At 39.3% G+C, this 57,671-nt stretch carries 49 protein-coding genes; 15 read left to right on the top strand and 34 right to left on the bottom strand.

Features of this window, described 5'->3' with window-relative positions; genetic code table 11:
* Window positions 1–748: 748 nt before the first annotated feature.
* Entirely contained in the window at window positions 749–2,422 is a 1,674-nt protein-coding gene (locus GPM24_RS10735; RefSeq protein ID WP_158826754.1) for a PAS domain-containing protein, read from the top strand.
* Between the two features lie 227 nt (window positions 2,423–2,649).
* Here GPM24_RS10735 and GPM24_RS10730 read toward each other — a convergent pair whose 3' ends face one another.
* The 14 genes from GPM24_RS10730 to GPM24_RS10665 all read right to left on the bottom strand — a co-directional run bounded on the left by GPM24_RS10730 (window position 2,650) and on the right by GPM24_RS10665 (window position 17,908).
* Window positions 2,650–3,015, bottom strand: a complete 366-nt coding sequence (locus GPM24_RS10730) for an RNA recognition motif domain-containing protein (protein ID WP_158826753.1) — start codon at window positions 3,013–3,015, stop codon at window positions 2,650–2,652.
* A 377-nt stretch (window positions 3,016–3,392) separates the two neighbouring features.
* Entirely contained in the window at window positions 3,393–4,832 is a 1,440-nt protein-coding gene (locus tag GPM24_RS22200) for a TolC family protein (RefSeq protein WP_233268791.1), read from the bottom strand.
* Between the two features lie 9 nt (window positions 4,833–4,841).
* The gene (locus tag GPM24_RS10720) at window positions 4,842–8,006 is read right to left on the bottom strand and encodes an efflux RND transporter permease subunit (RefSeq protein WP_158826752.1); all 3,165 of its coding nucleotides are present in this window, start codon (window positions 8,004–8,006) and stop codon (window positions 4,842–4,844) included.
* A gap of 86 nt (window positions 8,007–8,092) precedes the next feature.
* Window positions 8,093–9,229 carry an efflux RND transporter periplasmic adaptor subunit gene (locus GPM24_RS10715; protein WP_158826751.1) on the bottom strand — a complete coding sequence of 379 codons (1,137 nt, stop codon included), beginning with the start codon at window positions 9,227–9,229 and terminating at the stop codon, window positions 8,093–8,095.
* Between the two features lie 114 nt (window positions 9,230–9,343).
* Window positions 9,344–9,739, bottom strand: a complete 396-nt coding sequence (locus GPM24_RS10710) for a hypothetical protein (RefSeq protein ID WP_158826750.1) — start codon at window positions 9,737–9,739, stop codon at window positions 9,344–9,346.
* A 205-nt stretch (window positions 9,740–9,944) separates the two neighbouring features.
* Window positions 9,945–10,754 (bottom strand): TerC family protein, encoded by an 810-nt coding sequence (locus GPM24_RS10705; RefSeq protein WP_158826749.1) that lies wholly within the window; start codon window positions 10,752–10,754, stop codon window positions 9,945–9,947.
* A 100-nt stretch (window positions 10,755–10,854) separates the two neighbouring features.
* Window positions 10,855–11,817 (bottom strand): hypothetical protein, encoded by a 963-nt coding sequence (locus GPM24_RS10700; protein ID WP_158826748.1) that lies wholly within the window; start codon window positions 11,815–11,817, stop codon window positions 10,855–10,857.
* Between the two features lie 9 nt (window positions 11,818–11,826).
* On the bottom strand, window positions 11,827–12,933 hold the full coding sequence (locus GPM24_RS10695) for a toxic anion resistance protein (protein WP_233268789.1): 1,107 nt from the start codon (window positions 12,931–12,933) through the stop codon (window positions 11,827–11,829).
* A gap of 94 nt (window positions 12,934–13,027) precedes the next feature.
* Window positions 13,028–13,642: a TerD family protein gene (locus GPM24_RS10690; RefSeq protein ID WP_158826747.1), complete on the bottom strand. Its 615-nt coding sequence runs from the start codon at window positions 13,640–13,642 to the stop codon at window positions 13,028–13,030.
* Between the two features lie 4 nt (window positions 13,643–13,646).
* Window positions 13,647–14,201: a TerD family protein gene (locus GPM24_RS10685; RefSeq protein WP_158826746.1), complete on the bottom strand. Its 555-nt coding sequence runs from the start codon at window positions 14,199–14,201 to the stop codon at window positions 13,647–13,649.
* Window positions 14,191–15,042 (bottom strand): phosphoribosyltransferase family protein, encoded by an 852-nt coding sequence (locus GPM24_RS10680; protein WP_158826745.1) that lies wholly within the window; start codon window positions 15,040–15,042, stop codon window positions 14,191–14,193. The genes GPM24_RS10685 and GPM24_RS10680 overlap by 11 nt, the downstream gene beginning before the upstream one ends.
* Window positions 15,014–15,724, bottom strand: coding sequence for an HAD family hydrolase (locus GPM24_RS10675; protein ID WP_158826744.1), 711 nt, complete (start codon window positions 15,722–15,724; stop codon window positions 15,014–15,016). The genes GPM24_RS10680 and GPM24_RS10675 overlap by 29 nt, the downstream gene beginning before the upstream one ends.
* A 316-nt stretch (window positions 15,725–16,040) precedes the next feature.
* Window positions 16,041–16,844 carry a DUF5672 family protein gene (locus tag GPM24_RS10670; RefSeq protein ID WP_158826743.1) on the bottom strand — a complete coding sequence of 268 codons (804 nt, stop codon included), beginning with the start codon at window positions 16,842–16,844 and terminating at the stop codon, window positions 16,041–16,043.
* 5 nt (window positions 16,845–16,849) lie between these two features.
* The gene (locus GPM24_RS10665; RefSeq protein ID WP_158826742.1) at window positions 16,850–17,908 is read right to left on the bottom strand and encodes a glycosyltransferase family 4 protein; all 1,059 of its coding nucleotides are present in this window, start codon (window positions 17,906–17,908) and stop codon (window positions 16,850–16,852) included.
* 497 nt (window positions 17,909–18,405) lie between these two features.
* Between GPM24_RS10665 and GPM24_RS10660 the strand changes: the two genes are divergently transcribed.
* The 3 genes from GPM24_RS10660 to GPM24_RS10650 all read left to right on the top strand — a co-directional run bounded on the left by GPM24_RS10660 (window position 18,406) and on the right by GPM24_RS10650 (window position 21,628).
* Window positions 18,406–18,906: a basic secretory protein-like protein gene (locus GPM24_RS10660; protein WP_233268787.1), complete on the top strand. Its 501-nt coding sequence runs from the start codon at window positions 18,406–18,408 to the stop codon at window positions 18,904–18,906.
* Window positions 18,907–19,015: 109 nt separating this feature from the next.
* Window positions 19,016–20,653, top strand: a complete 1,638-nt coding sequence (locus GPM24_RS10655; RefSeq protein ID WP_158826741.1) for a hypothetical protein — start codon at window positions 19,016–19,018, stop codon at window positions 20,651–20,653.
* Between the two features lie 630 nt (window positions 20,654–21,283).
* Entirely contained in the window at window positions 21,284–21,628 is a 345-nt protein-coding gene (locus GPM24_RS10650) for a hypothetical protein (RefSeq protein ID WP_158826740.1), read from the top strand.
* Between the two features lie 376 nt (window positions 21,629–22,004).
* Here the strand turns inward: GPM24_RS10650 and GPM24_RS10645 are convergent, their stop codons facing one another.
* The 5 genes from GPM24_RS10645 to GPM24_RS10625 form a co-directional block, all read right to left on the bottom strand.
* Window positions 22,005–22,487 (bottom strand): SMI1/KNR4 family protein, encoded by a 483-nt coding sequence (locus GPM24_RS10645; RefSeq protein WP_158826739.1) that lies wholly within the window; start codon window positions 22,485–22,487, stop codon window positions 22,005–22,007.
* Window positions 22,488–22,695: 208 nt separating this feature from the next.
* Window positions 22,696–23,088, bottom strand: a complete 393-nt coding sequence (locus GPM24_RS10640) for a hypothetical protein (protein WP_158826738.1) — start codon at window positions 23,086–23,088, stop codon at window positions 22,696–22,698.
* A 701-nt stretch (window positions 23,089–23,789) separates the two neighbouring features.
* Window positions 23,790–24,542: a hypothetical protein gene (locus tag GPM24_RS10635; RefSeq protein WP_158826737.1), complete on the bottom strand. Its 753-nt coding sequence runs from the start codon at window positions 24,540–24,542 to the stop codon at window positions 23,790–23,792.
* A 184-nt stretch (window positions 24,543–24,726) separates the two neighbouring features.
* The gene (locus GPM24_RS10630; protein ID WP_158826736.1) at window positions 24,727–25,059 is read right to left on the bottom strand and encodes a hypothetical protein; all 333 of its coding nucleotides are present in this window, start codon (window positions 25,057–25,059) and stop codon (window positions 24,727–24,729) included.
* 597 nt (window positions 25,060–25,656) lie between these two features.
* Window positions 25,657–26,061: a DUF6896 domain-containing protein gene (locus tag GPM24_RS10625; protein WP_158826735.1), complete on the bottom strand. Its 405-nt coding sequence runs from the start codon at window positions 26,059–26,061 to the stop codon at window positions 25,657–25,659.
* Window positions 26,062–26,940: 879 nt separating this feature from the next.
* On the opposite strand from GPM24_RS10625, the gene GPM24_RS10620 reads away from it, so the two are divergent.
* Window positions 26,941–27,942 (top strand): TlpA family protein disulfide reductase, encoded by a 1,002-nt coding sequence (locus GPM24_RS10620; RefSeq protein WP_158826734.1) that lies wholly within the window; start codon window positions 26,941–26,943, stop codon window positions 27,940–27,942.
* Between the two features lie 291 nt (window positions 27,943–28,233).
* On the opposite strand, the gene GPM24_RS10615 is transcribed toward GPM24_RS10620, so the two are convergent.
* Both GPM24_RS10615 and GPM24_RS10610 read right to left on the bottom strand, forming a co-directional pair.
* On the bottom strand, window positions 28,234–28,734 hold the full coding sequence (locus GPM24_RS10615) for a hypothetical protein (RefSeq protein WP_158826733.1): 501 nt from the start codon (window positions 28,732–28,734) through the stop codon (window positions 28,234–28,236).
* Between the two features lie 116 nt (window positions 28,735–28,850).
* On the bottom strand, window positions 28,851–29,096 hold the full coding sequence (locus tag GPM24_RS10610; protein WP_158826732.1) for a hypothetical protein: 246 nt from the start codon (window positions 29,094–29,096) through the stop codon (window positions 28,851–28,853).
* Between the two features lie 901 nt (window positions 29,097–29,997).
* Here GPM24_RS10610 and GPM24_RS10605 point away from each other — a divergent pair.
* A complete protein-coding gene (locus tag GPM24_RS10605; protein WP_158826731.1) occupies window positions 29,998–30,405 on the top strand; it encodes a hypothetical protein in 408 nt (135 codons plus the stop codon).
* A 111-nt stretch (window positions 30,406–30,516) separates the two neighbouring features.
* The gene (locus tag GPM24_RS10600) at window positions 30,517–31,014 is read left to right on the top strand and encodes a hypothetical protein (RefSeq protein WP_158826730.1); all 498 of its coding nucleotides are present in this window, start codon (window positions 30,517–30,519) and stop codon (window positions 31,012–31,014) included.
* A gap of 33 nt (window positions 31,015–31,047) precedes the next feature.
* Here the strand turns inward: GPM24_RS10600 and GPM24_RS10595 are convergent, their stop codons facing one another.
* Window positions 31,048–31,629, bottom strand: a complete 582-nt coding sequence (locus GPM24_RS10595; protein ID WP_158826729.1) for an SMI1/KNR4 family protein — start codon at window positions 31,627–31,629, stop codon at window positions 31,048–31,050.
* 256 nt (window positions 31,630–31,885) lie between these two features.
* Between GPM24_RS10595 and GPM24_RS10590 the strand changes: the two genes are divergently transcribed.
* Complete coding sequence (locus GPM24_RS10590; RefSeq protein WP_158826728.1) at window positions 31,886–32,233, top strand: DUF4145 domain-containing protein; 348 nt, start codon at window positions 31,886–31,888, stop codon at window positions 32,231–32,233.
* A 16-nt stretch (window positions 32,234–32,249) separates the two neighbouring features.
* On the top strand, window positions 32,250–32,537 hold the full coding sequence (locus GPM24_RS10585) for a hypothetical protein (protein WP_158826727.1): 288 nt from the start codon (window positions 32,250–32,252) through the stop codon (window positions 32,535–32,537).
* A 667-nt stretch (window positions 32,538–33,204) separates the two neighbouring features.
* On the opposite strand, the gene GPM24_RS10580 is transcribed toward GPM24_RS10585, so the two are convergent.
* The 6 genes from GPM24_RS10580 to GPM24_RS10555 all read right to left on the bottom strand — a co-directional run bounded on the left by GPM24_RS10580 (window position 33,205) and on the right by GPM24_RS10555 (window position 39,448).
* Window positions 33,205–34,158 carry a hypothetical protein gene (locus GPM24_RS10580; protein ID WP_158826726.1) on the bottom strand — a complete coding sequence of 318 codons (954 nt, stop codon included), beginning with the start codon at window positions 34,156–34,158 and terminating at the stop codon, window positions 33,205–33,207.
* Window positions 34,124–35,920 (bottom strand): ORC-CDC6 family AAA ATPase, encoded by a 1,797-nt coding sequence (locus tag GPM24_RS10575; protein WP_158826725.1) that lies wholly within the window; start codon window positions 35,918–35,920, stop codon window positions 34,124–34,126. The genes GPM24_RS10580 and GPM24_RS10575 overlap by 35 nt, the downstream gene beginning before the upstream one ends.
* Window positions 35,907–37,109 (bottom strand): metallophosphoesterase family protein, encoded by a 1,203-nt coding sequence (locus tag GPM24_RS10570; RefSeq protein WP_158826724.1) that lies wholly within the window; start codon window positions 37,107–37,109, stop codon window positions 35,907–35,909. Before GPM24_RS10570 ends, GPM24_RS10575 begins: the two co-directional genes overlap by 14 nt.
* A 1-nt stretch (window position 37,110) precedes the next feature.
* On the bottom strand, window positions 37,111–37,953 hold the full coding sequence (locus tag GPM24_RS10565) for a DNA adenine methylase (RefSeq protein WP_158826723.1): 843 nt from the start codon (window positions 37,951–37,953) through the stop codon (window positions 37,111–37,113).
* Window positions 37,954–38,016: 63 nt separating this feature from the next.
* Window positions 38,017–38,667, bottom strand: a complete 651-nt coding sequence (locus GPM24_RS10560; RefSeq protein ID WP_158826722.1) for a hypothetical protein — start codon at window positions 38,665–38,667, stop codon at window positions 38,017–38,019.
* Complete coding sequence (locus GPM24_RS10555; RefSeq protein WP_158826721.1) at window positions 38,660–39,448, bottom strand: hypothetical protein; 789 nt, start codon at window positions 39,446–39,448, stop codon at window positions 38,660–38,662. The genes GPM24_RS10560 and GPM24_RS10555 overlap by 8 nt, the downstream gene beginning before the upstream one ends.
* Before the next feature lie 1,043 nt (window positions 39,449–40,491).
* Here GPM24_RS10555 and GPM24_RS10550 point away from each other — a divergent pair.
* The 5 genes from GPM24_RS10550 to GPM24_RS10530 all read left to right on the top strand — a co-directional run bounded on the left by GPM24_RS10550 (window position 40,492) and on the right by GPM24_RS10530 (window position 51,373).
* On the top strand, window positions 40,492–41,337 hold the full coding sequence (locus GPM24_RS10550) for a hypothetical protein (RefSeq protein WP_158826720.1): 846 nt from the start codon (window positions 40,492–40,494) through the stop codon (window positions 41,335–41,337).
* Window positions 41,338–42,455: 1,118 nt separating this feature from the next.
* Window positions 42,456–43,436 (top strand): tail fiber protein, encoded by a 981-nt coding sequence (locus GPM24_RS10545; protein ID WP_158826719.1) that lies wholly within the window; start codon window positions 42,456–42,458, stop codon window positions 43,434–43,436.
* A gap of 446 nt (window positions 43,437–43,882) precedes the next feature.
* On the top strand, window positions 43,883–47,152 hold the full coding sequence (locus GPM24_RS10540; protein WP_158826718.1) for a hypothetical protein: 3,270 nt from the start codon (window positions 43,883–43,885) through the stop codon (window positions 47,150–47,152).
* Between the two features lie 35 nt (window positions 47,153–47,187).
* Complete coding sequence (locus GPM24_RS10535) at window positions 47,188–50,736, top strand: DUF6443 domain-containing protein (protein WP_158826717.1); 3,549 nt, start codon at window positions 47,188–47,190, stop codon at window positions 50,734–50,736.
* 7 nt (window positions 50,737–50,743) lie between these two features.
* Window positions 50,744–51,373, top strand: a complete 630-nt coding sequence (locus GPM24_RS10530) for an SMI1/KNR4 family protein (protein WP_158826716.1) — start codon at window positions 50,744–50,746, stop codon at window positions 51,371–51,373.
* Between the two features lie 55 nt (window positions 51,374–51,428).
* On the opposite strand, the gene GPM24_RS10525 is transcribed toward GPM24_RS10530, so the two are convergent.
* The 6 genes from GPM24_RS10525 to GPM24_RS10500 form a co-directional block, all read right to left on the bottom strand.
* Window positions 51,429–51,749: a hypothetical protein gene (locus GPM24_RS10525; protein WP_158826715.1), complete on the bottom strand. Its 321-nt coding sequence runs from the start codon at window positions 51,747–51,749 to the stop codon at window positions 51,429–51,431.
* A gap of 18 nt (window positions 51,750–51,767) precedes the next feature.
* Complete coding sequence (locus GPM24_RS10520; protein WP_158826714.1) at window positions 51,768–52,109, bottom strand: hypothetical protein; 342 nt, start codon at window positions 52,107–52,109, stop codon at window positions 51,768–51,770.
* Window positions 52,110–52,978: 869 nt separating this feature from the next.
* Window positions 52,979–53,350 carry a hypothetical protein gene (locus GPM24_RS10515; protein WP_158826713.1) on the bottom strand — a complete coding sequence of 124 codons (372 nt, stop codon included), beginning with the start codon at window positions 53,348–53,350 and terminating at the stop codon, window positions 52,979–52,981.
* A 73-nt stretch (window positions 53,351–53,423) separates the two neighbouring features.
* Window positions 53,424–53,996: a helix-turn-helix domain-containing protein gene (locus GPM24_RS10510; RefSeq protein WP_158826712.1), complete on the bottom strand. Its 573-nt coding sequence runs from the start codon at window positions 53,994–53,996 to the stop codon at window positions 53,424–53,426.
* 126 nt (window positions 53,997–54,122) lie between these two features.
* A complete protein-coding gene (locus GPM24_RS10505; protein ID WP_158826711.1) occupies window positions 54,123–55,310 on the bottom strand; it encodes a site-specific integrase in 1,188 nt (395 codons plus the stop codon).
* A gap of 105 nt (window positions 55,311–55,415) precedes the next feature.
* Window positions 55,416–56,429, bottom strand: coding sequence for a hypothetical protein (locus tag GPM24_RS10500; RefSeq protein ID WP_158826710.1), 1,014 nt, complete (start codon window positions 56,427–56,429; stop codon window positions 55,416–55,418).
* Between the two features lie 576 nt (window positions 56,430–57,005).
* Here GPM24_RS10500 and GPM24_RS10495 point away from each other — a divergent pair.
* On the top strand, window positions 57,006–57,542 hold the full coding sequence (locus tag GPM24_RS10495) for an OB-fold protein (RefSeq protein ID WP_158826709.1): 537 nt from the start codon (window positions 57,006–57,008) through the stop codon (window positions 57,540–57,542).
* Window positions 57,543–57,671: the final 129 nt, after the last annotated feature.

Below are 57,671 nucleotides of genomic sequence, written 5' to 3'. Positions count from 1 at the left end.
CTCTTACTATTATTTAATTGTGATGATAAATGGTAAGTTTTGTGTAATGAATAGTTATGTACAATGGAAATTAACTGGTGGAAGAATTATACTTTTTTGTTGGTTAACATAAGTGGAGCTTCCAGCATAGAGTTGCCCTTCAAAAGTTAAAGAATGGCAATAGATTGCGATTTAGCGTACCTAAATCTTTATTGCAGTAGAAAAACGGCAGCCATGAAAGCGCTGACGGCGGCAAGTGGTAAAAACAATAGCCTATTGGTAGAGAGATGTAGCTTATGGGCAATTGCTGACATTAAGTTTAGTAGACATTAAACTTTCATTTAGAATGCCAGCGCTAGAAATAATAGAGACTAGTGGTTGAATTTGACGGAAGTTACCTGTATCTGTAAAATTTATACAGCAACGATGCTTTTTTCTAACGCTACCTTTAATGTTTGCAAAGTAGTGTTGTTGTGCAGGGTGTTATCTTCTGTGAGATGGATTGGTTATGAACGCAAACTTTCTTAGTATTTTTATCAAAACCGCTGCTCTACCTTACAAAACTGAAGAATAAATAATTACGTATTATCTTATTATGCAATAGTCCATCTCTTCTTTAAGTACTTGCAGTTCCAGTATCAGATAATTGATACATATTAAGTCTTCGTTATATCATTGCGGTTATTTAATTTGTATACACTGCTCTTGACTACTTAAAAAATATAGCCAAGGCAGGGGTAAATGTGAAAACCACCTGACTTGCCACATTATGTTCATAAAACCAAACCCTATCCATTTAGAAGCTTTAAAGGCTCTAACCGTGTCACTGGCTGGTATTACAGATCTGGCTGCGGCAGACTGTAGGGGTTTGTCTTTTACCATACTTGTGAAAACAAAGCTTGCTGTAAGCGATTCGGCACTTCAACGTTTATATGGTTTTGTGCAGAGCAAGTTTCCGCCATCTCTTTTTACTTTAAATGTGCTTTCTATCTTTTGTGGCTACGATGGATGGGAGATGTTCTGTCAATCGCAAATATCTGATATAAATAAGCTAAACATAGCTGATAAAGAAGTATTTGATAACCCCTTATTTATAGCGCTACTCGAAACGTTAACGCCAACAGTTATCTTAAAGGCAAATATTCCTGACTTTACCATCATCACTTACAATAAGGCTTATGAGGTAGCCACCTACACCCAAAAAAAGAGATTGCGCGGATTAACATTCTGGCAGGCCTTTGATCCTAAAAATGCAGGTGGAGATGGACCAGCGCTGCTTTCTGAAGCTTTTTATGAAGCTATTAATAACCAAAGGGTTGTAAGAATGGAACCACTGCAATATAATATACCTTTTGGAACCATAAAAAGTGATAATTCGAGCTGGTGGGATATACAAATAATGCCTATTGTTGATAATGGTATATGCAAGTATTTATTAATTTATTTGAAAGACATCACAGAGCGGGTGCTGAATAAGGACGAAATTGAGCAAGCTATTTTCAGAGAACTAACTATGGCCGAAGATTTGGCTGAGGCGAATGTGAAGTTAAGCAAGGCTATTAAAAGCCTGGCAGAGAGCCATGATGAATTAACCCAAACCAAACGCCAGCTCGAAGAACTTAACGAGCATTTAGAGCACCGCGTTCTGGAAAGAACGGACAAGCTTTTGGAAAGTGAGACACGGCAACGCCAACTGATAGACAATGCCCCTATTGCGATAGCGGTGTTACGGGGAGCTAGCCATGTCGTGGAAACAGCAAATAAAAAAATTATTGAGTATTGGGGTAAAGATGATGGCGTTTTAAATAAACCACTAGCGGTTGCTTTGCCCGAGTTGAAAGGGCAGCCCTTTATTGAAATTTTGGATGATGTGCGCAAAACAGGTGTTGCTTATCGTAATTCGGATTTACGCGCGTTTTTAAATGTTGATAAAGTGTATCAGGCCCGCCATTTTGATATGATCTATCAACCTGTTCAACTCCATTCAGGTGTTACCGATAGTATTTATATCATCGCGGTAGATATTACCGATCATATCAATGCCAAAAGGAGGTTAGAACTATCAGAGCATATTTTAAATCAAGCAGTTATGGCTGCCAATATTGGAACATGGTCCGTCAATCCTAACACCAGGGTTTTGTCTCATAACTCTATATATGCAAAAATATTAGGTTGGGATAGCAAAGAACCTATACCGTTTGAGCGGGTTATAGCGCAAGTTACCCACGAGTTTAGAGAACATGTTGTGAAAGGTATGCAAAGCGCCATAGAAAGCGGCAAAGATTATAAATTTACCTATCTGCATAAACGGTTTAATGATGGGCAGTTAATATGGCTGCAGGGCATAGGCCGAACCTCAACCGATAACGTAAGTGACCAAATCATCTTTTCTGGAATTATTAAACAGATACCCCCAAATGAAGGTGAAAGTAAAAGTGACTAAACTGCTACAAAATTTAATAAAATCAGCTTTAGATTATTACAGTAACAGGTTAGAAATTGGAACAGATCTTTGCAGTTAAAAGAAAACTAATCCATGGTAATGTTTTTTTATTATAAGTGAACAAGTCACCATCATAAAAAAACAAGAATCCTATTAAACTCAATGCTATAAACCCATGATTGTGGCCAGATGGTAAATAAGCTAGTGGTAAAGCTTTTGTACTGAACTTAATTGTTCCTTGGTCTTCGCGGGCGTTTTGCTTTTGGTTGCGCGGCGGGCCTTTGAAATTGCCTGTTGTTTGGGCTAGCAAAATTGATGCGATTAGGTGTTGTTTCCATCCGCTCTGTTGGCTTTTGTTCGGCAATGCGAACGCTCATAACCCGATCGCCAATGGCAAGCCCATCCAGTGCTTTAATAGCACGCTCAGCGCCGGTCAGATCCATCATTTCCACAAAAGCATAACCTTTACTGATGCCGGTTTGCATTTCCCGGATAATGGTAATTCGCTTCACCATACCCTCATTGCTAAAAAATTGTTCCAATTCAATTTCTCCCATATCCCTGGGAAAACCTACTACAAATAACTTAACCATTGCGACGTTTGGCTGCAAATTTAACCTTTATATAATAACTCACATTATAATTTAGCCTATACTGTTGAAAATAGCATTTTTTGTAGTGATCTAATCTTAAAAATTAAATTGAATTGTGTTTTGAATGGCAGAAAGGTAATGTGCTATAAAGAAAGCTTTACCTAAGCCGTAAATAGAACCAGGTGGTGGTTAAAGTAATTTGAACCAATTTTGTTAATCCATTACAATACACTTTCTATAGCATGAGCTTTCGGTTGACACCGGTATTGTCCAAACTTTTTATACCTGCTGCCTTCTGGTTTCCTTGTATAAAAAAACGCAGCCTTTGTACAAAAGGCTGCGTTTTGAAGGAACTTAAATATCTATTGTAAACTTATTTACCGTTTCCAGCCACCGCCAACAGAGCGGTATAAATTAATGGCACCTATAAAGATGTTCTTTTTAGTATTGGCCAACTCCAATTCGGCATCAAGCACATTACGCTGTGCGGTGATAACCTCCAGGTAATTAGCCCGACCTACCAGATACAAATCATTAGCAACAGAAACGGCATTGTTTAATGCCTGAACTTCCTGTTGTTTGTGGGTGTACATCTGGTTGTAGTTTTCAATACTTTTCATGCTATTCATTACTTCCTGAAAACTGGATAGCAAAGTTTTTTGATAGCCATATAAAGCTTGCTGCCCTTCGGCTACAGTACGGGCGTAATCAGCTTTCAGCAACCGACGGTTGAATAGGGGCGTGGTTAATCCACCTAAAACACCGTAGGCCAAAGATCCAGAATTGAACAGCAACGACGTGCTGAACGCATTGAAGCCCACATATGGTGACAAAGTCAACGAAGGGAAAAATGCTGCACGCACCGCTTTAATATCTGCATTTGCAGCGTGCAGCTGAAACTCGGCCTCACGCACATCTGGCCGGTTAAGCAACAGCTGGGAGGGCACACCTGCTTTAAGTACCGAAGGCAGCTTCAGCGAATTGATAGATGTGTCGCGTGGTATGGCTCTTGAGAACCGACCGGTTAAAAAGTTAAGCTGGTTTTCTGTCTCGGTAATTTGCTGCAAAGTTTGGTACTCCAGGCCTTGTGTACGTTTTAGCTGTGCTAAAAATTGCTGCACAGCCAGCTCGGTAGCCCGGCCACCCAGCTTTTGCATTTTTACAATCTCGAGCGCGTTGTTTTGCAAAGCTATGTTTTTACGAATTACACGCAATTCATAATCTAAGGCCAGTAATTGGTAATAAGCCGTAGCAATTTGCGCTGTAAGCGATGTGGTTACCATTTTGTAACCGCTTTGACTGGCTAAAAAGCGATTAAAAGCCGCCTTTTTCCGGTTACGTAATTTTCCCCACAAATCCACTTCCCACGAGCTGCGAAAGCCCAGAAAATAATCGGGTGTTGGGTTGGGTATACGCTGGTCGCCGTTGATGTTAGGCGATAGGTTGGTATCGTAATTACCAACGCCGTTCATGGTATAATCGCCATATTTTTCTAAACCGGCATTGGCATTTACAGTAACATTAGGTAACAACAATAAACGGTTGTACCTTAAATTGGCATTAGCCACTTCAATACGCTGCAAAGCTGAAAGCACATCCGGGTTGGCAGCAAAGGCAGTATCAATCAGCTTAATTAAATACTCGTCGGCAAAAAAGCCGGATATGGGTAGCGTAGCTACATTGTTTGTGTCGGCTAACCCGGCGTAAGTATCGGGCATTGGTTCGGGCGGTGCCACGGTAACCGTTTTAAGGTTACCGCAGGCTGCCAGAAACAATGCCGTAAAACATATATATAATTGAATTTTTAATCGGTACATGATAATTGATTAATGATAAGTACTGGCTAGTTCTGCTTCATGAACTTCCTCTGTAATGGGTTCGTTTTTATCTTTCTTTTTAGACAAGCTGGAAAAGATTACATACAACCCTGGAATTAAAACCAAGCCAAACAAAGTGCCCAGCAACATGCCACCGGCTGCTGCCGTACCAATAGAGCGGTTACCCATGGCACCTGCGCCACTGGCTATACACAACGGTATTAAACCGGCAATAAAGGCAAATGAGGTCATGAGGATGGGTCGTAAACGAGATACGGCACCTTCTATAGCAGCTTTTAATACCGTAGCGCCTTCACGTTCGCGTTGTACAGCAAACTCTACTATCAAGATGGCGTTTTTACCCAGCAAGCCAATCAGCATCACCAAGGCCACCTGTGCATAAATGTTGTTTTCGAGCCCGGTAATTTTAAGGAAGAAAAACGCCCCCATAATACCGGTTGGCAGTGATAATATTACCGCTAAAGGCAGTAACAAGCTTTCGTACTGCGCCGCCAATAGCAGGTAAACAAACACTAAACAAATGATGAAAATATAGATGGCCTGGTTGCCCGATAATATCTGCTCGCGCGTCATGCCCGACCACTCGAACGAATAACCTTTGGGCAGCTTTTGCGCCGCTATGCGTTTGATGGCGTTGATGGCATCACCACTACTGTATCCAGCCGATGCATCGCCATTAATCATGGCCGAGGTATACATATTGTAGCGGGTTAGCTGTTCGGGGCCATATACTCTGCGCATTTTAATAAAGGTTGAAAAAGGCACCATTTCGCCTTTGTCGTTCTTCACATACAAACTAAGTAAGTCTTCCGGTTTGGAACGATACTCGGGCGAAGCCTGCACCATCACTTTATACATCTGTCCAAAACGGATAAAGTTGGATGCGTAGTAACTGCCCATCAGCGTTTGTAAGGTAGACATGGCATTATCAATGGTAATACCTTTTTTGGCGGCCATCTGCTGGTCAACCTCAATCATGTATTGCGGAAAGTTAGCATCAAAGCTCGAGAAGGCATTGGATATTTCGGGCGATTCATTAAGCGCCTTAATAAACTCGTTAGAGATGCTGGCGGTTTTCTGTAAATCGCCCGTGCCACTTTTATCCAGCAACCTGATTTCAAAACCGCTGGAATTACCAAAACCTGGCACGGTTGGCGGCGGGAAAAACTGTATGGAAGCATCGCCAATGTTTTTGGTACGGTTCTGCAATTCTTTTATAACATCATCCAGCGATTCTTTGCGGTCGTCCCAACCCTTTAAGTTGATCATGGCCATACCGTATGATGCACCGGCAACTTCGTTTACCAAGCTGTAGCCAGCCAGGGTAGATACCGACTCGATGGCTTCCATACTTTTGGTTTGCCGTTCAATTTCGTCGAGTACCTGTTCGGTACGCTCAACCGTAGCACCAGCCGGGGTGGTTACGTTCACGTAAATCATCCCTTGGTCTTCAGTTGGGATAAAGCCTGTTGGTAATATGGCGCTCACACCCCACGTGGCAGCAAAAAACAGCAGAAGCAATCCCAGGGTTATCACCCTGCGGCCAGCTATCTTGCCAATGAAACCAGAGTATTTGTTTTGCACGGCATCATAACGGGTGTTAAAACCTTTAAAGAACCGGTCTATAAAACCTTTTTTGGCATCCGTATTATGGCGTAGCATAATGGCACATAAAGCGGGGGTAAGAGTTACCGCATTAATACCTGATATAACAATGGAGATGGCCATTGTTAAAGAAAACTGTCGGTAAAATACACCTACCGGGCCAGACATAAATGCCACCGGCACAAACACCGCCGACATCACCAGTGTAATGGCCACAATAGCCCCGCTAATATCTTTCATGGCGCTGACGGTTGCCTCCATGGGGCTCATATGCTCTTCGCTCATTTTTACGTGCACAGCCTCTACAACCACAATGGCGTTATCTACCACAATACCGATAGATAGCACCAGTGCAAACAAAGTGAGCAGGTTGATGGAGAAGCCCAGCATCTGCATAAAAAACAGCGTACCAATTAGCGCCACCGGTACTGCCAGTGCAGGGATTAAGGTTGAGCGGAAATCTTGTAAAAAGATGTAAACGACAATAAAAACTAATATAAAAGCTTCAACCAGCGTGCGTAGTACCTCATGGATAGAAGCATCCAAAAAGCGTGAAACATCATAGTTAACGTTATAAGTCATGCCCGATGGAAAAGAAGTTTCCTTTAGCTCGGCCATACGGGTTTTGATGTTGTTGATTACATCGCGGGCGTTTGAACCAGGGCGTTGTTTAATCATGATCGAGGCAGATGGGCGTCCGTCTGTTTTGGACACCATGCTGTAAGTGAGCGAGCCAAATTCAATATCAGCTACTTCTTTCAGCGTTAATACCGTACCGCTTTCATCGGCTTTAATTACAATATTTTCATACTGTTTAGGTTCAAAAAATTTGCCGGGGTAGCGCAATACATACTGCAACATCTGCGGTGTACGGTCAGAACTTTGGCCGGTTTTACCGGGGGCCGCCTCTACGTTTTGATTGCGGATAGCTTTAATCACATCATCGCTGGATACCTTGTAAGCCATCATGCGATCAGGCTTTAACCAAACCCGCATAGAGTATTCTTTGGCACCCATAATTTCGGCACGGCCAACCCCGTCAATACGCTTTAATTCTTGAAGTACGTTGATGTCGGTAAAATTGTAAATGAACTTTTCGTCCATGTTTTTATCATCGCTCATGATGTTGAGGTACATCAGCATACTGTTTACCTCTTTTTCGGTGGTAACCCCTGCTTTGATAACCTCTTCGGGCAACTCGTCGATGATGGTAGCCACCCGGTTCTGCACGTTTACAGCGGCCTGGTCCGGATCGGTACCTACGTTAAAATATATCTGGATCACGGTTAAACCGTCGTTACTGCAAACGGATGACATGTAGGTCATGCCCGGTACACCGTTAATAGCACGCTCAAGTGGCGTAGCAACGGCCTTGGCACAAACCTCGGCATTGGCACCCGTGTAATTAGCTGTTACGGTAACAGAGGGCGGCACAATGTCCGGAAACTGGGTTACCGGCAATGTAATTAAAGCCAGTACACCCAGCAGGGTTATCATTAATGATATAACAAGCGACAGGATAGGCCGCTTAATAAATACATTGAACATTATATTTGGGGAATTAATGTATCAAACCATAGCCACAGGATAGCATATGCGTCCCGCAGCGTTAAAAGAAAAAGGCAAGCCGGAGCTTACTTATGGTAAGCCAGCTTTTGCACAGGCGAAACGGTTTTTGGTTTAATCACCATACCATCCCGGGCGTTTTGTGTACCCTCAAACAGGATGCGGTCGCCGGGCTTCAAGCCTTCTTTTAAGATGTAATACTGCGATACGCGGGTAAGCGGCGTAAAGCTTTGCATATGCAATTTATTGTCGGGCCCTACCAGGTAAACAAAGTTCTGATCCTGAATTTCAAAAACAGATTTTTGTGGTACCATTACAGCATTGTCCATATCGGCCGACAGGTATATCTTACCGCTGGCGCCATGCCGTAAAAGTTTGTGAGGATTTGGAAACTTAGCCCGTAAATCAATGGAGCCGGTGTTTTGCTCAATTTCACCTTCAATAGTTTCAATAGTACCGGTATGTGCATAGCTGCTACCGTCAGACAAAACAAGTTTTACAATATCGTTATCCGCCTGCGGATTTTTATTTTTTGCACGCTGATAGCGCAGATACTCATTTTCCGGAAAGCTGAAATAGGCGTATACCGAATTAATATCTGATATACTGGTAAGCAGTGTGCCCTCGTCAATTAAACTACCAGATTTCAACGGAATACGATCGATAATGCCGTCGAATGGTGCCCGGATAGTAGTATAGGCAATATGGTTTTGTGCACTTTGTACGTTGGAGCGTGCCTCATCAATAGTAGCCATATCAGCTTTCAGCTTAGACTTGGCTACTTCCAGCTCCGATTTGGATATGACATTCTTGTCAACCAGCATCTTTACGCGGTCAACCTCCAAACGGGTAGCTATAGCTGCGGCTTCTGCATTGCTTAAGGCAGCTTTGGCTTTTGACATAGCTACGCGATACTCCTCATCATTCAGCTTAAACAGTACCTGGCCTTTGCTTACCGGCTTGCCCTCGTCAACATATATTTTTTCCAGAAAGCCTCTAAGTCTGGAACGTACTTCAACATTTCGATTTGCCTGTATATCAGCAACATAAGCAGTTTGCAGTACAGTGTCTTTAGCTTTTAATGTTAAAACCGGCAATTGCAGGGTGTCCTGCGTAGATTTTTCTTTATTTTTTGATGCACAGCCAGCCATTAGTAATGCCGTAATTACCCATAGCCAACCGTATGCATGTTCCCTTTTGATCATGTTTGTAGTGGTATTCTTTTAATAAATTTTAATGGAGAAGTTTCAGATCAGGGCACAGCAATGTGCTTACAGCATAATAAATGCTGCCTTAATCTGAGAATAAAAAGAATACGGTTAGAAAGGGCAGAGCCGGAATAAGAAATTGTAGTAGGCGGGTAATAAGGCTACACCGATGGAATAATGTTCATCGCTATCGTCGTCCAGCTTTTGCAGTGCTGCATCAGGCAAATATAGCAGACGATGAACCAAATCGGCGCTAAGATTAAATGAACGGGCGTTTACATAACGGCGTTGCGATTTGATTTTATGCGCCTTTGCAGGTGTGTCCGCGCCATCGTCTACGGCCTCTTGGATGAGGCAATCAACCCAGCTGTTAACTTCAAGGCAATCGGATGTAGAACAGCATGAATGACCTTCATTGTCGTTGCCCAGCGGATTACTCGAATGGAAATAAGTAATCGAGTTAATGAGCCAGACAGCTAAAAATATGTTAATCCACTTTTTCCACATGCCTTATTGCAAAATTAACAAATTTAATTAACAAAGGTTAATCAAAATCCATTCGGTAACATAGAATACAGTCAAATAGCGCAATGTCGATTGGTGAATGGTCGGTTCTAGGAAAATCGGAAGCTTATGAAAACGTCAATTTGTGTTTAGCTTGAGCCATTAACTTTATTTTGTTGTTGACTAAAGGTTGCTCGGTTCTTTTAAATTAACTTTTATCTAGAACCTTCTCTGCATCTTCTGCTACTTCAGGTTTAATTGTATGGCGTTTAGGAAAGTTAAGCAGCACAGAACTTAATACCGGAAGTACAAAGATGGCTACCGTGAATATAGATACAAAAAGATCGGTTTTCTCACCTTCAATAGCTTCTGATACTGGCGTGCCCGGGTAAAAGTGCGTATATAAAGATGCTGAAAGCTTTAAGCCTAAAACGCCTATCACGATAAAGGCAATTGTTTCCAAAAACGTGAATTTTTCCATGAGCTTGACAAAACCCTGGGCCACAAAGCGCATGGCTAAAATGCCTATAAATACTCCTGTATAGATCAGAAATACATGATCGGTAAAAGCAACGGCAGCAAACACGTTGTCTATCGAAAAGGCAAGGTCCATCACTTCTACCAGTGCCACGGTTGCCCAAAAGTTGCCAATTAAACCAACTGTTGATTTATATATCCAGCTCTCATTTTTATTAACGGCTTCTTCTTCGTCACCACCGGCTTTGCCTTTAAAATAATCGAAAGCCAGGTAAAGCAGGTATAACCCGCCCAAAGGTTTTAGCCACCATATTTTAACTAACCAAGCCGCTAAGAAAAGGCAAATGCCGCGAAATATATAAGCGCCTATAATGCCATAACGTAAAGCTTTGTTACGCTGCTCTTTCGGCAAATCAAGAACCATAGTGGCCAGCACGGCAGCGTTATCAACTGAAAGCAAGCTTTCAATTACAATTAAATTCAAAATAATCAGCAAGCCTGCTTTGATGTCTTCGCCTAATAGCGTATGTAATAAGTCCATGGTATTTGTTTAGGTAATTATTGCAACCGTCTAAAAATATGAAAATTTGCAATCATCACACTTTATATTTTAGAAAAGGAAGCAGCAAATAAAAGTAAAATTAGATGATATCGGTATTAAGCATTGTTTTCAGGATGTTGGCTTGGGCCTCAAAATTGCTGATGTTTTGAAGAAAGCTTATATCTGATATTTTTTTATAATGTTCAGCCAAAAGATTTCTTACCTCGGACGGAAGATAAGCTTTTGTTACAGCGGCACTGCTTTGTAACTGGTCGTTTTTATTGTACAGTTCTTGTATAATGGTGTTGGGTTTATCATTAGTGATGGCTAAAGTGATGTCATTAATCTCAACCGCATTACATAGCAAAAACAAATTACGTAGCGGATAAAAAATATAATAAATCTCCTGTTCCGTTATTTTATATACTTCAATAATTAAGTTGCCGGTTTTTAATCCACAGTAAAACTCCGTTTTAAAATCATACTTACAAAGTAAGCCCATTAGTTTACGCTGAATAATAGCGTGTGCGTTGGTATAAACTTCTTGAGGTTCAAAGTGCGTAAGCTTTTGAAATATCTCTGGCGTTATTGGTGAGTAAAAGTCTGTAGCAAATCGGGCGCTGAATGAATTGATATTTTTAGAAAAAGGATATTCGGTACTATCATTACTCAATACCTCATAAAGGCGCCTGAGCGATGTATTAACTTTAAGCGTTTGCCGGTGTTTTTCCAATCGAAATACATCTTCCGAATAACGCACTTCTTCAAGCTTTGCAATAAGATCTTTGTTTGCTTGTATCTCGTCAAACAAAAGCGTTACAGCCTTTTCGTTACTCTTTTTTATCTTTTTAAGCAGCTCTATCAATGTAGAGGTAAATTGCAGATGAAAAAGGTCGAGCTTATTAATATCCAATTCGGAATTGTTTTCAAACAGCTGATGTATAATCACACTACGCAGGTAGACATTATAAATTATATCATCGCCAAAAAAAGCCGCAAGTAATTGCAGCTTACTTAAAATGCGGTTGGATGCATTTAAAATGTTTATCCTATTCTCATCCATTATTAAACATTACCCAGCATTGGTTACTGTCTTTTTCAATTCAGTTTCCAAGTTTTGTAATTCAGTATTTAAAGTTTTGCGATTTTGGGCACCTTGCTCGTGTATTTGTTTTACCTCATTAAGGGTTTCAATTAACGACTGCGTGGTGCGTTTAAGTGTATCAATAGATACCACTGTTTTCTCATTTTCGCGGGCCACATCAATGCTGTTCTGCTTTAACAACTCTGCGTTTTTCTGCAAAATGGTATTGGTTGTTTCCGATACCTTTTTCTGCATCTCCACATTTTCTTTTTGCCTGTAAAGCGCAACCGCTATAGTTAGCTGATTTTTCCATACCGGGATAGTGGTAGATACAATAGATTGTGCTTTTTCGGCAATAGAGGTGTTGTTGCTTTGCACCACCCGTATTTGTGCCAATGATTGCAGCATGATGAAACGCACCATTTTCATGTCAACCAGGCGCTTATCCAGGCGGGTTACATAGTCTCTCAGGTCGGCAATTTCGTAGTCTTGGTAGGCCGCCGGGTTGGCGTCCATTTCGGCCAGCTTTTGACTCAATTCCTGATGTTTGATTTGCCCGGCGATAATAAGCTCTTCCATTTGCTTGATATAGCTTACATTATTATCAAACATGGTTTGCAATGAAGCATTATCTTTAATGGAATTTACCCTGCCTGCTTTAATTTTATTGGTAATTTTATCAATATTATTAACCACTGTATCGTATTTCTGAAACAGCTTCTTTGCATCAAATACCATTTTCTTCAAAAAAGGTATACTTGATATAAAGCGGGTAAGGGCATTTTGGTTAAGCTCATCCACATCAATGTAGTTAAGCTCGGTAAGCAGGTCATTAATGAGCAAGCCAACCTCCCCCGAATTGTATGTGCGTACGGATGTCAAAAACTGGTTACTGTATTTCTCCATTGAATTTTGTACTTCAGCACCGTAATTCAGGATGGAGTTAACATCAGCCGGGTTCAAATCTTTATTAACAGACTCGTACTTTTTTACATCATCGGGCGTAACTCGGGTAAGATCAACGTTACCTTCCTTATCTATTTTATTGCTGTTAGCATTAGGTTCCGGCATGGCCGGCATAGTATCTAATTCCATAAAAAAATTAAATGGTTGTGGTTAAGGTTAGATTTGCAGTTAAATGAAGTTCTAGCCTTTTACAGTTGGTACTTCAAAAACGCGTTAAATTTTATTACAGATACTGCTGCATTACCGTATTCACCGTTTCTTGAAGCTTTCTGTCTTTGGTGGGTTCGCCAATAGCATTGAACTTCCATTCTCCGTTACGTTTATAAAAAACACCCATAACCATTGATACATGGCCTGCAAAGTTTGCTCCGTTGGCAATATCATATTTGGCAAATACCTCGTTTACCCGCTTAGGGGTTCCTTCAAATATACGGATAGACGCAAACGGAACTTTTGCAAAATCTTGCCCGCGGAAACTGTTGAGTACAAAAGCCACATAAGTGGTACTAGGGCTCAACTGCGATAAATCAACGGTAATTACTTCATTGTCTAAGCCGTCATTTCCGTTAATGTCGCCGGTCAGGTCATCGCCGCTATGGCGTACCGAGCCGTTTTTAGATTTAAGATTACCGAAATAAATTACCTCTTCCAGTTGCTTATTTTCGTTAAACAGCGCGCAACTGCCGTCAAGGTCTACCGCCTCTTTGGTAAAGCCCAAGCCAAATAAGCCTTTTTTCTCAATAGCACCCCAGTTGATGCCTACACATATGTTTTGGAGCGTGCTACCGTTACTTTTCTGTAAACTGATGCGCTGACCTTTTTCTAAATTAATTGCCATGGGTTTAGTTGTATTTGTTTAAATAATCCTGAAGACCACCTTTCATTCCTGCACCTACCGCTTCAAATTTCCATTCATTGTTTCGTTTGTAAATGCGGCCAAACTCAACGGCTGTTTCTATCGAAAAATCTTCTTCCAGCTCATATTTCAATAAATCAGCATTGGTGGCAGCATCAAATATGCGGATGAAGGAATTGCGCACCTGACCAAAGTTTTGGCGGCGGTTTTCGGCGTCGTGTATAGTTATCACAATGCATACCTCGGTAGCGCGCGGGTCTATCTTAGACAGGTCTATTTTAATCTGTTCGTCATCACCTGCACCATCACCCGTAAGGTTGTCGCCGGTGTGTTCAACTGCACCATCCGGTGATACAAGGTTGTTGTAAAATACTAAGTTTTCATCAGACAACAGCTTTTTATTATCGGCCAAAACAAACACAGATGCATCCAAATCGAATGCTGTTCCGGTTGATGTGCTATTGGTATCCCAGCCTAAGCCAATTACAAACTTAGGTGCGTTTATAACTTCGCGCTGGCCTTTTTGCAAGTTAATTGCCATGTTGTATAAGTGTATTTTGGTTTTTTGTGAATAAGTAGTTTTTAATGTAATTCAAATTTAACGAATAATTATCCATTGTATGGTAACTATTACCTAATGCCATATCATATAACTGATTAATAAAGGCTTTGCTTTGATATTCAATAAATATGCAAAAATCTTGATGTGCATAGTTCAATATATACTTTACCAAACGGGTGTTTATGGCAAACTGGCCGCTGTTGATGATCTTGTCTAAATCAAAAATGGTTTTCACTTCATGATAGTTTAGATCATTTTCGATATTGGGGTGTATGCTCGAGTTAACAAGCTCGGCAAAGTATAGCATATGCACTTCATTTTGCAATTTGTACTCCGCAATCATTTTTGATATCATTCTTTCATGACTGCCTGTTATCTTAATGTCGTCTAAAAATAACAGCACTTTACCTTCTAAAAAATTTGCATCAATATGAAATGAGTCGTTACTAATCAGGCTCATGCGCTGTTCGGCGTCCAGTGCGCCATAGTCTTCCTTATAAGTAATAGTGCGATGTACTTTAGCTTCTTGCACTACAGGTAAGCCATTGCCGGCCAGCCAACGGTTTAATTGAAAAACAAAGTAGTTTTTCATGGCAAAAGTTGCTGTAGGTATAAATGAGTAGGGGCTACTGATTACGACCAGTTGTTGTTGAATAGCCTTAGTTTCTAATACATCCTGAATAAAACCGTCAGCTAAAGCCTTGCCAAACTGGGCAGATACTTTATCGTCGCCAAATTTAAAGCGGCTATAATCAGCAGCACTAAAGCCAAAGCTTGTATTGCTGCTGATTTTATGAAGGGAATATGTGTAATGTTGCATGGTTAAGACTTGTGATAGATTTTTGGTTGCTGTTGATAAGTATGCCGTTTATGCCTGCTTTTTGGGCACCTTCAATATCGGCTTTCGGATTGTCGCCAACATGTACAATGCTGCTCGGTTCAACAGTTGTCAACTTTTGAGCTTGGTCAATCATTAATTCAAATATGGCTAAATTAGGTTTTGACATACCTACTTCATCTGAGTAAATCTGGAAATTGAAATAATCGTATAAGTCCAATTGTTTAAGAACCTCGCGTAAAGTTGTGCCTTTTATAAAACCGGTATTGCTTAAAATATTAGTGGTAACGCCTTGCGCTTTTAAATTAGACAGTACGCCGGCGGTATTGTTACAATAAACCACCGGCAAGTACTGAAACAAAAGATTTTCCATTTGCAGGTACAGGTCGTCGGTATCAATATCGTACAGGTTGATTTGATTATTGTTCATCCAGCTTATTACCATCAGGTACATTTCGTCGGCATCAATATTTTTACCTGTACGCTCGTTAATGGTATTAGCCATAATGTCTACCTGCCTGAAAATATGTTCAACTTCCTCAAGTGAGATAGACCGACGGTTGAAATTTAAATGAAAGAACTGACTGCGGTGCTTTTTAAACAAAGGGTTCGACTTAATGAGCGTAAGCCAAAGGTCGAATGAATAATGTTTATAGCTTGCCATTGATTTAGGTATTTGTCAGTTAATAAATGCTGTTAAGGTAAAATAAAAAATTATTATAGGCAACAAACATGAATGCCTCGTTAATTTTTCAGCATGAAAAATAAAAGCCTGCAATTGTACGGCGACTAGACTAAAAAATTCAATTTATTGATTAACAATAGGAACACTTATCCAATGTCCGCCATCTTGTTTTAATAGTAATAATATTTTAGTCAGGGGAATTTATGATATGCCGTATAAATTAGTGTGTCTTCAGCATCAATCCATGATTCTGATGTTTAGTTTGCGAATACTAATTTGGGGGCCTTTGCTTCAATTAAATATCGAAACCTTGATTTTTAAAAAATGGTCGCCAAAAGTCAAGGTAACTGTCCCAATCATGACAGCCAAAGGGGAGTTGGTTATCGTTCAAATGATAGGCATGTTCGGGGTGAGTTTCGAATGCAAATCTGAGTCCAGCTTGCCAGTTGGGAATATTCAGCACCTTTGTTTTTCGGTTTACTTCAATGCTCCAAAATGCGTCTTCATTATATTGATGGGCCTGATGCGACAAATAGAAGTTTATCTGGGATGGCATGGCTAAACTAAGCTCATAAAACTTTTTAACCCTGCGTAGCGATAGGCCGCCATTACCTACTTTCCATTCAAACTGATACTTGTTGGGTAAACCTTTTTTTTTCAGGTTAAGCTTGGTTGAAATGGTTTGCTGAAGTTTTGCCGTTAATTGCTTAAGCCAATTTTGCCTGCCAAACTTTTTGATCCAAGGTGCACCAACGTAGTCTATATCCTGATTGCACCAGTAGGTGAGTTGGTCGCTAAACACAAACGCATCCAACTGATAAATTAATATATATTCATACGCTGTAAACCGCTCATAAAATTCATGAGAAAGCATTAAGTGATTGTATCCCGCAATGCCGGCAAAAAAGTGGTCATCAAAACTGATAATCTCTGTAAACATAGCCGGATTAGTGGTTTGAGGTAACGTTAAGCTTTGTGGCTTAACTGCAATTATTGGATAAGCGGCCAAAACTTTTTTACATTGGGCCAAAGCAATAGATTCATACTCAGAAACGGATTCCTGATAAAAAGGAATAACGACGGCAACTTTTTTCAGCATATTCATTACTGACCCAAGCACTCTTCATATAATGCCAGATACTGCTCTGCGGCTCTATCCCACGAAAACTTTTCTGCTTGTTTTACAATATCTGCTATTGGGTTTCTGTTTAAAAAATCAGCCATGCCAGCATTAAATACTTCTTGCATGTGCTCGGGTTCAAAATTGTTGAAGTAGTAAGCTACTTCTCCACCCACTTCGGGCAACGATGTGTATTTCGCCAAAAAAACGGGTTTGCCAAAATGCATCGCCTCAATCACAGGAAGCCCAAATCCTTCTGCCCGTGATGGAAACAAAAATGCACTGCAGTTTTTAAAGTACCAGGCTTTGTCAAGGTCAGATACAGGGCCAGTAATATGCACCCTGTCTAAGCATCCGTATTTTTCGGCTTCTTGAATAATAGTTTGTTTATGTGGCGTTTCAATACCTGCAATTACCAAGTCGTAATTGTTCCCTTCAAGCAGGGCAGGCAAATAATGAAATCCTTTTTGTACAGATAGGAGTCCGATAGTAAACAAAAAAGGTTTTTGTGGCGTAAATGCGGGTACATGGTTTTCTGGAACTATAAGTTTGTCTGCACCATTATAAATAACGCTCACCTTGTGTGCTGCTTCCGGAAAGTAATGCCTTACATCATTAGCAACAAATTCAGAAATAGCAACTACCTTATCAACTTCCGAAATGAATTTTCCTAATTTTTCTAAAAAAACATCGATACGGTGCGGCTTGCTAAATTTTAAATGCACTTTATTCATGTCATGAATGGTCATGATTTTTTTTGCATTTACTTTGCTGGGTTTTAGCCGGCAGGTTTGATCTGATAAGTGTAGGAGATCAAATTTATTACGCGACGGAAAAAATAGCTGATGAAGTTTGGAAAGATATAAAATATCGACTTTTTCGTTGAAACGATATTTGGTTCTGGTATGCAGATAATAGTGTAAATCAAATCTGCCATGGTTTTGATTGATTATCGCATTTCCGAGGCCGGTTCCAAAATAATAATACCCACAATTATCATTCTTCATCGAATCGAATGTCACTAACACGGATGGAGTCGGCATAATAACTTAAATGATGTACTTTTTACAAAAGTAGCAAAAATTAAATGAGAGATTTAAGGTGAATTGGTAGGGGAAAGAATGAGTCTGCATTCTATGACAGTTTAGTCCTCTTGCAAATGACGCTCATTAAAATCGCGAAAAACACATATTGTAAGAGTACTATGCAAGTGCAGAAAGAGCGATCAAAAAAACGGTTTCAGTCTCTCATTAAAAATATTTATCATCGTTTATTGTATATAAGATGATGTAAGTCGCATTTCTATTTCATTCAAACTTTAACTGTAGCTTTATCCATCCAACAAAAAACGCAGCTTTTGTATAAGCCATGAAGAAAATCTTCTTACTAAGTGCCTTTTTACTATTATTTTTTGATAGCTTAGTTAATGCACAATCAACAAGCGTGATGAATAAAAAGGGATATAAACTCACCGTTATTAATCAAGATCCTGCATTCAACAAATTCAGAAATAGCTAAATTAGAAAACACCTTTTTTAAAGTGTATCCAAAACTCGAAAAGGAATATAATTCAAAAACTTTAAAGGAAGTTACCTTTGTAATTGATACTGCCTATAACGGTGTAGCAGAAACAGGTGACGGAAAAGTAACCTTTAGCTCAAAATACATGACAAAATATCCCGGCGACATTGATGTGGTTACCCATGAGGTGATGCATATTATACAAAACTACGGCAATGGGGCAGGGCCTGGATGGTTAACAGAAGGTACTGCCGATTATATCCGCTTTAAATTTGGCGTAGATAATAAGGGTGCTGGCTGGAAGTTGCCATACTTTAAACCGAGCCAAAATTATGATAATGCTTATCGTATTACCGCCCGCTTTTTGGTATGGATTGAAAAAAACATAAAACCCGACTTCGTGAAAAGCTTTGATGCACAATTGCGTAGTCATACCTTTACTGATGAGAGCTGGAAAAATGCAACTGGTAAAACTGTTGATGAACTTTGGGCGGCTTATTCAGCAAATACCCAGATATAGCATAACCAACTTAACTGCCACTGATCCTGCAAACTTATAATTCACTATTGAAAACCTTCGGGAATAAAAAAGATCAGTTGCTTAAACGATATTACAGATAGCAATTTATATGAACAGACGTCATTTTTTAAAACTTTCGGCTACAGCAACTGCCGCTACTTTGTTTAGCAGAATAACCTATGCAAGCAGTTTAGATGCGACTCTAATTAACCATCCGGATGAGGCGTGGGCCAAGGTGAATGACGATTGGGTAAAATTAACCAACTCCGGCGGTAACATATTTTCTTACCACGACATTCGCGTGGAGTTGAAAGCTGGTAAAGATAAAAAAGCTGTTTATATTCAGTCGCCCACGGCAAGCTTGCAGGGCATCAGGCTGCACTGGAAGTACAATATTTCTTCCTATTCCGAGATGCTGGGCGACCACTGGGAGCGTTCTTATGGTGACCTGGCATGGAAAGCCCCTCAGGCTGGCGTTAAGTTGCCTTGGTATGTGCTTTTGTACGATACCCGCCATACGGCCTGCTTTGGTATAAAAACCGGTGCAAATAGCATTTGCTACTGGAATGTTAACCATAACGCTATTGAGCTGACGCTGGATACACATTCCGGTGGCGTGGGTGTAAAACTGGGACAAAGAACGCTTCATGCTGCTGATATTGTGGTGGCTGACAGTAAAACCGGAGAAGCGCCTTTTGCAACGGCTACCCGCTTTTGCAGCATCATGTGCACTAAACCCCTGCTACCCAAAAAGCCCGTGTATGGTATTAATGACTGGTACGCTGTTTACGGCAACAACTCATTTAACAGTATCAAAAGCCAAACAGCATTTATGGCTGATCTGGTAACGGAGAACTCCAATCGTCCATTTTCTGTAATTGACGATGGCTGGCAGGTGAGTGATGACTTTTCAAAAGCCAACGATAAGTTTAAGGATATGCACCTTATGGCCGAAGAAATTAAACGTTTGGGCATGCGCCCGGGTTTATGGACCAGGCCCCTGGTGGCAAAAGATAATGATAAACCCAAATTGCTGGCTCCTAAAATAAAAGGCAGAAACGAAGGAACGAAAGATTTTATACTCGATCCTACGGTACCGGAAACCATTGAACGGATACAAAGTAACTTTCATACGTATCGCTCATGGGGCTATGAAATGGTGAAACACGATTTTACCTCATATGATATTTTTGGCCATTGGGGATCCAGTATGGCAGATGAATTTACTGTTCCGGGCTGGAAGTTTAATGACCAGACGAAAACCAATGCAGAAATCATTAACCATTTGTACCGCTCCATCAGGGAAGCTGCCGGAAATATGTATATCATTGGTTGTAACACTATGAGCCATCTTTCGGCAGGATTATTCGAGATAAATCGTACCGGAGATGATACCAGCGGAAAAGAGTGGGACCGTACCCGTAAAATGGGTGTTAATACACTGGGTTTCCGCTTACCGCAGCATAACACCTTTTATGCAGCTGATGGCGACTGTGTAGGGTTGACGAAAGATGTGCCTTGGGGGAAAAACAAGCAATGGTTGCAATTATTAGCCGAAAGCGGGGCTCCGCTATTTATTTCGGCAGAGCTGGATGCAATAGGCGCTGAGCAAAAATCAGCTGTTAAAGAAGCCTTTGCCAAAGCCGCAAAAGTGCAGCCCACCGGGGAGCCATTGGATTGGATGGAAAATCCGTTTCCTTCTAAATGGAAACTCAATGGTCAGATAGTGGAGTTTGACTGGCGCTAAAGCGACTTCGTCTTCAATGACGTCTTCTGATCAATATTGTAAGCTTTTTAGTACCAAGCTTACAATATTCCCGTTTCGCAGTACGCTTGCTGAATACAAAATGTCTTGAATTCATAAAGTGCTTTCCTGCTTTTAGGGTCACTAAACATCGTTAAGGCCAAAAAAGGGTAGTTGCAGACAATAGTGGATCAAAGATTAGTTCCCAACCAATGGTTAAAAACTCATTTAGATTTAATCCGGCTCATTCGAATTTTACCTATAGCCTTACCCATCAAACAAAAAACGCAGCTTCGTGTAAGGAAACTGCGTTTCGGGTAACCCCCGCTGACGCTCGCATTCAGGACCCACAGATTAAGAGTGCGTCGGTTCTATCAGCTTAGCGGTGTTTTTAAGCCCTTTTTGATTGTTTATGCAACGTCTGTACAAATTCTGTACAAGCCAACTAACCGAGTTAATAAATTAATGAACTGTAGTACTAATATACGCCTTTGGCGTTTAATGATGAAATGGGTTTAAGATGTATCTACCATAGCAGAATTAATTAAAGTGAATAATTCTGTTATTTATCCCATCGGGTTACCTTTTCTAAATAGGCGATTAAGTAGTGTAGGCTTTTAATACTTATCCATCTTGACAAACCTGCCATCAAACAAAACTATATCATCAGATAAAGAGACATTACTCTGGACTTTTGTAGTGTTAAATAATCTGATTGCAGCAACCTTATTAGGTATTTCTTTCCTAGCTGGACCGTCTGCACAAACACCATATTGGAGGGTGGTACTAGGTTTGGCTACTTACGTCATCGTTATTGCTGGTATATCATCATTAATTTCATTTCTGCTATTAAGGAAGGTTAGAGAACAGCAGGGCCGTTCCAAATGGAGGGTATTTACTAATCAGTTTGTTGTGCTTGTTTTTGGTTACCTTTTAGTGTTTTTCTTGGTTTATTTTGTGCAGTTTGCATTCAGATAACCATTTACCCTATAGACGGAGACAATAAAAAACAACTACACATAATTAAGTAAAAAGGGTTTTATAAACCTTGTCATGTAATCTGTAAGTTGATTTAGTTTGAGTATTGATGTTGCCGGCTTTACTCTTCAATCTTTAAAAGTTAAATTTCGAATAAGATGTAAGTGCTTTTGCAACTACATTTTTAGAAAAAAGGGGCTTTTATACCCCCTTCATATCAACTGTAGTTGTGGGTTTTCGAAAATTAATGGAGTGGGATTTCGCTTTTCAGCCTTTAAAAGCTAACATAGGAAATCAGAAGTTATACTGCACACTTTTTATTTAGTACAGTTTACATTATGCCATGTGTTCAGAAAATGTGAAACTGAATATCGACCTATAACCCTTTAGGCTCAGTGTCAATGTTTTCTCTAACTTCATCATACCAGTCATACAATCCTCCAGTTTCGAATACGCCACCTTGTAAAAAGCGATGAAGGAACTCGGCAAAGGAATGACTAAGTACTACTGTTTCACTATGCCTTCCAATATTGAAAATATGGTAATCATTGTAGTTAGCAGCATTTACCTCTATGTGCCATACATCGCAGTAAACCATATACTCAGCAATCGAAATAACATTGGGGAGATGTCTTCGGGTTTGGTCAATGATCTCTTCTAAAGGAATGATTCTGAATTGATCTTCAGCTGATGCAAAGCCATTGGCGAACTTGTAAAACTGCTTTACATCATCAGGTAACTTCAAGGATAAACCTTGTTCGAAGGAGCTAATAAGATTATTACCTGCAGCAGCAAATAGCCTTATATCTGTTTGAGCAAGGTTATCTTTTAAATGGTTAATAATGTTATCGATCGTCATATTGCTGTGGTTAATTAATCCGTGTTTTCCTGTTTATCTTATTTATTACGCGGATAAGAAGGTTCTTAGATTGCATTAATATTCCCAACCTTTATACTTGGTAAAAACAGGTTTAGCTATAGGTGTTCGTCTAATGTAGCGGTTCCTTTGCTGCTTTAACCACTTACGGTCACCCGACTTCGATTTAGTGGGAATATATGCTGGACGTTCAATCTGTATTACTCTTAAGCTCATATAGCGAAAGTATATTTATTGGCATTGCTTTATCCGAGTAGCCGAAGATTTTCTCAGTTGCATTTCCTGAAACCAGTAAGATATGCTTCCTGTAGGCAAGTGCTCCTTTAACATCTCCTACTCGAGGCCCTAAATAGCGTGCAACAGAAAAGCTGTCTAGTGCTGCAATTCCAACTGAGAGTGAATTATTGATATTACTGTCTACAAAGATGAGCAGGACGTTTAATCTACCCGGGTCCTTTCTAATTACATCTTCAATCGCAGTAGTTATAGCTTCATCTTTGATGGTTAAAAGCGGTTTGGCAAGTTTATCTTCCCTATTTGTATAAATGAAGGATATAGAACATAATGCAAATAAGAGAAGCATGAGTAAAAGCCTATACCGGTGCCTTTGTATCATATAGCCGAATTTAAGGTTTGTCAAGAATACTCAATATAAATGAACGTGTGTTAGCAACTATAAATGCTGCGACACTTTCTTTAATAAAAGTGTCTATTATAGCCCCATGTTTACCAACTGTCGCAAGTAGCAACTACTCCCTTGGTAGAGGGTTTAACTTTTAAAGTAGTGGTTGAGCGCTGAATTGCTTTTTTATAAGTTAAGGATGGTAAGTGATGCTGCATTTATCTTCATTCAGGCATGGCATTTATAGACTCTGACCATAAAATATCTCCCTATACAGTTACAAACCCGCTTTTCCATTCATCTCTACCCAACTGATAACAACTAATCTCAAAGCCCTCTTTAGAAGGACTACTTTGTAAATAGATTATACATAAACTGTCGCCAGACATGCTAGTGTCCGTATTCAATGAGTTTCCCTCGAACGATTCTCTATTGATGAGAAACTTGTATGTCAACTCTGCCTTGTGATACTTTATGCGTACCATATTGGAAGTCGGCACCGCTTTGGTGCACCTACCATTATACCTAAGTTTTAAGTCATTAATAGTAGGACTTAAAAAATCATACAAAACGCAGATTATAATTAAAAGCAAAGCGATTTTTCCAACTCTCATAAAATAACTTCTAGACGCTGAACTTGTCGCTAATTGTTGTGGTTGATCTTATATTCTAAATACGCAAGGGTCAACTACGCACGGTAATCTGAATACTCTTATTTTGAAGTAGGCAGTCTTATTGGGATCTGGCCCATCCAACTTGTCGAAGTGGAATATCCGTCCGTCATTGCTCCAATAAGCCATACTTCGCCAGTATTTGTCTGTGCTTGCCCCATTCATTATTGTTTTGAAAGTCTTGCTCTGCATGACCATGCAGCTATCTGCGTATCCTTTATAACGCTCGTTTTTGGGATCCAGCTCCAAGGAATCGACCCGTCTGATATAATGACAACCTAGTAATGACCGAAACATTTCCGAGAGCACCGTATTTCCATCATACTGCGTATTAAGATTAAGTGTCGACAAGGCTTTATTTATTTCATATTCAAAGTTCCCGCCTTTTAATGGCGCAGGCTTCTTTGAGGTATCAAAGACATAGTTCCAATAGCTCTTGTAGCGAAGCGAAGGGTAAGGTACAGCGTAACACTGACCTTCGGCATTTGATAAAAGAATCACATACTGCTTATCCTCGAACGTTTGAGGAGAATATAATGCCATCGTTACTGCTGGATGACTGATTTCGACACTGCGTACAAGTTCATAACCTTCTTTAAACTTTCCTTTTTCTATCGGCAGTTCGGGAAACCTCTTTTGTATTGAAAGCAGCGCTTGATTTTGATACCTTTTTAAGCTAAATTGACAGCTGGCAAACAAGATACTAATCAAACTGGTGACTGCGTAATTTAGATAAGGCTTCATGGTTCTAGCGAATGTACATAATAAACTGTATAAGTTGCGAACCGTCCTGCGCGAATTAAGCAAATGGTCTGAGCGTAGAAAGCACCGATCAGGTGCGGGTACTCAAAATGCTTTATAAAAAGCTGGCGCTGCTTTTGACTTGTTAAGATCTTTAAGCACTTAGCGTCTTAAAGAAGTGTTAATCTTAGCGCATATATTTGAACCAGTCTTTTAAAAGTTCACCGTTTTCATATATCTCTATTTCATAATCGCCTTTCCCTTTGGGATACAATTGTATTCCACCTAACTTTCTGTCGCTTCGTAGTGCCCACTCAAAATAGTCATCGGTCACAGCAACGAACTTTAAAGTACTACCTGGTTCAACCTTATAAATAAAACACTCTGGCTCTAATTGTATTTCCAAAGGAAGGTCTTCTTTCCACAAAGTGAATTCAATTACATGTTTTTTTAATCCTGTAGTCGAGACAACTTCGTTGGTTACAGGTGCGTTCTTGAAGATTCTTTGAAGTAAGCTCATATGATACACTAATATAGTTAAATTAAAAACTGTATGCGCAACGCTATCTGCGGGTGTAGTGAATGTATTCTAGGGCTATCTAACTCGTGCTCGGTCTGTTTTGAACGGCACAGCAGATACTTGGTACTCATCCTCATAAACAATGTAACCGGGATTTTTACTTGTAACTCTTTCTACAATGACATGATACCTATCTAATATATCCATAAGCTCCTGTATCTTTCTTATGTGTTCCGTTGCTGAATCCCTAAACCATGATAACGATATAGGTGTAGCGTGTCTACTGCTGGCATTAGAAAATTTAGTAGGCTTCTTTAAATATGCATTGCCCCACCCTTTAAGCAACTTAAGTTAGTAAGCATCATTGTATTGTGTTGCTGGATGATCTCTTATGTATCCTAAAGCGTTGAAGATGCCGGTTTCTTCTTCACCATCGTCATTGATGAAGCGTGTAATAAATCTGATGAACACCGTTGATTATTTAAGTTGGATGAGTTAAATTAAATATTCTTCCATGATGTATTATAGCGAACCGCCCTGCGCGAATTGAGGTCTAGGGCTGTGCATAGGTAGCTGCAAGGCGGATGCATAGAATAATTACTTCCAGTAATAATTATTACTGCAATCTTCATTAAGTTTGATAATCTTTTGTTCTTCTTCCAACCTCTTCAGCTCTGCATCAATCTGTTTATAAGTCCATAATCCTTTGTGCTTTTCCTGTGAATCAGCAAAATTAAACAGGCGCCACGCATCATACCCATCAATACGGTCATCTGGACCAAAGTCAAATTCAACTACTTTATCACTCAATTCTACACACAAACCGATTCCATGAAAGTTATAGCGTTTCATCACTTTACCAAAGCAGCCTACTGATGGGAAGACTCTCTGATGCCAAGCATTCAGCAAATCTTTACGTTTGTACTTATCGTAGAAAAGCTGTACAACTTCCTTAACAGATTGTTGAAAATCGAATATTAGGGTCTCGATATCATTCATCATAACGAGTGTAAGATAAGTATTAACCTACAGAGTAGATAGCGAACCGTCCCTACGCGAATTGAGCAAATGGTCTGAGTGGAGGAAGCACCGAAAAGGTGCAGTCACTCAGAATGCTTCACAAAGGCTTGGCGCTGGTTTTGACTTGTAAGGGATGAGCGAAGGACTAAAAGCTGTGACAAGGCTGAAGCCATTTGCGATGCGTAGGTGAGCAAAATTGTGGAAACCGCTTGACTTTGGTTGTAATGGAGCGAAGCGTAATGCTACCATAGGCAGAGAAAGGTTTCATGGAGCAACACCTTTGCTTAAACTCAAAGCAAGTGACAGATTGCGAAGTGTGGGTTTATAAATGGTGGGACATTTTCTGTACGGTGGGTATATGTATATAAGGGCTGGCTAAAAAATGTCCTGTCATTGAGCGAATGGCGCAGTGAAGTGAAACGTGCTTGCAAAGTTTGTTGAACGTAACGACATCTGGCGGTTGCTTTTGAGAAGCTTAGGTGTTGCATAATACCTATCTTCCTCGTGGGTTGTGCGGATGGCCCTAGCCGAGTGACATAAGCAGAGCTTGTCTTATCCCGTCTTAAGCCACTCCTCAGCGGGTAAGGCAAGTGAAGGTTTATTGACGGTCAGTTAAAATAAGTTAAATCACTTGTATATCTGTAAATCCTTTATAGCTTTACAAAGCTAGCTCATAGCCTTATAATCAACCTGTTCGTTATGCCTTTGAACATCACAAATTTTATCAAACCAGCTCTGTACGCAGCCTTACTATTTTGTAGCAGTAGCGCTAATGCACAGGTTTCCTTAATAGATGGCCTTATCTCCAAACTGGATAGCTATCACAACCTCAGTTACAGATCTATCAATAAACGAAGAGATATGGGCACCGATACGACAGTGGCGCATAACAAAGAACTGTTTCTTAAAGTTCCCGACGATAAGCAATTTGGATACTATTATAGCATCGAAACGGACCATCAAACGGAAAGCTTTCACAGAATAGACCTGTATAGCGGAAAGGGTATACAGGTTTTATCACCCGCAGATACTACTTTTTTCTCAGAGGAAACACCATCGGCATACGGTCAATCAATTATAGGCAGCCTGAAGTTTGTAAAGAGCTTTTATGATAAACGCACTTTTCCCATAAAAATGGCTACAGACACTGTTATCAATGGTACAACTGCCTCGCATATCGTAGTTAACGTATTAGATACGACCGAAGATAACGAGCATTTATACTCACGAAGAGAATTTTATATTAACAAGGGAACAGGATTGCCAATACTGGCTACAATTAGAGGAAGATATAAATACCGTAATATGGTGACAGACTATTATGATGAGAAAAGATATTTTGATTACCAATTTAACCAAACAGGTGTCAATATCGCACGTTTTGCCGTACCTAACAGCTTCCGTCCCAGGAAAGAAAGCGCTGTACAACCAACCTTACTAACTGCGGGAGCACTGGCACCCGATTGGTCTTTATATGATGTAAACGGCAATAGGGTTTCATTAAGTCAGTTGAACGGCAAAGTTGTTGTGATGGATTTCTACTTCATTGGTTGTGCGGGATGTATGCTCTCCATTAAGCCATTGAACGCAATTTATGAAAAGTACAAGAATAAGGATGTCGTCATCGTAAGCCTTAGTGAAAGAGACAGCAAGAAAGCGGTTTTAGCTTTTGAGAAGCAATACAAAATCAAGTATTCAGGCTACATTGAAGCAGCAAACGTAGTTAAAGCATATCATGTAAGCGCGTTTCCAACCTATTATTTCATTGACAAAGAAGGCAAAGTTGCAAGCACAGTTGTGGGATATGATGATGACTTTGAACAGAAAGTTACCGATCACATTGAGAAGTTGTTGAATAAGTAAAGCTTATAGTGGCTATTCAGAGCCTACTCATTATAAGTTAAACTTTGTAAGTAGCTTGTTGTTAGGTGATGTAGGTTGCTGTTATATACCTTTGTGAACTTCTAAAGATAGGTGTTGAAAGTATAACAGCCTACTCAAATTGAATAGGCTTCCCTTCATCAGTTACTATTGCTTTGAATGATCAAATCCGGAGAACGGGTTCCCCTGTCCACCTGGAACAATTTGTCGTCTTTGAAATAAAAGAAGTAAGGTTGCTTAACTGCAATAGCAGTACTAAGACTCCCATTGCAGTTAAGCAACCTTACGCAACTTTCTTTTGACTGCTTTAGCTTTATACAGTATGAGTTGAAAAGTATGGTGCTTGCAGCCTCTTTCTTCGATATGCTCATATAAGGCAGAACAATCATTCAGTACATAGTCTGTACGGATGCAGTCTTCAATGTTGATAGGTGTAGCCTCAACCATTGTATGCTTATAAAGGATGCGGACGAAGGTATTGGTAACGTGGTAATACTGTCCAAATGTCGGGGACAGCTCAAAACCATAGTGGACGCCTGGCTTATTTTCGGCATAACATTCCAGCCGGAGATAGAGCAATGGGTTTATTAATTCATGCACTATAGTGCCTTGCTGAATAGGTTGCTTTTCTTCTCTGATCAATGAGAATCTTAACGGTTCTTCTTCAATTGTAGCTAACAAGATTTTGGCTTCTTTGAGTAGTTTGAAATAAACTTTACGCACTTCAGCATTAAAAGCAGCGACTGGTAAGTCAGGTGTTGATTGTGGTTTCATGTGGGTTATGTTTAAAGGGTTAATAAATGTGTGAGTGGGTAGCGAAAGCTTGAAAACAGGAAAAGCCTGGTACCATCTGTACCAAGCTTTTGACCTGCCACCCGTAAAGGCTACTTTCAGCCTGGGGCTTTTAATGTTGTCATGTGAATAGCGTCTTGCACCTCAAGTACCCGTTTGTAAAAGGCTTCATAGCCTTGCGGAAAGTGATGCTCCTGTGTGGTGCGGTCTAATGGATAGCCTTGCATCATTTGCCTGACCGTGTCTTCATACGGGCAGTTGTGAAAGGCAAAGTAAACCCTGTAGTTATAGGCAAGCTCGCAATCTAACCGCCAGTAAAATGTACTGGTGACAAAGCTATGCATACCGGTATAAGAGTCCTTATCTTCCTTGTGGTCTTGGTCATAGATGGTATCGCCATCATAATGCAGGATGCGTTCGTTTACTTTAGCAATGATTTCGTGATAGTGACATTCTACAGCATCGTTTTGCCGTTGATAGTATTTGTGGTTGATTCTGGATTTTGCGACTATCCATCTGGGTGTTTCCCTACGTCTTTTGGATTTAACAGGTAACGGATCAGGTACATTAATAGGAATGGGTTCAAATTCAATAGGGAAGTTCTTTCATGGTGGTAATGGTGTTTGAGAAGGTTTGCGTTTAAAGGTTTGTTGTGGACTTAGGAACTATTCTTAGTTATTATATGGAAGGCTCTGGGAAAACCTTCAGTAGGGTAGAAAATCGAGCGATTGGGACAGTCATTGTGAGCGCACAAGACCGAAATATTCCATTTTACCTCAGACGAAGGTGAGGGGGGATTTCGGATCGGGGGGGCGATCGATTGACAGAGTAGATTGGCATCTAGATGAAAACCGTTTTTTCTTAAATGGTGGAATATTGGGAAACCAGTAGCAGCACAACCAATTTTTCCATTGATTAAAGAAGAAGTATATTAGGTGCTCATTTAACACTTGTAGCAATCATGGGCATGTTTCTTTCGCTTTCCGGAATAATTAATCAACCAGCATCTGAGGTAACAAGGAGTCTAACAACCTACTTAAGCAATAAAGGTGGCGGGCTTGAAAAGGCTGAATTAAGTAGCGATCATAGCAACTTTTGTGTGGTTGAAGAAAGCAATGGAAATACAACAGTCATGTACCCATACGGCTTCTCGGAGGGGATGAGTGTTCTAAATTCTTATCTCTTGAGCTAGATGCAGCTGTATTCTCTTGCCATATTCATGATGGTGATTTGTGGATGTATACCTTGTTTGTATCTGGAGAAATTAAAGATCAGTTCTGCCCTATACCGGACTACTGGGATGATAGGGTAAGTCAAAAGGAAATAGAACGTTGGAAAGGCAACGCAGACACCCTTGTTAATTATGTGCCTTCCGTAAAGAAAGAAGCTATAGAAAACTACTTGGTGCGCTGGGATCTTGATAAAGAAGAGAAAGCTTATGACGATGACGAGTTTACAAATTGTGACTGGCAACTTGTCGACTTTATGAGAAAGCTATCATTACCTTATCCGATAGATGAGAATGAAAATGTTAAGGGTCAAACCTATAAGCTCTGGACAAAGGATATACCACTAGTACCAGAGAAAACTCCGTTAGCTAATTCAGGTAAGACTACTGAACAAATAAAGAAGCCCTGGTGGAAGATGTGGTAAGTAGTTGGCAAATCGTTTTTCAATTTTTTATCAATTGTTGTGACTTCCTATATAAGTAAGCAATTGGTGAACTTTTTTGAAAATCTCTCATTGTATAAACTATATTGCAACATGCCTTTTCCTTTCTCCATACGCTACACCAAACCGCTAAGAGCAGTTATTATGCCTAATAACCAACGTCAAGTTTTAGAATATATTAAAAAGAGAATATTAGCGGACAAAGCCGACAATATTGTTATGTCAGAGGAATCTGTTACTTACAAAGGTTCAACTTCCGCGAACAAGCGACATGCCCTATTTGAAAGTGTTGACTGTGGCTCGTTTACCTTGAGCAATAAAGGCAACAAATGGTGCCTAGTCTATAAGATTAAGATGTATAAGCTATTCATTTTTACTTCGCTTATGGCAGCTTTTATGGGACTTATTGCACAAATAGGTAACGGTGACTGGTGGATAGGTATTATCATGTTTCTTTGGTTATGCGGCATGAATTGGATCATATCAATTATTCGTCATGAAGATGTTGCTGCTAGGATTGCTATCGGCATCAATGAGCTGCTAGGTTACCATACTATAGAAGATACTGAAGGACTTAAAAGTTGGTTCTAAAATCCATAATTATATATGAAAGTGTATCTATTCTTACCCCCTTTCAGATAGCTTATCAAATGCTTCGAAGTCACAATCTAAGTAACCATCTTCATCTAAAAACATAATATCTTTCTGATAAGCCTCAGCAATGACTTCAAACATTCTAGTAAGAGAATTGTAAGTATAGTCCGGTTCTTGTCCGAAAGTATTAGTCCAGTATATTCTTCCGTAACTGGGTGTTCCTTCATTCAGATCAACCCAATAGCAGTTTCCAGCTCCATCTTCCAAGAAAGGAAACAGCTGCTTGCCTGGTTCAAAGTCTTTTGTATGGTTGTGGAAGCTTTCTTCATATTCCATGCTTTGCCTATAGTATTCAACTGCGTCGCTAAGAGATAAAAAGGAGTGAATAGGAATTAATCCGGTAAACCCAGATGGTGTCATGGCCTGAAAATCAGTTCCATCAGCAACGAAGTATAGCTCTTTTAATTCATCGTTGAATGTCAAATTTAATGCTTCTTCGGTTCGGGCAATCTCCTGTAGCGTTGCTGGTTTCCTTACAATGTTTGGAAAATAATAGTTAAGCTTTTTTTGCTTATAAAGAATACTGATGAAACATGTTTGTATACTGCCCATAGTTATCCGCGTTATAACCTGATAACGCTAAAGTAGCAATTTAAGAACGATAGAAACGAAAAAAGCCACCTTGTTAGGATGGCTAGTGAATATGATTATGTACTATATGCTGATGGAAGTATCTTTTTTTTATATAGGTTGCATAAAAGCAGGCAGCGTGACAGGAAAGTCCATAATGCTAGGAGTTAGAAACTTGAAGAACAGCCTTAAATCAGGCGAAATTGATCTAGAAGCATACCAACAGTTATTTAGGTAGGTGCAGATAAGCAGAAAAGTTGCAGAGATGCACATCTCCATAGAATGGAAAGGCTTCTTTTTCCTTTTCCCTGAGGTGGTGCCTTTATTTATCCCCAATGAAGCTCTAGCTTCAAATTGCTTTTTACTATCAGCTGTAGCATTTAGGACAATTGTTGAAGCAGTATGTCGTGATAAGGGTATTAAAATTAAAGAAATTGAGTATTTGAAACCTCAGATAGACAAGTTGTTAAAAAATGGATTAATTACAAAAAGTGAAGCTGGAAGATTGCTTTTAATTAGATTTATTGGCAATGACTCAGTTCACGAGATGGTTATCCCGAAGCAGAAAGATGTAAATAGTCCTTGAGACAATAGAGTGTCTTTTGAAAAACCTTTATATTATAGATACACAAATCAAAGAAAGGAAGTTGGAAACTGTCATTCACAGCTTTTTGTATTTTAGGGTACTTCTAAATGACAAAATAAATAAGCTGACTATTGGTGAATCTAAATCATTAAAAAGTATTCTTGGTAAGTCAGCGAGAAGATTAAATGATAGAGCTGCGGAATTGGAAGCTGAATTAATAAAGAACATCCAAGCCGGACTATATACGAAACTTAAACGTGGTACTGTAATGCAGCATCAAGAAGCAAACAAACCTTCAGTTTAACATTACATCATTTCAGACATAACATTTGACCAAGACTTACCTTTGTTTTGATTCAATCTGTTCAGGTCGAAATAAAATTAAAACCTATTACTACCAGAAACTTTGATTATATCCTTGGATAACCTTTTTCGATATACAGTGATTCCCTTATTTTTTCCAAGCCAAATAAACAAAACCCGACTCCGTAGCTTAGTTGGTAGAGCAACAGTTACCTACTGAAATTTACAATCTGTATGCGCCACTGTATGCACCAAAAGAAGGCTTAAAATGCGCCATAATTGCGACAACAAACCATACACTTTTTTAAAAAAATCATAATTTAGCAGCGAAGCATTTATTCTTTGAATTACTAAAAGCTGCTTATACGCACTGTAAACGCACAAAAAAAGCCTCTGAACCTAATCAGAAGCTTTCATTAAAAGTGACCCCGCTGAGAATATAAAACACAGACCTTTTACAAGATTTGTGGTTCATCTGAACTCACACGAATTCATAAAAGACTACAAATTTATCATATAAGCTTTACCTATAATTTAACCTATCGCTTTGCTTTATGTTCAATTCCTATGGTATTTAAATTTACAAAATATTGGTTCGATTTGAGTTTTTAAGGATACATTGGATCGAGTAAATTTTACTCTACTTTTCTTCAACTATATTGTTCAATTTATTCAGAAACAAGGCTGTTAAAAACAACTTCATTTACAATAAATGTTTCACTATCAATAGGCTCTCTCTTATATTCGTTGATATCTGATCCCGAACCAACGCGCCAAATATCAATATCGGGAAATTTAACAGACAAAAGCATAGATATAAACGTAAAAGGCTTTGGCCCCAGTGGCGCAATTATGATGCTATAATCTTCACGAAGTAAATAGTATAAAGATGTAAGTTGTCTTTCAAGATATAGTAGGTCATCGAATGGATAGGTTATTATATTCTTGTAATGCTCTAATATGTTTTTGTTGTTTGCTTTTACCGTATCAACAAACTTTGGGTCTAAAGCCGGTTCTGTGTAAAAAACGTAGCAGATTTTGGGATCTAAATGATCAATTATTCCTTCAGCTTTATTTTGTTCGTAGCCGAGGCAAACAATTAATGCTTTGGGCTTGTTTGTCGGAACGACATATTTGCCAGGTAGTGGGGCAATTTCTGTATTGTGTTTTGGTTTCTGTGGAACAGAGTATTTTGATGGTGTATAAAAGAAATAAGCTTTAACTTTGTCGATTAAAAGACTTCTCTTGGTTAAATATAGAATGATAGAATAATACCACGCTTTAGTCATACAGGAGTAATCGACAACAATATTGATTTCCTGATTAACATATAAAGCAAACTGAGAGTCAAGTATTTTATAGATTTCAACATGGCTCTTTACCTGAACATATGAGATATTTTCATTGCTCTTTTTAGGTATAGCCTTATAACACAAGGCGATAGACTTCAATATCATATTGCTTTGGGCCACACGATTATATGCGCACATAACGCGTCTTTCGTGATTGCACGCAATAATAAAAAGGTGTATTCTCTTTCCTTTGATTTCGTCAACCTCGATTTGTTTTCCGTATTGTAGCTGCATATTAGAATAGTGAAGTTTGCCCAGCGCTTTTAACATCTAATCCTCTTAAGCAGTCACTTAATTTAATTGCGGTGTATTTTCTCAATGGCAAATCATACAGTGGTGCAAAGAGGTAAGAGAGCTTTAATCTTTTACCTCTTATTTTAAAATCAAACGACTGTATATCACTGTCAACGAGAATTAACGCGCCTTGAGATATTCCTTTTTCAAGAAGGGTGATAATTTCATCTGATATTTCATGTTGGCTTTCATCAACTGTAAATGTACCTTTAGGATCAAGATTAAATGTCGAACCTAAAACTTGGTTTTTAAAGTATATTCCAATTCTTTCTATAATTTCTGTTAACGGAGTAGAAATTGAAGTTCCAGTCGGAATATTCGCAATAACATTTTGGAACCGTTTTGCAGCACTAATGATTTCGTCATACTGTAGTTTTTCGGACACTCCGCGGCTTATTGACTTTGATAATATTGAAGTTATGATAGCTATCAACCATCGTGGATTTCCATCACAAATTTTTGTTAACACTTCGATTCCGGAAAACAACTCGCCCGTCTTTCTACTACGGTATGAAGTTTTATACTTCGCACCCTCAATTCTTCGATTTTCTGATAAATAGTAGTTCCTGTATATAACAATAGGCTTTATTTTTCTAAATAAAATATCTTTCTGATTGTCGACTGGAATAGGTCTATTAATATCAATTTTTCTATCAAGTAAAAACGCTTTGAAAGCGTCGTCTTTCTTCACCAGTTCAAGCATTTCCTTGTAGAATTTACTGCCTTCATTGTAGCTTTCTGTAAGCTTATTATAAATTTCGTTAGATCCGAAAAACTTTTTTGCATCTTGAATATTTAAATTTCTCGATACATAGGAATCTATAATTTTTCTTGAAAAACTATCGGCCTCGGCTGACCCCCACATTTTAATCATAGTTACATCGTTACCTGTAGTAGCACTATACTCGTGAGTCAGTATTTTCTCGAGATCTGAAGGAAGTATTGGACTTGAACTCAATTTATAAAGAATATATTGTGTCCTACTTCTTAATGAACGGAATAGCTTTTTCTGCAGCCAAATTGGGGCAAACTCTAATTCATCAAAACACAAAGCCCACCGCCGCTTATTATTTAACGAATAAATTCTTTCGAAAATTGGTATGATATACTCCAAAGAAGTTTCAAAAGATAAGTTGAAGAAGTCTGGATTGGGAAGATCTCGGTCTTCTTTATGATTAAATATTACGTCTTGAATTAATTGATTAACATAATCAACTCGTTCATTCAATGCTTCTTTAACATACTCAATTTTAGGCACAATACTATTTAGTTTCCAAGCTTTAATCAAATGTTTACATAACTCAAGCTCCTTATTTTCGTCGAAGCATTGAATGTCTATTTCAAGGATGTTTTTAAATGTATCACATAAAGATGAAAATACATTGCTTGTAACTGAAAATAAAGATATCTTTTCGGCAAAGTTACCAAACGATTCAAGTTCGGAACTGTACGTTTGATTTTTAACATCCCAATAAATATCAGTTGATATGTAAACAGCATAAAATGGTAAACCCAACCTAATTTCATCTGATCTTTCATGCCTCCAATTATAAAGAGCAGGTAAAGTCAGCATTTTCATCAATGTAGTTTTTCCACAGCCACGAGCACCTAAAATAATTGAATGATCATTTTGAATCAACTTTTGAAAGTTGTTCGAGAAAATAAAGCTTTCAGCAACTTCAGAAGGCTTCAAATGCCTCGCATTATATGTGTTGTAAAAGTTATTAATCTCGTTCATAATACACGTGTTTTGGTCTTACTCCGATCTTTGATGTAACCAATATTTTTTCATTCAATAGTTTAGCTTCTAATTCCTCCATTTTATCGGGCGTTAGATACTGAACTTCGGGTATTTCATTAATTATTATATCCCATTTTAGCATACCGGTTGAAGTAGCTTCTAAATGTGTTTTTATTTTGTCTACAATCAATTGCAGGTTATCTAAATAACCAAAGCCAGCATATGGATAGAACCCATCTTCTCTATCCTTCCTCCAACCAATTCTATTTTTAAATGTTAGTGTCTCCAAGATGCCGTTTGCAGGCTGGCTTTGCTCTTTGATAATTTCAATAATATGGAAATAATTGAACTTGTTAATCCAAGAAATTTGATTTGTTGCAGCAAAGCTGCCTGACGATAAGATAGGCAAAGAAAAACCACTTTCTGTATTATAATATCTCAACCAAGGATCATGTTTGTGTCCGTGTATTAATAGATCGAAACGAAAAGTACCTAAAACATTTAAGAATGACTCTCCATTTTCTATGAAGTCATGCTCTCCTAAATCTTGCCTTGCATGCTTGATAGGGTGATGGTGAACCAGCCCTATCTTGATTTTTTTGGGATCATTGTTTTCTTTGAGATATTTTTCAATTTGCTCGATCTGTGCGGGATCCATTTTACCTTTTACCGCGGGATTTTCAATTGGGTTATCTTTTTCATAATGGGTATGATAGTGTGTACTGTTAACAACTAATATTTGAAAATCTTCTTCTTCAATGAAAGTGAATCCTGTGTCCCAAAAATGTTTAAGATTCTTTTTCTCAATTGGGAAACTTTGGCTTATTTTCTTCGGAATGTCAAAACTATAATTTGAGTAAGTATGTCTCGAATCGATATCATGATTTCCTATCGTTGCTATTACACTATCAGCTTTTAAAGCTCTTGCGATTTCATTAACATACGACCATCCTGAGAAAAATCCTTGTTTATCTGACTGGTGAGTGAAATCTCCCGGGCTTAAAACTAAATTTACCTCAATTTCCTCTTTTTCAATGATATCCAATAGGTTCTCGACAGGATGCTCAGTAGTAGGCAATCTAAGTTTATCGCTATAAAGGAGAGTATTGTTTTTTGAGAACTCCTTCTGTTCAGGATGACAATGGAGATCGCTAATAACAGCAATTTTTAACTTTTTAATTGCCATCTCAAATTTTAGTATTAGAAATAATCAGCTCGTTATACATGCCTCTCGTTTTATTTCGACCGCCTACTTGGCTGCTCCTTGACAATTTTGTCATTGAACCGATTTCTTCATATAAGTTTACGATAGACCAGTGACTGGCATTAGTCAGTATAAAATGTGCGCCTATTTGATTTAATCGGATTATATAGTTTTTAAGCCGTTCTTGGTCTTCCCATGCGAAAAGCTGTTGATTGTACTCTATAAATCCATTATTTTCATGTGCAACGGTGTAAGGCGGATCTAAAAAAACCAAATCGCCTTTTTTTATATTTATAATACTTTCCTCAAAGCCATGGGCACTTATGTGTACATTTTGGAGTCTATCACTAACATTCAATAATAGTTGCTCAGTTACGTGATCAACTTTAACTCTTTTACCGTAGGGTACATTATAAAGACCGCTACTGTTTACCCTATATATCCCGTTAAAAGAAGTTCTATTTAGATAGATAAAACGTGCCGCTTTCAGATGAGGCGATTCAAAATTACAACTTCTAATGTTATAGTAATCTTTTTCGGTATTCTTAAACTGCTTTAATTCTTGAATAACACTGTATGGGTTGTCTCTAATTTGTGTATACACATTGATTAAATCGTCATTGGAATCGGAAAGGTAATATTGCTTCTTTTCAAATAATTGATTGGACAAATGAAAAAAAACTGCACCTGCCCCCAAAAATGGTTCATGATAATCATGAAATCTCTCGGGCATAAATTCTTCAATATATTTTTTCGTAAACCATCTTTTTGAACCTGTCCATCTCAAAAAGGGAGCGATACATTTACTTTCAACCAATTTCGCCATTTTCGGAACGAATATAGCTATAAAATGGTGCTGTAAACTTCATGATGTGGTCTGTCGGTAATTCTACTTCAAATTTTTTAATTCAGTCAATACTTTTTTCACCTCTTTAGAAGGTACTTTCTTAAGCTCGAAAAGCAAAACATCAGGCAATTCACCTTTTCCAAAAACAAGAGGCTCTTTCTCACCGGGCTCTTGCGTGTACACTACAGTGCATGTTGTCTCATCACCCAAAGAACCACCAGAATGTATTTGGTCATGCTCAATTACATAGAGGTCCCCAGAGTAGTGAATTGATTTTTTTTCTTCAATGACAAAAAAGCCATCAGTAGTTTTGGTAAGTATTCGACCTCCATTTGACGTATAACTACCCTTATATTGACTGACGTTCGGGTTTTTTAATCCATGTATTTTATACAATTGATTAACTACACAGCCGCAAAATACATAGCTGTTAACCTTGTAATAATGATTATGGATATCAAGTATGGGAGTAAGTTCATAAACTCTTTTGTTCCAAATATGAATACGGATGGTTTCATTATTGGAAAATGAGTGTAGTGTAGCATACATGAATCCAAGTGGATGAAAATACATATTATCATAAGCAATTAAATTTGATAATTCCGTGATTAGATTTTTAACAACGATATGCAGATTTGATACATCAGATTTACGGTATAACTCTCTTAAATTTTCAAAATCAGTACTAAGCATAAGGATTCTTATTGTCTTTTACAGATTTGCAAATTGCTCGGTAATCTTCATGAGTTAAGTTTTGATCTAACCCCAATGTATCCAATATCGCTTTTACATTAGACTCATTTAGTATTGAAAGGTTATAGTTAGTAGGTAACTGTATATCAAGAGAAGTGTATAACCTGTATGTCTGAGCAAGTTCCTCTTTATAAGATTTAAATAAAAAAGAGCCTTCTCTACAGACTAAAGCGGGTTCGTTTTTGTCCTCTTTGGTTATTATTGCAGTCTTAGAAGATGAGTCAATTCTTAGTGTGGAAAATGTACTTTTTAATTTGATAGCAATATCGAAATTAGGATTATTCGTTTTGTAAACTGCTGCAATTAAAATTGTAGTTAATAGTTCTCTACGAACAAAGTCTTTATTCCACAATTTTTTTAAATTCTTGGCAGAACGAAGGTTACCCCTATATAGTGCATAGTCGGCACATACCTTGTTATCTGACGGGTTTAATAATTGTATTTTTAAAGTTTTGTGCTGATTAGAGGCCTGCGCCATTTTATCCAAATAAGGAATCGTTTTCGCACGTGTATGGCGACCCATACCACCGCTGAAATGCCAAGAATCGGTTTGAGCCAACTCCTTGTCAAACATCTCTTCTAAACGAAGTGATTCTACAATATCAAACTTTTTTTCGTCATCTGGGATTTCGATATAAAACATAAACAGCCCTACAGCAACTGTCACAAACAATGAAACGAAAATACTATCTAACAACCTTGTTGTTAATGCATGTAACATAGGCTCCTCAGTACTAACTCCATTGATATTCTGGGAATGAAAGTTGGTAAACACGTATACCCTAAGGAGAAAAATTAAAGTAAGTAGGCAGAATATTAAAATCAAAAAAATACGTCGAGACTTTTTATTTTGTAGTAAAGCTTTCAAGGGTTTTATAGTTTATAGAGGCATAAATATACGAAATACATGTAAAAATATTTTGTAGAGAATAAGTAGTATATAAGCTATAAATGTTCGGACGCACCAGATTGATAAAATTCGAACATATAATTTTACTCGGAAAATTGAGTTCGATTCCTATTAGGGAGCGTCTGAAATTCTATTTTATGGTAATTTGCTATGAATATTGCCGGTAAGAATAATACCGGTAAAGGAATAGGTAAAGTTTAAGTTTTGAGTAAGCGCTTTATATCCACGTTATCTGTATTTCGAATCTTATAATAAAAATTTTGCGCTAATACCTTAATTTAGATACTTGTTGCCTAAGCATACCAATGTTTTTGGATTTCATTAGCTTTTTTTAAGTCTTGCTTAAAGGAGTAAGTGCGTTCTCAAAGCGTTTGTAACACTACCTTATTACAATAATCGAGAGCTAAGTTTAGAAGCCTATATTCTCTTCGTTGTCTTTCGTACCAGGTAAAGTCAGCATATGGAATCAGCTCTGTCTGTTCAATGTGTTTCAAGTTGAATACCCTGCCAATGATAAAAGGAGGTAATGACCTGTTGCAATTGCAATTAGGAAGTTCCCCCATGAAAAAATGCTATTTGAGATACTGATAAATAATACCTGATAATATTTAAATACTTTTAAATAAGTATTTGAATATTTGCTTAATGTGATATATCTTAGGGGCAGCTTATCAACCAAACGTTAACTAATCTGACTTATCACTCTTTCATGAATACTCATCATACAACTGACATTCTTGCTTAAATAATTTATTGTTTCTTTTTGCTTGCCATAACAGCTTGTATTCAAGTTGCATGGGCAGCTTTTGGCTTAAATGATTAAAATTCTATTAAGTCCTATTTCAATTCAGTACATGAAAAAAATTTACTTCCTTTTACTGGCCGGCATGCTGGCTGGTTACGCATCTTTTGCTCAAAATAGCTTCCCAGCAGAAGGCGATGTTATCATCAGAAATCAGGACCTGGGTAGTCGGCTCATTTTCGTAGATGCCAATCATGCCATATACGGCCGTAAAAACCTTCAAGGCTTTGCTGATGCATTGAGTTTTTATGAGTACGGTCACATTGACTTTTATACCGGTGGCCCAATTGCCAGTCAAGTTCAGCGCATGAGAATCAGTGCCAATGGTAATGTCGGTATCGGAACCACCTCTATTGATGCAAAGTTTGTTGTAGCCGGATCTGGAATCGTTCAGAATATCACAAACCTTACCGATTCAGATTTAAAATTTTGGCTCAGTGCACCAAACGCAGTTGATAAATTTGCCTTAATAAGCCCCTCATCAACTGCTAGTTTAGCTTTTGGCGTCGGAAGTACAGAGAAAATGCGTATTACCAGTAATGGAAACGTGGGTATTGGTACCACTTCACCGGATACCAAACTGGCAGTTCAAGGCACTATTCATACGCAAGAAGTAAGAGTGGATATGACCGGCTGGTCGGACTATGTTTTTAAGCCAGCTTATCGCCTCCCTTCCTTGACGGAGGTGAAGTCCTACATTGATCAAAATAAGCATTTGCCAGGTATTCCCTCCGAAGCAGAGGTGTTAAAAGAAGGGATCAATCTTGGGGAAATGAATAAACTGCTGCTGAAAAAAGTTGAAGAATTAACGTTGTATGTTATTGGCTTAAAAGAAGAAATACAGAAAATGAAAAGTAAAGTCAGATATCATCATAAAAAGAATAATATCATAAAATAGAATGACAAAGTTGAATTTCTATTTAATTATATTGCTTTTTTATCATACAGTTGGTACTGTCAGATAGAAAATGAGATCACACATCTACCCAATGTGATACCGATCAGTACGCAATCTGCAAAGTTTTTAAAATACATCGGAATACCTGTAAGTAATTACACTGGGGTGCCTACGATATCTATCCTGGTTCACACGATCAAAGTAAACGGGGCCGAACTTCCCATTTCGTTAAATTAACATTCTAACGGCATAAAAGTAAATGAGGAAGCCGGTTGGGCTAGGTTAGGCTGGTCACTTTCAACCGGAGGGAATATCACGCAAATTATAAAAGGCTACAATGATTTTGGCATTTACCAATGGCGAATTAATGAGGCCATAGAAATTTTCAACGCGAGTCACTGGATTCTCTTACTTGGGGAAGCAGGTTCGACGTTTGGATAACCAAGGCATCTGTCGCCCCGTCGTCGTCAGGTACGAATCTTGAACTTATAACTTTCAACTCAGACGGGTATATCATGGCCGGAACCAGGGACGTTGAACCTGACTTAATGATACTATTTAAGCTCACAATTCCTGTTGTTCCTCACCTTTCAATGGCTTCATAAAACTGTCGATATGATTTATAAATGTATCGCCTTACGACAATCAGTAAAGAGGGTACTGCATTAACAGTAATAAGAAGCTATTTTTATAACGTGATTCCTTCACGTCTCCATCTTTTACATAACAATAATGATTGTGTTGGTTTATCTAATTTGTGTTCTATTTTTAGATGAATACGTTACAAGTGATGAGCAGATGTGCTAAAAATGCAGTTGCACTTAAATAAGAAAAGTGATTATGAATAAGTATTATTTCACTTCCCTAGTAAATAATATAGAATATTTTGGTGTAAGTGTTTGAATAATGGCTTATCATGAATTATATTAGAGGCGAAATCTCAACCTAGTGTTAACTAACCGAATTTATCACAGCTTCATGAACGCATATCCCACCTTGTTCCGCCTTACATAAAATAATAAATTGTTTTTTGGATCCTGATTGTAGCTTGTAAAGCAAGTTAAAGGGAAGCCTTTATCTTATTTTATCATCAATTCCGAAACCCTTAACCTGTTCACATGAAAAAAATTTATTTAAGCCTAATTCTTCTCACGAGTATAACGCTGGCAAAAGCACAGTGGAGTACCAATGGTAATCACATTTACACCAGTAACTCTGGCAACATTGGCTTTGGAACCAGCACGCCAATTGAATCCATAGGGGGCGCAAGGAAAACCCTTCACTTGTATAATCCTAGTGACGGTGTGATAATGCGGCTGCAGGGGAATACAATCGACTTCGAAATAGGCACCAGCCCAGCGTATAATGCTAGTTTTATCTCCACCCGATCTAATCATGATTTCATCTACTTTACAGGTAGTGTTGAGCGGTATCGGATTACCAAAGACGGATATTTTGGTATTGGAATGACTTTCCCAACTGGAAGATTGGAAGTTGCTTCTCCGAATGGTGGTACTGGGTCGGCAGGTATCTTTCATTTGAATGGTTCACAGTCGTGGGGCCATGTGGTCACCTTAGCCACAGACCTTACGGGTGGCGATGATGCCAGACTCCTTTTCAGTTACCGTAACAAATCAAAGCAATGGTCTTTGGGCGGGTCATTCAATACCAGCCGCTTTAGCATCTGGGAAGATTCAGGTAATGGTGTTTTTGGAAGTGATTATGGTACGGAACGCTTTACAGTATTGCCTGGCGGCAATGTAGGAATTGGTACTTCTGCTCCAGATACTAAACTTGCGGTTAACGGCACCATCCATACCAAGGAGGTAAAAGTTGATTTGGCTGAGATGGCACCCGATTATGTTTTTGAAAAGAGTTACGATTTGCCGACTTTATCTGAAATTGAAAGATATATCACCACTCATAGACACTTACCAGAGATTCCTTCTGCGAAAGAGATGGAAAAAGAAGGGATGAACGTAGGGAGTATGACGCTAAAACTGCTCAAGAAAATGGAAGAGATGACATTGTTAATGATTCAACAGCAAAAAAAAATCCAACACTTGGAAAGTCAGGTGCAAAATTTAAGCAAAAAGTAGACCTGAAACATACTTTATATAATTCAGTAAGAATTTATATTGTAATTGTGAGCGCGTAGAAGATCTTCGGTTTTAACAAGTGAATCCTTAGGTTTTTACAATGATAACCTAAATTAACCAATGCATACTGCCCTGACTTGTAAGGTAACACTTGGTCCAAAAGCTGTATCATAAAAGTAAGTCCGTATTGATGTACTGCATACCGCAATGTATTTGAAGCGCTCTCAAAATCTCAAGACATAGCTGGCAGTTTTGTTTCAAAAGTTGAATCTATGAATCAAAAATTAGGGATTCAGTAGGCACCTGTATTTTCGATTAAGAGGTGTGTTAAAAGTAAAATATTTTAAATCGTATAATAAATGTTTTTTAAATCTATAATAAAATTACTCCGTAACTTTTGTTGGCATATTTTCTTTATTAAGGCGTGTATCAATATTACACTCCCTGTGTCAATAAAACTGCGGATTAGTAGCAGCCCTATTCGGGATCCTTATTGGCATCATTCACTTGGACTTTGTAGAATAAGGGTTAGTTTTATTTTAATATTGGTTTTTAGCTTTTTTTTTACCTATGCCCAGAACACAAATACATCGATAATCAGTAAAATTGATTACAAACCTCCTATTGGTCCTTCACCAGAAGCTGCAGCGCTTGGTCAATTTGGAAAAGTACCTGTGTCCCTTTTTAGAGGAACCCCTCAGATTACTGTGCCAATGTATAGTTTCAGATATGGGGATATCCAAATCCCTATCAGTCTCAATTATAATGCTAGCGGTGTTCGTGTAGACGATATTGCCAGTAGCGTTGGTCTTGGCTGGTCCATGCTTGCTGGTGGTGTGATATCCAGAACGGTCAGAGGCGGCCCCGATGAGCAAGGAATGATGGACGATCTGCGAGATGGCTTTAATGCAAATGGCGTGTTTATTGTTAATTCAGGAACAATCACACCCGACTATGACCTGGCATTAGATGCAACCCTCTTCAATCGAAATTATGAAAGGGATACCTATACATTTAATTTTTTGAATTTCAGTGGCAGATTTGTTATCGGACGAAACGGCACTGCTTTTTTTCCAGCCACGCCAAACTTAAAACTATCAATCCTGGATGATAACATCACTCGTGGATTCCTGTTTACAGATGATAAAGGATTTCAGTACTACTTTAAGGCATTAGAAGGCTCGACATCTAATGAGATATGTTCGGTTGGTCCGGCAAAAACACCTGACGGGTCTGTGATCACAGCCTGGTACTTGACCCGAATTGTTAGCCCGCAACATTTCGAAGTGGTACTGGAATATGATATATACGATTATACGCTACCCAAAAATTATGCAGAGGCGAAGTATGTTTTATTGAATCCTGGCGCTGGATGTGATGATGACCTTGCTCGCCTGAGCCGGAAGTGTAAAACGATTGAAAGTTACAGTGCTCAGCGCCTCAAGCGCATTTATGCGGTTAGCGATAACAAAGAAGTAATCTTTAACTATTCCGTCGGTACCCGCCAAGACATGACTTATGATGGTCAAGCACAAGGGAAAAGCCTGGAATCAATTCAAGTGCGTGGTAACGGCAATCTTTTAAAAAAATGGCAATTAGCCTACAACTACTTTAGCCCGGCCTCAATCAACAAAAAGCGGTTAAAACTGGTGGCTGTTAAGGAGGATGACAAGCCACCATACGAGTTTACTTATGAAGAAACAAAAGAGTTGCCGGAAAGATTATCCTTGGCGCAGGATCATTGGGGATATTACAATGGTAAAGACGTAAATACTTCCTTTATTCCCGCCATCCCCAGGATCGGAATCCCAAGTGGAGCCGATCGTGAGCCAGATGAAGCGTTTATGAAAGCGGGAAGTCTTAAAAGAGTAAAGTATCCAACTGGTGGATTTACGGAGTTTGAATTTGAGCCCCATACTAACCTGACAACAGACAGCACTATTTCTTTTGTCCAGGAATCCGCTTCTTTAAATGCTGCTGCTAATACCGGAGACTTTCAGCCGGAACTTAACTTCTTTTTACCGGCTAACGCAACGGATGTGTACTTAAGCTGTTCATTGTTTCCTATCAATTTCGACGATGTGCTTAACGGGTCACTTATCAATAACCAGAATGTGGTTCTGAAGTTGATTTCAAGTGACTACGGTGGTAATGAAAATAATCTCAGTACCGGCGAACAATATAAACTCAAAATCAATCGAAACAATTATGCGGATCACGGTAGCATTTCCCTGTTCTGGAAAAAACCAGTAATCAACACGTCAACAGGCACTCGAATCATTTATGGGGGGCTTCGTGTCAGATCAATAAAGGACTATGGGAAAGACAATACTTTAATATCAGCAAAATACTATAATTATAATTTACTTAACGATCCTGGTAAGAGTTCAGGCCGTGTGCCCAAGGATTCAACGAAAGTCTATTATTCAGATTATCGCACCAGAAATACGTTCTATAATCAAGTTAGTGACTATATCCCCTGCAACTATTGGGCATTATCATCAAATTCCTCCACGTTCATCGGAGATGAGGCCGACGGTGTAATCGGGTATACGCAGGTAACCGAAACGGATGAAGCTGGCGGACTGAACGGACGTACCATTTACAATTATATGTCTAATATTGCTGATCAGGGATTACTCAAAGAAAAGATTGAACAGCGCTATGATAAACAAAGCAAGCAGTTTGTAAATATTCATCACTTACTCAACCAATACGAAGCTGACGATCTTAACGCCAGCACTCCGCCGGGGCCCGCTCAGCAGGTGATCCCAAATTGGCATATTACGATGGTGCAGCCACAGCAGGATTTTTATCCAGGCGGAATGGATGGTGGTACTAGCCCGGTAGGGGGTACACTACCCACCACATATGCAGCTAAGTTTGAACTGATCAAATACTTGTACGTTTCTGCATTAAATAAGCTTGTCAAAACGACCGAAACCACCTTTTCAAACACTGGGCAAGCACCTGTAGAAGTTGTTACTGATTTTGCCTATGGAAGTACATCGCATACTTATCCAACAACTATCCTTAAAAAGGATAGTCAAGGTCGACTATTGAAAATCGACAATAAATACGTAACAGACATTGCAGAAACAAGCAATGCTCAACCGATTTATACGACCATGCGAACTGCCAATATTATAGCTCCATTAATAGAACGAAAAGTAGTCAATCAAAGTAATAATAATAAAGAATTAAGCTATGTAAAGAACAATTATACAGATTGGGGAAACCAAGTCTTTCAGCCATCTTCGACCGAAACCGGTTATAATGGTCAACCACCGGTTGCAGAGGTAACTTATACTAGTTATGACTCGCATGGAAACCCCTTGCAAGTTAAGGTGAAAAGCGGCCCCCCGGTGGCTTATCTTTGGGGATATAACAGCCAGTACCCGGTAGCGGAGATTAGAAATGCGACATATCAGCAGGTTTTAGGTGTGTTGGGGCAGGCTAAGATCGATCAACTGGCCGGTAGCAATCCGGGCGATGATGCCAGTGTGCGCAATCTGTTGGCACCTTTGCGTACAGCCCTTCCACAGTCATTGGTTTCTATCTACACTTATTCACCATTGGTGGGAATGACCTCGCAGACGGATGCGAAGGGGGAGACGACGTATTATGAGTATGATAATTCTCAGCGTATGAAGTTTATCAAAGACAGCAAGGGTAATATTATGAAACAAATGACCTATCACTATCAAAACCAGTAATTACTTAAGATAACTGGCCTAGACCATTAAGATCAATGAAACAGAATTATAATAGACGGTTCATCGCCTGCGTTTGGGCTGCCTTACTACTTTTGCTGGCAGCTCCTTATGCTTTGCTGGCACAAAAGGTATTTAAAGATACAACGATAGCCAGTTGGAATCAACCTTCCCCTACATTTATTCAAATTAAGCCCACAACGGTGATTAAGCCAGGTGTTGGGCAATCAGTACGCTTGTACATTCAGCAGCCTTTGGCTAACTGCGTGGGATTGGGGACTGTGCTTAGCCAGGAGCAAAATTATATTGTCACTTATACGCTACGGGATTCTGGAATCACTAATCCAGCTGATAAAACGCTGCAGACTTGTCAAGTGATGACGAATGTCCAATATTTTGACGGCTTGGGAAGACCTTTGCAAACTGTCCAAGTTAAAGGTAGTCCAACCTTTCGCGACTTGGTACAGCCGTTTATCTATGACCAGTTTGGCAGAGAGGCTGTCAAGTACTTGCCATATGCTGTTTTACCTACAGCAGCAAGCGATGGTAGTTACAAGCCTAATGCTTTAGCGGATCAAGCATCATTTTATACGAATCCTTCTAATCCCAACACTTGGAACGCACCTGGCATCCCCAAAATTGCATTCCCCTTTGCTGAAACCGCGTTTGAACCCTCTCCACTCAACCGAATTGTAGAAGAAGGCGCTCCTGGCGATGCCTGGCAGTTAACCGGGAAATCCGGAGCGACAAATCCTGGTCATACCGACAAAACCATATATGCAACCAATGACGCCGGTTCGATTTCCACAGGTAGTGGCTACTGGGCGAAACTTTATAGCGTCAGCTTAGATGCTACTGGTAAGCCTTCGCTTATCGACGGAGGTAGCTATGGCGCAAGCCAGCTTTATGTCACGATAACCAAGGACGAAAACTGGAAGACTTCAGATGGAAAGGCTGGCACCAAAGAATCCTATACAGACAAAGAAGGAAACCTTGTACTCAAACGGGTTTACAACACCAACACCGATTATATTTCTATCTATTATGTATATAGCGATCTTGGCAACCTTACTTATGTGCTTTCACCCAAGGCAGAACCGGACAACGGTGGTATTACGCAGACGACATTAGACAAGCTATGCTTCCAATACCGGCATGATGGCAGGAACCGAATTGTAGAGAAAAAAGTACCGGCTAAGGGCAGAGAATACATTGTTTACAACAAGCTTGATCAGTCAGTAGCTTCACAGGATTCCCTGCAACGAATCAAGAATGAGTGGAACTTTACAAAATACGATGCTTTAGGCCGCGTCATCGTTTCTGGTATTTGGAACAACAACAATTCCGCAATTAGTCGAGCTGACTTGCAAAACTTAGTTGACGCGCAATCCATCAACTGGGAAAGCAGAGATAATACTAAATCAAGCAGCCAATATTACACCGCAGAATCATTTCCCAAAAGCAGTATCACTACCTACCTGGCCGTCAATTACTACGATGATTATGACGTTCCAAACCTTCCAACCAATTATGACAAGCGCAACAGCTACAGTTCCATGACGAAAGGTTTGCCGACCGCTTCGCTCGCCAATGTGCTCGGCACATCAAACATGCTGTGGACAGTAAAGTACTACGATGATGAAGGCCGGGTCAAAAAAAGCTTTGTTCAGCACTATTTTGGTGGCACTAACAACCTTGCCAATTATGATGAAACTTCCTTTAACTATGATTTTACCGATCATGTTACTTCAAAAACCAGGGAGCACTATGCGGTAAATAAGCCTAAGCTCACCATTTCTGACTCATTTGATTTTGATCATGTAGGTCGCGAAACCAAGCTCTGGCAACAAATTAACGGTGGAACAAAGGTTTTGCTTGCGCAGTCGGATTACAACGAGGTTGGACAGGTGAAAACCAAACACCTGCATAGCCTCAATAGTGGCAGCAGCTTCCTGCAAGATATTTCTCAGCAGTACAATGAACGGGCCTGGCTTGTAAAAGACAGTTCTGCACTGTTTGTGATGCAGCTCAAGTACAATGATGGAACTTCGCCTCAATACAACGGCAATATCGCCAATCAGTACTGGGGTACAGGTAGTAACTTAAGCAAGAACTACGCTTACACCTATGACAAACTGAACAGGTTAACTGCCGGAATCTCGAATGAGGGCTATCACGAACAAGGGATTGATTATGATAAGGTCGGAAACATCCAGCACTTAACCCGTAACAATCCATCAACATCGACTACTAGCAGCTTGACCTACAATTATGACGGTAATCGGCTGACGGGTGTAAGCGGCTTAACTGGAACGTCACTTTACCAGTACGATGGAAATGGAAATATCAGCTATGATGCACGCATAGGAACCAACAACACATATAATCTGCTTAATTTACCCAATACTATAACAGGAAATGGCAAAAACATCAGTTATGTATATGACGCAGCGGGAAACAAATTAAGAAGAATCAGCGCAGCGACTGGCAACACGGATTATATTGATGGCATACAGTATGACAATGGTCAACTTAGCTTCATCCGTACTGAACACGGCCGGGTATTGCCATCCGGCAGCAGCTTTAACTACGAGTACAATATAGGTGATAAGTTAGGAAATGCCAGGTTAACGTTTGACACACAATCTGGAACCGCTCATACGGTCCAGCAAGAGGATTACTATCCATTCGGAGTAGAGATACAAAGAGGCGCCGTTGTAAGCCCAAGAAACCTTTACCTGTATAACAAAATGGAATTGCAGGAAGAGCTTGGGCAATACGACTATAACAAGCGCTTTTATGATCCCATTATTGGAAGATTCACTAGCATTGATCCACTGGCTGAAAAATATCCATATTATACCCCGTATCAGTTTGCCGGGAATGAAGTGCCTAATGCGATGGATATGGATGGGCTGGAACCGGCTTATCAAGAAGCATCAGGAAGGACTGTTGCTGCAAGAGATGGACAGTTACAGAAACCATTAACAACAGCAACAGGAAAAGCCGTCTTAAGTCAAAATCCAGTAAATGGAGGTGATGCTACTAGGGCCGTCGGTTGGTATTTGGAACCATTTCAAACCGCATTTGGTGGTACAAATCCCGATGGAAGTAAGGCAAGCGTTGGAGATAGATTACATGCACTCGGCACTATTGTTTTCGAACGTACGTTTCCTATTGGAAGAGGTGGCGCAAAAGGTGGTAGCATAGAGGTGCCTACATTGGATGCTCCGATAATGGAGGGTGCTCCAGAAGCCCCTAACGTCCAAGAAATTAGCATTTCGAGAAGTAAACATCCTGAGTCCGCTGCACATGCAGAGCAGGCAATTAAAGATGGAGTAAGTAACGAAGGAGTGATTGATAGAAAAGGTGCAAGTGCAAGGAGAAAAGAAAATTTGAAAGGGACTGAAATCCAAAAAGGAAAGGACCGAGACGAGTTTCCACCAGCTGTAATCGATAACGGCAACAATGGACAAAGTGTGAAACACATCAAGCCATCAGACAATAGAGGTGCTGGATCATCCATTGGCCACCAAATTAAAAAGTTGCCTGATGGGACTAGAATTAGAATAGTAGTAAAAAAATAATCAATGTATGGAACAGTTTGTGACGTTCTTAAGATATAAAGATAAAAACTCCTCGAGCTCTTTACCCTCTCTAGAAACTGTAATAGAGCTTAAAGAGAAAATAATGGATTCCAGCTATTGGGACTTTATAGAAGTGAGCAACGGAGGTTTTTTCTACGGAAAGTCTTTGTCAATTTACGCGATTGATTCTAATAAAGACTATAATGACATACAATCAATTAATAACATGATCCGAAAGGAGTATTCTAGGATAATTGATGATGAATACTTCTTTGGAGAAGAGATATTCGGAAACCAATTTGGATTCTCAGGAAAAGGGATAGTATTTTTCAATATCGAAACAGGTGAAAAAGAATATATAGCGCAGAGCTTTAAAGAATGGTTGAAAGTTATAGATGAAGATTTAGATTATTATACTGGAAAGAACCTCAGTTTGGAATGGAATACTCAAAACGAAGAGTTGAAATTCAATGAGCGGTTATGTCCTAAAAAACCATTTATTATAGGCGGTGAATACAAAGTCGACAATTTGTACAGATGCTCTTATCCTAGCTATTTTTCGACAAATGCCAATATTGCAAACCAGGTATTCGACTTGCCTGATGGGACGCCAATCAAACTTAAAATTGTAGATTGATGGCTTATGAGAATTTATCAAGAACATTTACACCTCTCAAACAGAAAGAAACAAGTCACTTTAAGCTATTACAATAATTAATGATTAAATAGTAACGTAAATTCAGACTAGTGGCTTTGCCGATATAAACCACCTTAGCTTCATCAACCCAATTTCGCCTCAGCTCGTCTATGTCAACATTCGGGTTCTTTCGGTTGAAAAAGCCGCCGGTGCCAATTGTTAAGTAGTTAGGCAAGGCAGCATCCAAACTCAAAACAAGGTAAACGCCTTTTTGGTCTGGGATCATCGAACTATCGGTAAACAACTTCGCTTTGGTCAAAAAGCCTTTGAAGCCTGCGCTTTTAAGTTGGTTAATGTCGTTGAAGTCGAGCAGCATGAATATAAGGTCAGATGGTTAAAATTTTGCTAAATATACATAAAACATCTTCTTGCTCTTAGGTTCTCCAGCAATGAGCAAGCACTCATTCTTGCCGCCTTTCGTGGAGGCAATGATGTAGGGATCTTGGTTTTCCAAGAGGAACTGATAGGCTTTGTCCAACTTTTCAATCCAGATATCTTCATCCACTTTCCACCATTTCTCCCGGTACTGGAAGTAGGCAAACGGTTTTCGGCTTGCGCCTTTATCCCTGCCATCCAATCTGAAATATTCAGGGTGCTTGCGTTTGAGATCGGTTACTGCATATACGTAGAATTCATCAAAGCTATTAAATTTGGGAGGGGTATTCTTTTTAAGCATCAGACAAGATTGTCTGCGCAAATTGTGGTTTTTCTGGTTGACATCAAAGCTGTGTGTAAAACATCATGCTTGAAGCTCATCAGTCATCAAAGTTGAATCGCTTTGGTTTATATACAGCGTCATCAAGTATCAATGCTCAGGTTTTACTTTTGTACAGTGATTTTAAGATTGAGCTTTGATATTTGAGAGGTTTACAGAAAAGAAGGTAGGTTTCCTATTTTGAGCTTTGAGCAGATGAGTTTCACTCAGAAGACAGCTTGGGGGCCAAGCGCCAACACCAAACACCTTAATCCCCCAATCCCCCTTTATCCTCTTAACTGAGCTTTTAAAAATGTTTTTCGTGTAAAGGCAATCATTAACTTGCATAGTTACCGCGGAACGTAGCACCCGGCAAAGCTCAAACGGGCCGGATGACGATGCCACCCATATAGGCTTCTTCAGCCCAGCACCAAACCCCTTTGATCAAACAACGATTGCTATGGTAATCGGCTCCGCTTGGCACGTAGCGCCCCTTGCAACTATGACCGAAAACCGTCGTATTGAAGAAAGCGAGCAGTAACGCTTGTTCGTCGGTTGCAAGCTGAATACAATCCCCGCAAACATAATTAGGGTATCGCGAGGAATAGCTCACTTCTTGATCACAAATAGGGCAGTACTGCTTAGGAAACGTCAGATCTGTGGAAGGGTTGTTATTCATGGTCGTTTACTATGAGCGTCTTACAAACATGGCGTTTTTGTCACTAAATCGGTTGAGCGTTCGTTTTTCGACCTTCGGATGGCTCTTTATCCAACCGAAGGGGCAATCGCGCATCTTAGGTGCTTAAAAGCATGCTTCCGGCCCGAATCCGGGTGATTCTTTCCCGGCGGTTTTAAGCTGGAAAAACCGAATGGATAGGCAAATCCGATTGATCTATTCTTTTCGGTTTTCGCTTTCTGATAGTGGATGGCCGGATGATGATACCCGCTTCGTTTTCTTCAGCCTTGCACTTGATGGTCTTGATATAGCAGAACGGGGAGCGGTAAAACTTACCGGTGTCTAAGTATTTGCCTTGCAAACCCGTACCTGCTTGGGTGATGTGGTAAAACGCGATAAGCTTGCCCTCCTTGTCGGTGGCTAAAGCAGTGCATTTGGCACATACGTAATTCGGATAAGTTGCATGATACCGGACGTAACGGTTGCAAATAGGACAATGTTGTTGTTTGTTGGGTGTCTTTTTGGGATTAACGGATGATAGGAGCATGAAAGGATGACGGTTAAAAGGTTTGAACATTAATTCGTGTCAGGGCATGAAAAAAGCCTAAGTCCTTTCGGGCTTAGGCTGCTGTATCTCGCCTTAAATAATCATTGATTTCGTCTAAATAAAAATAGCGCTTTCGCCCTTGTTGATGATAGGGTAAGCCGTTGTCCATTCTGCGTTGGAGCGTTGACTTGGAAACGCCAAGTATTTCCATAGCCTCCGGTACAGTGAGCCAATCTTTGGTAAGTCCTGTCTTTGTCTGCTTCTGCATAAGCGCTACCTGCTCTAACTCATTAGCTCTTTGGTCGGCCTGCGCATGATGAAGACTGGCTAAATATTCTATTTCAGCATTAATCCATTTGACCGGATGATAAAAGGCTTGCTCGTCAGCGATGGCAATGCGCTCGGCTTCATATTCGTCTTCAAATGCTTTGTAATGATCTGGGTCAGGTGAGCGAAAGACTTGTTGCACCAGCTTTTTGAAGTAATGTAGGTAAACAAGGCCATCCTTGGCATTATTGGGTATTTTCGACTTCATAAATGCAATCAGGTCTTTATTTACATACAAGGGCTTAATCTTCCGCCCAAGCTCAGTCTTAATTTTTGCAGTCAGCTTGGTTTGCGGATGGGGGCTAAGAGTGTTTTTCATTTTACGTTGATGGTTGAAGGGTGGAAATCCATCTTCCGGCAAGGCCTATCCATCTGGAGTCGCCGGAATGGATTATTTGCTTGGATGGGTTAGCCTTGCCTGATGGATTTTCGTATAGATGAGTATTTAAATAGCTTGTTTATACATTTTTTCTAGGTTGTGCATTGAATCAAAGAGATTTGACTCTAACCCTTGAGCATAAATCTGGGTGTCTGCAATCCGCGAGTGTCCTAAAAGCTTTTGTACGTAAATCAGATTTACACCTGCTTCGATGAGATTTGATGCGAAGGTATGCCTGCCGCAGTGAAAGGATATGGTTTTATTGATACCCGCAAGTTTCATCAAATCTTTCAGATTGCGGTTGACTACCTGATTAGCGATCTGTGGTAGAATACTGGCTTTCGAAGCTTTAATGCTATGCTTGCCATACTGATCCAGCAGCTTTTGGGCGCTTTCAATGATCGGAATAATCGTTTCCTTACTGGTCTTTTGTGCTTTAAACTTTATGGAGGCGGCATCGGCCTTAATACTTTGCCAAGTCAGGTTCTGGCAGTCTGAATACCGCAATCCGGTATAGCAACTGAACAAAAATAAGTCGCGCACCTTTTGCAGCATCAGCTCATTTTCGGGTAATTCAGCATTTACCACCTGTTGAAGTTCTTTAATCGATAAAAAGTTGCGTTCACCCTTGGCCGCTTTGATCTTAAAGTAACGGTAAGGATGTTGGTCGGCTGACATGTGTCCTTGCTTTATAGCCTCATTGCACAGGCTTTTCAAACATTTGTGACGGGTAAACTTTCCGCCAGTGGTATTGCCTCTGACCTTGTCTAAGTAAGCTTCAAATTTAAGGACGAAAGTATGGTCAAGATCCCCGAAGTTTGCCTTAGGACTGAATGCTTTCAACACATTGATAGTCGACTTGTAGGTTTTAAGGGTGCTTTCTTTTATTCTTTCTTCCCATAATTCAACGGTGCTTTTGCAGAAGTCGTAAAACGTTATTTTGCCACCGTTTTTAAAGTAGGCTTTAGCCATGTTGAGTGTAATGGGTTTGCCCATCATTTCGTGTTCTAGCATGTACAGCTTCCATTCACTCATTTTCTGGTTTAAGAAAGCCGCCAGAAGTTGATTGGCTTTAGAATTACTTTTCGGGCAGTTATCTTTCACTTGCCAGTCTTTTTGCAAAATGGATTTACCGGAAGGGATTCGGGAGGTTGTCAAACCAACCCGGACGGAGTAATAAATAGGTATGGTGTTATCTGCTTTGATCTTATCTTCTCGAAGTACTATTTTAATATTATAAGTCATTTTTTTCATGGTCATGGGATTTTAGGGCCGAAATATCCAACGGGTTTTTGGGATTATAAAGTCTTCTGAGTTAAATATTTTATAATCAAATATTTATGTAGGTTTCTTCTTCTCTTACCGCAAGCTGTATGGATTTATATCGCTTAGCTTAATAGGGTTGATGTTCTTGTGGTTTCGAAGGGTGTTTTGATTATAATGTTTATTAAAGGAAACTTGTCCATGTACTTCTACATTCTTCCCCACATACCCTTCAATCCTGTCTTTGATTGCGCTGTAACAATCCGCACTGAGAGTCATATAAACTTTCGTACTACTACCCAAGATCAAAGTCAAATTGCCAAAGATTCCTTTTGCCGGATCACCACCAGGTCTTATATGCATTAACCGGGCTTTAAACTTCATCAACCTATATTGTGATGACGGCTTAAGCAGTAAGTCATAATTCTGGCTTACATCTATAAAGTTGCCTAATGGCTCTTTGTCAAATTTATCATACTCCACTTCATCTAGTAACAGCTTAAACTTGTCTTGGAAATATTCAGAAAGCTGTCGCTTAAATTCTGTGTACGGTAAAACTTTGTCATTTGACAGATGGCCCTTTTCTTCTGCCAAATGCAGAATTAACATTATGACAGAGCCAAAGCTGCTGTCATTGATATAGCTCATTAATTTATCATAAGCTAACTTGTCAATAGCGGTGTAGACACTAGCTAAGTCCTTATCAGCAAATTTTAAATACAGTAGTCTTATGATGCCAGCAATTTTTCGTTTAGTTACAGGATAAAATTTAGGTTGATTAGTAATAACAGAGTTTAATTGATTATTAACTTTATAATCACTAGTAATATATTTTTTACTATTATCTTCTTTAATATTAATAAAAGCCTTGACGTTTTCGCTGAGGCTGATCTCTCGGCTGTTATTTCGATTTGTAACCCTTATCAAATTCTGAGACACCAAAGTGCTGATGTCTTTACTTAGGTTCGTCTCGTGCTTGTGGAATTTGCTTGCAATAGCTTCGTTCGTACAATTGGTATTTTCACCTTCCTCTATAAACCAACCTAATAATAGCTTTTGGCCAGAATTAATCTGTGTTAAGCTTAATAGATAATTAATAAGATTTTTCATGTCCTTGCCAGTCCAATTTAAGGGCCATGTGCCAAAGATTATGGAGAGGGCATGGTAGCTTACAATTAAAAGTCATCTAGTAGCATTTTTTCTTCTGTCGTACAAAAAACGCTGGAAATGGCCTTTTTTAAATTTTGAAATTTTTTTAGCCGGAGCTCAGTAAACAGCATAATGTCTTTTTGTCTAAAGCAATTATTGTACATGGTAGAGTATGAATTTGTATGTAATAACGGACAGACAGAAGCGCTATTGGTTAAAATAAACTTTAATTTTCGGCGATTAATTTCGAACTTAGGCACTGAATTTAAAACGACTTGCTTATTGAATAAATAAAGAGAATAAACAACATATCATCATAACGATCTTGCGTTAAGGCTTCATTCTGAAAGAAAAAACTGGCATTTTTAAATCACAGAAAAACGAAGACTTATACGCTCACGCTACAAGCGTGGGCTATTTGTCTGTTTCTGTAGGTTTACCGCCAGTTTACCTCTTTCAGCAGCTTTTAGTTCCACGCTTGCGTTTTACAGCAACCCGCCTTTTGGAACTGAAGGTAACACACCCACAACCTTCAACATGAATCCTGAACCAAGCAACAAAAAACTGTACATCAGACTATCCATCCTAATCATTGTCATTATTGCTATTGTTTATTTCGTACCTGCTTTTTTTGAACAATATCGCTATTCCCAGATGGAGGCCGAAGCACAAGAAGAACTCGATCGAGCACAGCAAGACACCATTAAACTCGCACAAGCTAAAGTACTACGCTCCGAATTTGAATCTTCCTATTCAGCAGATGCTTGGTTTGAAAAATTCCATGCCAATAAGATCGCCTTTGATCAAGAATACGACGGACAGATATTGGATGTAAACGGTACTATTACACGTATCAGCAATGACTACAGCTGCTCTGTGATCGAGATTAAAGCGGGGGCTGGCATTTTTGACAAACTGGTTTTTAACAACTGTAATTATGGTGATGATAAATGGCAAAAAGAAGTCATTGAGGTTGCCGTAGGCGAGACGGTTCACATCCGAGGTAAGTATAATGGTACCGAATCGGGCGACTTTGAAATGGATTTAAACAAATGTCATATCATCAAAGATTAAGCAATGGCATCTTGTTATATCTGTAATGCTTCTTACGCCAACCAAAGGAGAGAAATTTACACAGGTCAATCACGAAGGATAAACTTCGGCAAGCGCATTACTTTTGGTAAAAGCAACCATTACGGTATG

Source organism: Mucilaginibacter lacusdianchii (genome assembly GCF_009770985.1).
Lineage (GTDB): Bacteria > Bacteroidota > Bacteroidia > Sphingobacteriales > Sphingobacteriaceae > Mucilaginibacter > Mucilaginibacter lacusdianchii.
This window is presented reverse-complemented; position numbering and strand designations above follow the sequence as displayed.

Excerpts from the sequence above, each read along its gene's own strand:
- GPM24_RS10500 (WP_158826710.1), bottom strand. The coding sequence starts at position 56,429 with ATGAAAAATCTTATTAATTATCTATTAAGCTTAACACAGATTAATTCT.
- GPM24_RS10730 (WP_158826753.1), bottom strand. The coding sequence starts at position 3,015 with ATGGTTAAGTTATTTGTAGTAGGTTTTCCCAGGGATATGGGAGAAATT.
- GPM24_RS10615 (WP_158826733.1), bottom strand. The coding sequence starts at position 28,734 with ATGAAACCACAATCAACACCTGACTTACCAGTCGCTGCTTTTAATGCT.
- GPM24_RS10505 (WP_158826711.1), bottom strand. The coding sequence starts at position 55,310 with ATGAAAAAAATGACTTATAATATTAAAATAGTACTTCGAGAAGATAAG.
- GPM24_RS10625 (WP_158826735.1), bottom strand. The coding sequence starts at position 26,061 with ATGATGAATGATATCGAGACCCTAATATTCGATTTTCAACAATCTGTT.
- GPM24_RS10685 (WP_158826746.1), bottom strand. The coding sequence starts at position 14,201 with ATGGCAATTAACTTGCAAAAAGGCCAGCGCGAAGTTATAAACGCACCT.
- GPM24_RS10655 (WP_158826741.1), top strand. The coding sequence starts at position 19,016 with ATGAACAGACGTCATTTTTTAAAACTTTCGGCTACAGCAACTGCCGCT.
- GPM24_RS10705 (WP_158826749.1), bottom strand. The coding sequence starts at position 10,754 with ATGGACTTATTACATACGCTATTAGGCGAAGACATCAAAGCAGGCTTG.
- GPM24_RS10635 (WP_158826737.1), bottom strand. The coding sequence starts at position 24,542 with ATGAAGCCTTATCTAAATTACGCAGTCACCAGTTTGATTAGTATCTTG.
- GPM24_RS10595 (WP_158826729.1), bottom strand. The coding sequence starts at position 31,629 with ATGGGCAGTATACAAACATGTTTCATCAGTATTCTTTATAAGCAAAAA.
- GPM24_RS10690 (WP_158826747.1), bottom strand. The coding sequence starts at position 13,642 with ATGGCAATTAATTTAGAAAAAGGTCAGCGCATCAGTTTACAGAAAAGT.
- GPM24_RS10675 (WP_158826744.1), bottom strand. The coding sequence starts at position 15,724 with ATGGCAAGCTATAAACATTATTCATTCGACCTTTGGCTTACGCTCATT.
- GPM24_RS10530 (WP_158826716.1), top strand. The coding sequence starts at position 50,744 with ATGGAACAGTTTGTGACGTTCTTAAGATATAAAGATAAAAACTCCTCG.
- GPM24_RS10630 (WP_158826736.1), bottom strand. The coding sequence starts at position 25,059 with ATGAGCTTACTTCAAAGAATCTTCAAGAACGCACCTGTAACCAACGAA.
- GPM24_RS10520 (WP_158826714.1), bottom strand. The coding sequence starts at position 52,109 with ATGCTTAAAAAGAATACCCCTCCCAAATTTAATAGCTTTGATGAATTC.
- GPM24_RS10545 (WP_158826719.1), top strand. The coding sequence starts at position 42,456 with ATGAAAAAAATTTATTTAAGCCTAATTCTTCTCACGAGTATAACGCTG.
- GPM24_RS10670 (WP_158826743.1), bottom strand. The coding sequence starts at position 16,844 with ATGCTGAAAAAAGTTGCCGTCGTTATTCCTTTTTATCAGGAATCCGTT.
- GPM24_RS10645 (WP_158826739.1), bottom strand. The coding sequence starts at position 22,487 with ATGACGATCGATAACATTATTAACCATTTAAAAGATAACCTTGCTCAA.
- GPM24_RS10555 (WP_158826721.1), bottom strand. The coding sequence starts at position 39,448 with ATGTTACATGCATTAACAACAAGGTTGTTAGATAGTATTTTCGTTTCA.
- GPM24_RS10575 (WP_158826725.1), bottom strand. The coding sequence starts at position 35,920 with ATGAACGAGATTAATAACTTTTACAACACATATAATGCGAGGCATTTG.
- GPM24_RS10715 (WP_158826751.1), bottom strand. The coding sequence starts at position 9,229 with ATGATCAAAAGGGAACATGCATACGGTTGGCTATGGGTAATTACGGCA.
- GPM24_RS10570 (WP_158826724.1), bottom strand. The coding sequence starts at position 37,109 with ATGGCAATTAAAAAGTTAAAAATTGCTGTTATTAGCGATCTCCATTGT.
- GPM24_RS10515 (WP_158826713.1), bottom strand. The coding sequence starts at position 53,350 with ATGCTCCTATCATCCGTTAATCCCAAAAAGACACCCAACAAACAACAA.
- GPM24_RS10565 (WP_158826723.1), bottom strand. The coding sequence starts at position 37,953 with ATGGCGAAATTGGTTGAAAGTAAATGTATCGCTCCCTTTTTGAGATGG.
- GPM24_RS22200 (WP_233268791.1), bottom strand. The coding sequence starts at position 4,832 with ATGTACCGATTAAAAATTCAATTATATATATGTTTTACGGCATTGTTT.
- GPM24_RS10510 (WP_158826712.1), bottom strand. The coding sequence starts at position 53,996 with ATGAAAAACACTCTTAGCCCCCATCCGCAAACCAAGCTGACTGCAAAA.
- GPM24_RS10525 (WP_158826715.1), bottom strand. The coding sequence starts at position 51,749 with ATGCTGCTCGACTTCAACGACATTAACCAACTTAAAAGCGCAGGCTTC.
- GPM24_RS10735 (WP_158826754.1), top strand. The coding sequence starts at position 749 with ATGTTCATAAAACCAAACCCTATCCATTTAGAAGCTTTAAAGGCTCTA.
- GPM24_RS10600 (WP_158826730.1), top strand. The coding sequence starts at position 30,517 with ATGCCTTTTCCTTTCTCCATACGCTACACCAAACCGCTAAGAGCAGTT.
- GPM24_RS10550 (WP_158826720.1), top strand. The coding sequence starts at position 40,492 with ATGAAAAAAATTTACTTCCTTTTACTGGCCGGCATGCTGGCTGGTTAC.
- GPM24_RS10640 (WP_158826738.1), bottom strand. The coding sequence starts at position 23,088 with ATGCTTCTCTTATTTGCATTATGTTCTATATCCTTCATTTATACAAAT.
- GPM24_RS10710 (WP_158826750.1), bottom strand. The coding sequence starts at position 9,739 with ATGTGGAAAAAGTGGATTAACATATTTTTAGCTGTCTGGCTCATTAAC.
- GPM24_RS10665 (WP_158826742.1), bottom strand. The coding sequence starts at position 17,908 with ATGCCGACTCCATCCGTGTTAGTGACATTCGATTCGATGAAGAATGAT.
- GPM24_RS10700 (WP_158826748.1), bottom strand. The coding sequence starts at position 11,817 with ATGGATGAGAATAGGATAAACATTTTAAATGCATCCAACCGCATTTTA.
- GPM24_RS10720 (WP_158826752.1), bottom strand. The coding sequence starts at position 8,006 with ATGTTCAATGTATTTATTAAGCGGCCTATCCTGTCGCTTGTTATATCA.
- GPM24_RS10495 (WP_158826709.1), top strand. The coding sequence starts at position 57,006 with ATGAATCCTGAACCAAGCAACAAAAAACTGTACATCAGACTATCCATC.
- GPM24_RS10695 (WP_233268789.1), bottom strand. The coding sequence starts at position 12,933 with ATGGAATTAGATACTATGCCGGCCATGCCGGAACCTAATGCTAACAGC.
- GPM24_RS10560 (WP_158826722.1), bottom strand. The coding sequence starts at position 38,667 with ATGCTTAGTACTGATTTTGAAAATTTAAGAGAGTTATACCGTAAATCT.
- GPM24_RS10580 (WP_158826726.1), bottom strand. The coding sequence starts at position 34,158 with ATGTTAAAAGCGCTGGGCAAACTTCACTATTCTAATATGCAGCTACAA.
- GPM24_RS10680 (WP_158826745.1), bottom strand. The coding sequence starts at position 15,042 with ATGCAACATTACACATATTCCCTTCATAAAATCAGCAGCAATACAAGC.
- GPM24_RS10535 (WP_158826717.1), top strand. The coding sequence starts at position 47,188 with ATGAAACAGAATTATAATAGACGGTTCATCGCCTGCGTTTGGGCTGCC.
- GPM24_RS10620 (WP_158826734.1), top strand. The coding sequence starts at position 26,941 with ATGGGCACCGATACGACAGTGGCGCATAACAAAGAACTGTTTCTTAAA.
- GPM24_RS10610 (WP_158826732.1), bottom strand. The coding sequence starts at position 29,096 with ATGCATAGCTTTGTCACCAGTACATTTTACTGGCGGTTAGATTGCGAG.